55 protein-coding genes and 1 tRNA gene (2 of these 56 cut by a window edge) are annotated in these 56,047 nt (G+C 70.7%); 37 read left to right on the forward strand and 19 right to left on the reverse strand.

Features of this window, described 5'->3' with window-relative positions:
• Window positions 1-685: the 3' portion of an adenylosuccinate synthase gene (locus ACIP2X_RS21770; RefSeq protein ID WP_401675530.1), read on the forward strand. Its footprint begins 599 nt before the window's first position; the window shows 685 of its 1,284 coding nt (coding positions 600-1,284); its start codon lies beyond the left edge, outside the window; its stop codon occupies window positions 683-685.
• 94 nt (window positions 686-779) lie between these two features.
• Entirely contained in the window at window positions 780-992 is a 213-nt protein-coding gene (locus tag ACIP2X_RS21775) for a hypothetical protein (RefSeq protein WP_401675532.1), read from the forward strand.
• A 25-nt stretch (window positions 993-1,017) separates the two neighbouring features.
• On the opposite strand, the gene ACIP2X_RS21780 is transcribed toward ACIP2X_RS21775, so the two are convergent.
• The 3 genes from ACIP2X_RS21780 to ACIP2X_RS21790 all read right to left on the reverse strand — a co-directional run bounded on the left by ACIP2X_RS21780 (window position 1,018) and on the right by ACIP2X_RS21790 (window position 3,942).
• The gene (locus tag ACIP2X_RS21780) at window positions 1,018-1,668 is read right to left on the reverse strand and encodes a hypothetical protein (protein ID WP_401675534.1); all 651 of its coding nucleotides are present in this window, start codon (window positions 1,666-1,668) and stop codon (window positions 1,018-1,020) included.
• Between the two features lie 124 nt (window positions 1,669-1,792).
• Window positions 1,793-2,494: a GntR family transcriptional regulator gene (locus tag ACIP2X_RS21785; protein ID WP_401675536.1), complete on the reverse strand. Its 702-nt coding sequence runs from the start codon at window positions 2,492-2,494 to the stop codon at window positions 1,793-1,795.
• Window positions 2,495-2,586: 92 nt separating this feature from the next.
• Entirely contained in the window at window positions 2,587-3,942 is a 1,356-nt protein-coding gene (locus ACIP2X_RS21790; protein WP_401675538.1) for an aspartate aminotransferase family protein, read from the reverse strand.
• Window positions 3,943-4,145: 203 nt separating this feature from the next.
• Between ACIP2X_RS21790 and ACIP2X_RS21795 the strand changes: the two genes are divergently transcribed.
• From ACIP2X_RS21795 to ACIP2X_RS21810, 4 genes are all read left to right on the forward strand, one after another.
• Window positions 4,146-4,757, forward strand: coding sequence for a type 1 glutamine amidotransferase family protein (locus tag ACIP2X_RS21795; protein ID WP_401675540.1), 612 nt, complete (start codon window positions 4,146-4,148; stop codon window positions 4,755-4,757).
• Window positions 4,754-5,236: a MarR family winged helix-turn-helix transcriptional regulator gene (locus ACIP2X_RS21800; protein ID WP_401675542.1), complete on the forward strand. Its 483-nt coding sequence runs from the start codon at window positions 4,754-4,756 to the stop codon at window positions 5,234-5,236. Before ACIP2X_RS21795 ends, ACIP2X_RS21800 begins: the two co-directional genes overlap by 4 nt.
• Before the next feature lie 166 nt (window positions 5,237-5,402).
• Window positions 5,403-7,382 carry a protein kinase gene (locus tag ACIP2X_RS21805; protein WP_401675544.1) on the forward strand — a complete coding sequence of 660 codons (1,980 nt, stop codon included), beginning with the start codon at window positions 5,403-5,405 and terminating at the stop codon, window positions 7,380-7,382.
• A gap of 148 nt (window positions 7,383-7,530) precedes the next feature.
• Entirely contained in the window at window positions 7,531-9,045 is a 1,515-nt protein-coding gene (locus tag ACIP2X_RS21810) for a substrate-binding domain-containing protein (RefSeq protein WP_401675546.1), read from the forward strand.
• Window positions 9,046-9,319: 274 nt separating this feature from the next.
• Here ACIP2X_RS21810 and ACIP2X_RS21815 read toward each other — a convergent pair whose 3' ends face one another.
• Window positions 9,320-10,066, reverse strand: a complete 747-nt coding sequence (locus ACIP2X_RS21815) for an SLATT domain-containing protein (RefSeq protein ID WP_401675548.1) — start codon at window positions 10,064-10,066, stop codon at window positions 9,320-9,322.
• Between the two features lie 297 nt (window positions 10,067-10,363).
• Between ACIP2X_RS21815 and ACIP2X_RS21820 the strand changes: the two genes are divergently transcribed.
• The 7 genes from ACIP2X_RS21820 (at window position 10,364) to ACIP2X_RS21850 (ending at window position 16,764) form a co-directional block, all read left to right on the forward strand.
• Window positions 10,364-10,705, forward strand: a complete 342-nt coding sequence (locus ACIP2X_RS21820; protein WP_401675550.1) for a YbaB/EbfC family nucleoid-associated protein — start codon at window positions 10,364-10,366, stop codon at window positions 10,703-10,705.
• 56 nt (window positions 10,706-10,761) lie between these two features.
• Window positions 10,762-11,361: a recombination mediator RecR gene (gene recR, locus ACIP2X_RS21825; RefSeq protein WP_385379988.1), complete on the forward strand. Its 600-nt coding sequence runs from the start codon at window positions 10,762-10,764 to the stop codon at window positions 11,359-11,361.
• Entirely contained in the window at window positions 11,354-12,010 is a 657-nt protein-coding gene (locus ACIP2X_RS21830; protein WP_401675552.1) for a DUF5063 domain-containing protein, read from the forward strand. Before recR ends, ACIP2X_RS21830 begins: the two co-directional genes overlap by 8 nt.
• Window positions 12,011-12,248: 238 nt before the next feature.
• Window positions 12,249-13,526, forward strand: coding sequence for an aspartate kinase (locus ACIP2X_RS21835; RefSeq protein WP_385379982.1), 1,278 nt, complete (start codon window positions 12,249-12,251; stop codon window positions 13,524-13,526).
• Entirely contained in the window at window positions 13,523-14,575 is a 1,053-nt protein-coding gene (locus tag ACIP2X_RS21840; RefSeq protein WP_401675555.1) for an aspartate-semialdehyde dehydrogenase, read from the forward strand. The genes ACIP2X_RS21835 and ACIP2X_RS21840 overlap by 4 nt, the downstream gene beginning before the upstream one ends.
• Before the next feature lie 390 nt (window positions 14,576-14,965).
• Window positions 14,966-15,562, forward strand: a complete 597-nt coding sequence (locus ACIP2X_RS21845) for a SigE family RNA polymerase sigma factor (RefSeq protein ID WP_401675831.1) — start codon at window positions 14,966-14,968, stop codon at window positions 15,560-15,562.
• 143 nt (window positions 15,563-15,705) lie between these two features.
• Window positions 15,706-16,764 (forward strand): hypothetical protein, encoded by a 1,059-nt coding sequence (locus ACIP2X_RS21850; protein WP_401675557.1) that lies wholly within the window; start codon window positions 15,706-15,708, stop codon window positions 16,762-16,764.
• On the opposite strand, the gene ACIP2X_RS21855 is transcribed toward ACIP2X_RS21850, so the two are convergent.
• The gene (locus ACIP2X_RS21855) at window positions 16,734-17,576 is read right to left on the reverse strand and encodes an SURF1 family protein (protein WP_401675559.1); all 843 of its coding nucleotides are present in this window, start codon (window positions 17,574-17,576) and stop codon (window positions 16,734-16,736) included. The genes ACIP2X_RS21850 and ACIP2X_RS21855 overlap by 31 nt on opposite strands.
• A 112-nt stretch (window positions 17,577-17,688) precedes the next feature.
• On the opposite strand from ACIP2X_RS21855, the gene ACIP2X_RS21860 reads away from it, so the two are divergent.
• Entirely contained in the window at window positions 17,689-19,518 is a 1,830-nt protein-coding gene (locus ACIP2X_RS21860; protein WP_401675561.1) for a prolyl oligopeptidase family serine peptidase, read from the forward strand.
• A 139-nt stretch (window positions 19,519-19,657) separates the two neighbouring features.
• On the opposite strand, the gene ACIP2X_RS21865 is transcribed toward ACIP2X_RS21860, so the two are convergent.
• Entirely contained in the window at window positions 19,658-21,586 is a 1,929-nt protein-coding gene (locus ACIP2X_RS21865; protein ID WP_401675833.1) for an NAD-binding protein, read from the reverse strand.
• Window positions 21,587-21,799: 213 nt separating this feature from the next.
• Between ACIP2X_RS21865 and ACIP2X_RS21870 the strand changes: the two genes are divergently transcribed.
• The 6 genes from ACIP2X_RS21870 (at window position 21,800) to ACIP2X_RS21895 (ending at window position 25,777) form a co-directional block, all read left to right on the forward strand.
• On the forward strand, window positions 21,800-22,804 hold the full coding sequence (locus ACIP2X_RS21870; RefSeq protein WP_401675834.1) for a permease: 1,005 nt from the start codon (window positions 21,800-21,802) through the stop codon (window positions 22,802-22,804).
• Window positions 22,801-23,502 (forward strand): TIGR03943 family putative permease subunit, encoded by a 702-nt coding sequence (locus tag ACIP2X_RS21875; RefSeq protein ID WP_401675563.1) that lies wholly within the window; start codon window positions 22,801-22,803, stop codon window positions 23,500-23,502. Before ACIP2X_RS21870 ends, ACIP2X_RS21875 begins: the two co-directional genes overlap by 4 nt.
• Window positions 23,503-23,636: 134 nt before the next feature.
• Window positions 23,637-24,080, forward strand: a complete 444-nt coding sequence (locus ACIP2X_RS21880; protein WP_401675565.1) for a hypothetical protein — start codon at window positions 23,637-23,639, stop codon at window positions 24,078-24,080.
• 84 nt (window positions 24,081-24,164) lie between these two features.
• Window positions 24,165-24,353, forward strand: coding sequence for a ferredoxin (locus ACIP2X_RS21885; RefSeq protein WP_401675567.1), 189 nt, complete (start codon window positions 24,165-24,167; stop codon window positions 24,351-24,353).
• Window positions 24,354-24,372: 19 nt separating this feature from the next.
• The gene (locus ACIP2X_RS21890; protein WP_401675569.1) at window positions 24,373-25,359 is read left to right on the forward strand and encodes an FkbM family methyltransferase; all 987 of its coding nucleotides are present in this window, start codon (window positions 24,373-24,375) and stop codon (window positions 25,357-25,359) included.
• A 61-nt stretch (window positions 25,360-25,420) separates the two neighbouring features.
• Complete coding sequence (locus ACIP2X_RS21895) at window positions 25,421-25,777, forward strand: VOC family protein (RefSeq protein WP_401675571.1); 357 nt, start codon at window positions 25,421-25,423, stop codon at window positions 25,775-25,777.
• A gap of 54 nt (window positions 25,778-25,831) precedes the next feature.
• Here ACIP2X_RS21895 and ACIP2X_RS21900 read toward each other — a convergent pair whose 3' ends face one another.
• The 4 genes from ACIP2X_RS21900 to ACIP2X_RS21915 all read right to left on the reverse strand — a co-directional run bounded on the left by ACIP2X_RS21900 (window position 25,832) and on the right by ACIP2X_RS21915 (window position 32,328).
• The gene (locus ACIP2X_RS21900; protein ID WP_401675573.1) at window positions 25,832-26,596 is read right to left on the reverse strand and encodes a glycosyltransferase family 2 protein; all 765 of its coding nucleotides are present in this window, start codon (window positions 26,594-26,596) and stop codon (window positions 25,832-25,834) included.
• An 8-nt stretch (window positions 26,597-26,604) separates the two neighbouring features.
• Entirely contained in the window at window positions 26,605-27,393 is a 789-nt protein-coding gene (locus ACIP2X_RS21905; protein WP_401675575.1) for a GntR family transcriptional regulator, read from the reverse strand.
• A gap of 225 nt (window positions 27,394-27,618) precedes the next feature.
• Window positions 27,619-31,596, reverse strand: coding sequence for a hypothetical protein (locus tag ACIP2X_RS21910; RefSeq protein ID WP_401675577.1), 3,978 nt, complete (start codon window positions 31,594-31,596; stop codon window positions 27,619-27,621).
• A gap of 342 nt (window positions 31,597-31,938) precedes the next feature.
• Window positions 31,939-32,328, reverse strand: coding sequence for a hypothetical protein (locus ACIP2X_RS21915; RefSeq protein WP_401675579.1), 390 nt, complete (start codon window positions 32,326-32,328; stop codon window positions 31,939-31,941).
• A 168-nt stretch (window positions 32,329-32,496) separates the two neighbouring features.
• Here ACIP2X_RS21915 and ACIP2X_RS21920 point away from each other — a divergent pair, with 168 nt between their 5' ends.
• The gene (locus ACIP2X_RS21920; RefSeq protein WP_401675581.1) at window positions 32,497-33,345 is read left to right on the forward strand and encodes a hypothetical protein; all 849 of its coding nucleotides are present in this window, start codon (window positions 32,497-32,499) and stop codon (window positions 33,343-33,345) included.
• A gap of 67 nt (window positions 33,346-33,412) precedes the next feature.
• Here the strand turns inward: ACIP2X_RS21920 and ACIP2X_RS21925 are convergent, their stop codons facing one another.
• From ACIP2X_RS21925 to ACIP2X_RS21935, 3 genes are all read right to left on the reverse strand, one after another.
• Window positions 33,413-34,309: a phosphorothioated DNA-binding restriction endonuclease gene (locus tag ACIP2X_RS21925; RefSeq protein WP_401675584.1), complete on the reverse strand. Its 897-nt coding sequence runs from the start codon at window positions 34,307-34,309 to the stop codon at window positions 33,413-33,415.
• Between the two features lie 326 nt (window positions 34,310-34,635).
• A complete protein-coding gene (locus ACIP2X_RS21930) occupies window positions 34,636-35,166 on the reverse strand; it encodes a very short patch repair endonuclease (protein WP_401675586.1) in 531 nt (176 codons plus the stop codon).
• 26 nt (window positions 35,167-35,192) lie between these two features.
• Window positions 35,193-37,295, reverse strand: a complete 2,103-nt coding sequence (locus tag ACIP2X_RS21935; RefSeq protein ID WP_401675588.1) for an ATP-binding protein — start codon at window positions 37,293-37,295, stop codon at window positions 35,193-35,195.
• Window positions 37,296-37,446: 151 nt separating this feature from the next.
• Between ACIP2X_RS21935 and ACIP2X_RS21940 the strand changes: the two genes are divergently transcribed.
• Window positions 37,447-38,508, forward strand: a complete 1,062-nt coding sequence (locus ACIP2X_RS21940; RefSeq protein WP_401675590.1) for a DNA cytosine methyltransferase — start codon at window positions 37,447-37,449, stop codon at window positions 38,506-38,508.
• 75 nt (window positions 38,509-38,583) lie between these two features.
• Here ACIP2X_RS21940 and ACIP2X_RS21945 read toward each other — a convergent pair whose 3' ends face one another.
• Window positions 38,584-39,831: an XRE family transcriptional regulator gene (locus tag ACIP2X_RS21945; protein ID WP_401675592.1), complete on the reverse strand. Its 1,248-nt coding sequence runs from the start codon at window positions 39,829-39,831 to the stop codon at window positions 38,584-38,586.
• 158 nt (window positions 39,832-39,989) lie between these two features.
• Entirely contained in the window at window positions 39,990-40,370 is a 381-nt protein-coding gene (locus tag ACIP2X_RS21950) for a GntR family transcriptional regulator (protein WP_318811233.1), read from the reverse strand.
• Between the two features lie 467 nt (window positions 40,371-40,837).
• Between ACIP2X_RS21950 and ACIP2X_RS21955 the strand changes: the two genes are divergently transcribed.
• The 14 genes from ACIP2X_RS21955 to xerC all read left to right on the forward strand — a co-directional run bounded on the left by ACIP2X_RS21955 (window position 40,838) and on the right by xerC (window position 51,438).
• The gene (locus ACIP2X_RS21955) at window positions 40,838-41,128 is read left to right on the forward strand and encodes a hypothetical protein (RefSeq protein ID WP_401675594.1); all 291 of its coding nucleotides are present in this window, start codon (window positions 40,838-40,840) and stop codon (window positions 41,126-41,128) included.
• Window positions 41,125-42,120 (forward strand): DUF2637 domain-containing protein, encoded by a 996-nt coding sequence (locus ACIP2X_RS21960; RefSeq protein WP_401675597.1) that lies wholly within the window; start codon window positions 41,125-41,127, stop codon window positions 42,118-42,120. Before ACIP2X_RS21955 ends, ACIP2X_RS21960 begins: the two co-directional genes overlap by 4 nt.
• Window positions 42,120-42,491, forward strand: a complete 372-nt coding sequence (locus tag ACIP2X_RS21965) for an RRQRL motif-containing zinc-binding protein (RefSeq protein ID WP_401675599.1) — start codon at window positions 42,120-42,122, stop codon at window positions 42,489-42,491. Before ACIP2X_RS21960 ends, ACIP2X_RS21965 begins: the two co-directional genes overlap by 1 nt.
• A 90-nt stretch (window positions 42,492-42,581) precedes the next feature.
• Window positions 42,582-44,807, forward strand: a complete 2,226-nt coding sequence (locus ACIP2X_RS21970; protein WP_401675601.1) for a cell division protein FtsK — start codon at window positions 42,582-42,584, stop codon at window positions 44,805-44,807.
• A gap of 141 nt (window positions 44,808-44,948) precedes the next feature.
• Window positions 44,949-45,206 carry a hypothetical protein gene (locus tag ACIP2X_RS21975; protein WP_401675603.1) on the forward strand — a complete coding sequence of 86 codons (258 nt, stop codon included), beginning with the start codon at window positions 44,949-44,951 and terminating at the stop codon, window positions 45,204-45,206.
• 14 nt (window positions 45,207-45,220) lie between these two features.
• Window positions 45,221-45,415 carry a hypothetical protein gene (locus tag ACIP2X_RS21980; RefSeq protein ID WP_401675605.1) on the forward strand — a complete coding sequence of 65 codons (195 nt, stop codon included), beginning with the start codon at window positions 45,221-45,223 and terminating at the stop codon, window positions 45,413-45,415.
• Window positions 45,416-45,427: 12 nt separating this feature from the next.
• The gene (locus tag ACIP2X_RS21985) at window positions 45,428-45,889 is read left to right on the forward strand and encodes a hypothetical protein (RefSeq protein WP_401675607.1); all 462 of its coding nucleotides are present in this window, start codon (window positions 45,428-45,430) and stop codon (window positions 45,887-45,889) included.
• Between the two features lie 138 nt (window positions 45,890-46,027).
• Window positions 46,028-46,693 carry an SAM-dependent methyltransferase gene (locus ACIP2X_RS21990; protein WP_401675836.1) on the forward strand — a complete coding sequence of 222 codons (666 nt, stop codon included), beginning with the start codon at window positions 46,028-46,030 and terminating at the stop codon, window positions 46,691-46,693.
• Complete coding sequence (locus ACIP2X_RS21995; protein ID WP_401675609.1) at window positions 46,690-47,319, forward strand: methyltransferase domain-containing protein; 630 nt, start codon at window positions 46,690-46,692, stop codon at window positions 47,317-47,319. Before ACIP2X_RS21990 ends, ACIP2X_RS21995 begins: the two co-directional genes overlap by 4 nt.
• A complete protein-coding gene (locus tag ACIP2X_RS22000) occupies window positions 47,316-48,206 on the forward strand; it encodes a bifunctional DNA primase/polymerase (protein WP_401675611.1) in 891 nt (296 codons plus the stop codon). Before ACIP2X_RS21995 ends, ACIP2X_RS22000 begins: the two co-directional genes overlap by 4 nt.
• Before the next feature lie 206 nt (window positions 48,207-48,412).
• Window positions 48,413-48,559 (forward strand): hypothetical protein, encoded by a 147-nt coding sequence (locus ACIP2X_RS22005; protein ID WP_393602647.1) that lies wholly within the window; start codon window positions 48,413-48,415, stop codon window positions 48,557-48,559.
• Window positions 48,556-49,731 (forward strand): DUF3631 domain-containing protein, encoded by a 1,176-nt coding sequence (locus ACIP2X_RS22010; protein ID WP_359566544.1) that lies wholly within the window; start codon window positions 48,556-48,558, stop codon window positions 49,729-49,731. Before ACIP2X_RS22005 ends, ACIP2X_RS22010 begins: the two co-directional genes overlap by 4 nt.
• Window positions 49,732-49,948: 217 nt before the next feature.
• Window positions 49,949-50,158: a helix-turn-helix domain-containing protein gene (locus ACIP2X_RS22015; RefSeq protein WP_392383331.1), complete on the forward strand. Its 210-nt coding sequence runs from the start codon at window positions 49,949-49,951 to the stop codon at window positions 50,156-50,158.
• Between the two features lie 74 nt (window positions 50,159-50,232).
• Window positions 50,233-51,438, forward strand: coding sequence for a tyrosine recombinase XerC (gene xerC / locus ACIP2X_RS22020; RefSeq protein ID WP_401675614.1), 1,206 nt, complete (start codon window positions 50,233-50,235; stop codon window positions 51,436-51,438).
• Window positions 51,439-51,521: 83 nt separating this feature from the next.
• Here xerC and ACIP2X_RS22025 read toward each other — a convergent pair.
• From ACIP2X_RS22025 to ACIP2X_RS22035, 3 genes are all read right to left on the reverse strand, one after another.
• A tRNA-Pro gene (locus tag ACIP2X_RS22025) sits at window positions 51,522-51,595 on the reverse strand.
• A gap of 32 nt (window positions 51,596-51,627) precedes the next feature.
• Entirely contained in the window at window positions 51,628-52,422 is a 795-nt protein-coding gene (locus ACIP2X_RS22030; protein WP_401675616.1) for a Pr6Pr family membrane protein, read from the reverse strand.
• A 140-nt stretch (window positions 52,423-52,562) separates the two neighbouring features.
• A complete protein-coding gene (locus tag ACIP2X_RS22035; RefSeq protein ID WP_401675618.1) occupies window positions 52,563-53,489 on the reverse strand; it encodes a metallophosphoesterase in 927 nt (308 codons plus the stop codon).
• A gap of 94 nt (window positions 53,490-53,583) precedes the next feature.
• Between ACIP2X_RS22035 and ACIP2X_RS22040 the strand changes: the two genes are divergently transcribed.
• On the forward strand, window positions 53,584-54,048 hold the full coding sequence (locus ACIP2X_RS22040; protein ID WP_401675620.1) for a GatB/YqeY domain-containing protein: 465 nt from the start codon (window positions 53,584-53,586) through the stop codon (window positions 54,046-54,048).
• 421 nt (window positions 54,049-54,469) lie between these two features.
• On the opposite strand, the gene ACIP2X_RS22045 is transcribed toward ACIP2X_RS22040, so the two are convergent.
• Window positions 54,470-56,047: the 3' portion of a transglycosylase domain-containing protein gene (locus ACIP2X_RS22045; protein WP_401675622.1), read on the reverse strand. It continues 726 nt past the right edge of the window; only the last 1,578 of its 2,304 coding nucleotides appear in the window; its start codon lies beyond the right edge, outside the window — the gene reads right to left on this strand; its stop codon occupies window positions 54,470-54,472.

Below are 56,047 nucleotides of genomic sequence, written 5' to 3' on the forward strand. Positions count from 1 at the left end.
CGCCGACACCGTCCTGGTCCTGAACCAGGCCCTGGAGGACGACAAGGTCGTCCTGTTCGAGGGCGGCCAGGGCACCCTCCTGGACATCGACCACGGCACGTACCCCTTCGTGACGTCGTCGAACCCGACGGCAGGCGGTGCCTGCACGGGCGCCGGCGTCGGCCCCACGAAGATCAGCCGTGTCATCGGCATCCTCAAGGCCTACACGACCCGCGTCGGCGCGGGCCCGTTCCCGACGGAGCTCTTCGACGAGGACGGCGAGGCGCTGCGCCGCATCGGGGGCGAGCGTGGCGTGACCACCGGCCGGGACCGCCGCTGCGGCTGGTTCGACGCGGTGATCGCCCGCTACGCGACCCGGGTGAACGGTCTGACGGACTTCTTCCTCACCAAGCTCGACGTGCTCACCGGCTGGGAGCAGATCCCGGTCTGCGTGGCCTACGAGATCGACGGCCGGCGCGTCGAGGAGCTGCCGTACTCGCAGACGGACTTCCACCACGCGAAGCCGGTCTACGAGATGCTGCCCGGCTGGTCCGAGGACATCAGCAAGGCCAAGACCTTCGGCGACCTGCCGAAGAACGCGCAGGCCTACGTCAAGGCGCTGGAGGAGATGTCCGGCGCCCCGATCTCCGCGATCGGCGTCGGCCCGGGCCGGGACGAGACGATCGAGATCAACTCGTTCCTCTAGCCCGCCGTCCGCTGGTCGACCCCGCCCGCCCGTCGTTACGCCCTCCGGGTGCGTCCGGCGGGCGTGCGGCGTGCGGGGGCGGTCCAATCGGCGTATGAGCAACCACGGAAGCGCGCTGTGCCGTGGCCCGTACGGCGGGGAGGGCGGCGACGCGGCGGGGTCGGAGTGCGCGGACCCCGCCGTCTTCGAGGTCGGGCGGCATCACCGGGCGCCCCTGCGGGTGTGCCCGGTGCACCTCGGGCCGTCCCTGCTGATGGCCTCCCAGGTGCTGTGGCCGCCCGTGATCACGCTGGTCGGCCGGGCCTGACCGGGTCGCGTGACGCGGGTGCCCCTCAGCTGAAGACGATCATCGAACCCTGCGCCAGGCTCCGTGTCGTCGCCGCGTGCAGGCCGAGCCAGACGTGGCGCTCGCGGGCGAACGGGCTCGGGTCGTACGGGGCGGGAACGGCGGGCTCCTCCAACTCCGTGGGAGCCGAAGGAGGTTGGGGAGCGGCCGGCGGGTTGGCCGGGTCGATGCCGATCGACGGGGCCACGAGCTCCAGCTCGCGCAGCAGCGCCTGCGAGGAGCCCAGCGGGCCGCCGCCCGCGAGGAGTTCGTCGTCCGCGAGCGGGTGCGGGAAGTCGACGGGGACGTAGGCGCCCGCGTGGTCGTAGTGCCAGACCAGGTGGGACTGCTGGGCCGTGGTCTCGAACATCTCCAGGAGCTGCTCGTAGTCGCCGCCCAGGTCGTCGACCGGCGCCACCGGCAGGCCGCACACCTGAAGAAGGTAGGCGCGGCGCAGGAAGTGCAGCGCGTCGTAGTCGAAGCCGGCCACCGGGGCGACCTCGCCGGACAGGCCCGGCATGTACTGGTACACCGGCACCGGCGGCAGCCCGGCCTCGGCGAGCACCTTGTTGTATTGCGCGAGTTCCTCGGCGAACGGGTTGTCGGGCGTGTGGCACAACACGTCGACGAGCGGTACCAGCCACAGGTCACAGGCCAAAAGAGGGCTCCTCATCACGCAGGCGGCGCGGGGTGTCGTCACGGGCAGCGCATGGCACGTCGGTCGAAGAAGAGTAATCCGTGCACTGCCGGGTGGGGCCCCGTGTGCAGGTCCCATACCCACGTCAGCCGTTGGCCAGCCGCTCGACGAGAGCCAGCGCGTGCGCGTTGTGCGCGGCGACGAGGGAGCGTGCGGCGTCGATGTCGCGCCGGGAGAGCGCGTCGATCAGCTCGGTGTGGTCGGCCCACAGCCGGCCGCGCAGATCGGGCAGCCGGCGCAGATGCTGCACGGCGCACACCCAGGACTGCACGCGCAGCCGGTGCAGGAAGTCCACCAGGTAGGGGTTGCCGAACAGGCTGCCCAACTCCCGCCAGAAGCGCAGGTCGTAGCCGATCAGCACGGTGAGGTCACCGGCGGCCGCGGCGCGCTGTGCCTCGTCGCCGCGCCGCCGTACGCCCGCGAGCGCGGCCGCCGTATAGGGGTCGCCGGGGTCCTGGAAGCGCGGCGGGCCGCCGAGGCCCTTCTCCAGGGCGTGGAACATGCCGTCTATGACCAGGCTGCGCGCCTCGACCAGCCCGCGGAAGTCGGCGTAGGAGTACTCGCGTACCCGGAAGCCGCGGTGCTGGAGCGCGTCGAGCAGGCCCTGCGCGGACAGGTCGACCAGCGCCTCGCGGACCGGTGTCGCGGAGACCCCGTACTGGTCGGCGATCTCCTTGACCGTGAACTCCTGTCCCGGCTGGAGCCGCCCGGCGAGCACCTCGTCGCGTAGCGCGTCCGCGATCTGCTGCCGCAGGGTGCTGCGGGTCACGGCGCCGTTGCCGGGCATGGTCGGACGGTCTCCTCGTCACGTACGGGTGGCGTGCTCGTGGTACGGGCCCACGAGCACGCCACCATACGCGCTCGGATGCCGGGAGGTGGTTACTCGGTGTGCTCGTCGGCCACCGACAGGGCCGCGTCCAGCGCCGCCAGCCCCTCCTTCAGTTCGGCCTCGGTCACGTTGCACGGCGGCACGACGTGGGTGCGGTTCATGTTCACGAACGGCCACACCCCGCCCGCCTTGGCCGCCGCCGCGAACGCGGCCATCGGCGCGTTGGCCTCACCGGTCGCGTTGTACGGCACCAGCGGCTCGCGGGTCTCCTTGTTCCGCACCAGTTCCAGGGCCCAGAACATGCCGGTGCCGCGCACCTCGCCCACGCTGGGGTGCCGCTCGGCCAGGTCTCGCAGCGCCGGGCCGACGACGTCGGCGCCGAGCCGCGCCGCGTTCTCGACGACGCCCTCCTCGGCCATCACGTTGATCGTGGCGACGGCCGCGGCGCAGGCGAGAGGGTGGCCGGAGTAGGTCAGTCCGCCCGGGTAGGGCCGCTTGCCGAAGGTCGCGGCGATCTCCGCGGAGATGGCGACGCCGCCGAGCGGCACGTAGCCGGAGTTCACGCCCTTGGCGAAGGTCATCAGGTCCGGCACGACGCCGCAGAGGTCCGCCGCGAACCACTCACCGGTGCGCCCGAAGCCCGCCATCACCTCGTCGAGGACGAAGACGATGCCGTACTTGTCGCAGAGCGCGCGGACGCCCGCCAGGTATCCGGGCGGCGGCACCATGATCCCCGCGGTGCCCGGGATCGTCTCCAGGACGATCGCGGCGATCGTCGCCGGGCCCTCGAAGGCGATCGTGGTCTCCAGGTGCTCCAGCGCCCGGGCGCACTCCTGCTCCTCGGTCTCGGCGTAGAAGCGCGAGCGGTACAGGAAGGGCGCCCAGAAGCGCACGACGCCGGAGGTGCCGCTGTCGTTGGCCCAGCGGCGCGGATCGCCGGTGATGTTCACGGCCTGCTGGGTGCCGCCGTGGTACGAGCGGTACGCCGAGAGCACCTTCGGCCGGCCGGTGTGCAGCCGCGCCATCCGCACCGCGTGCTCGACGGCGTCGGCGCCGCCGTTGGTGAAGAAGATCTTGTCGAGGTCGCCGGGCGTGCGCTCGGCTATCAGGCGGGCGGCCTCGGAGCGGGCCTCGACGGCGAAGGCGGGCGCGAAGGTGGACAGGGTCGCGGCCTGTTCCTGGATCGCGGCGACGACCTTCGGGTGCTGGTAGCCGATGTTGGTGTAGACGAGCCCGCTGGTGAAGTCCAGGTAGCGGTTGCCGTCGAAGTCCCAGAAGTACGACCCCTCCGCACCGGCGACGGCGAGCGGGTCGATGAGCTCCTGCGCGGACCAGGAGTGGAACACGTGCGCGCGGTCCGCGGCCTTCACGGCGGCGCCGGTGGCGGGAGTGGGCTGAGGGGTCATGCCGCCGAGGGTAAATGTCCGGGATGCGGACGCGACATCGGCGTCCTGTCTGCGGTCTCGCCCAATCCGCGACAGATTGTCGACGGTAGTGGCGCAGGACGTGGGAGATGTCGCGCTCGTGCGGACCGGACTCATTGACAGGATGCTGTCATGAATGACAGTATCCTGTCATAGCCCAGCGCCGCACGACCCGAGGAGGAGCCATGAACAGCAGCCGCAAGCCCGTCCACCTGGCCGTGTACGACACCCTCGCCGACTGGGAGACCGGTCACGCCACGGCGTATCTCGCTCGCGCCGGCCACGAGATCCGCACCGTCGCCCTCACCACCGGCCCGGTCACCACTCTCGGCGGGCTGCGCGTCCGGCCCGACCTCGCCCTGGACGACGTGCGGCCCGAGGACAGCTCGCTGCTGATCCTCCCGGGCGCCGACCTCTGGGACACCGGGGACGACCTCGCCCCCTTCGCCCGCACGGCGCGGGCCTTCCTGGCCGCCGGGGTGCCCGTGGCCGCGATCTGCGGGGCCACCGCCGGACTCGCCCGCGAGGGCCTGCTCGACGACCGGGACCACACCAGCGCGATCTCCTTCTACCTGGCCGCGACCGGCTACCGGGGCGGCGACCGGTACGTCGACGCCGACGCGGTCACCGACCGCGGTCTGATCACCGCGGGGCCGACCGAGCCGGTCGCCTTCGCACGGGAGGTCCTCGGGCTGCTCGGGGTGTACGAGGGGGAGGTGCTGGACGCCTGGTACCGGCTGTTCCACGACTCCGACGCCGAGGCCTACGCCGTCCTCGAACAGGCGGGGACGCGGTGAGCCGACGGCGGCAGGATCTGCTCAGCCGGGGCGCGCTCGGCGTCTTCCGGCTGAGCGGCCAGTTCCTCGCGGTCGCGGAGGAACTGGCCGGCCCGGCCGGACTGACGGCGGCCCGGTGGCAGGTGCTGGGCGCGGTGCTGCCCGAGCCGCTGCCCGTCGCCGGGATCGCCCGGGCCATGGGCATCACCCGGCAGAGCGTCCAGCGCGTCGCCGACCTGCTGGTCGAAGGGGGCCTGGCCGAGTACCGCCCCAACCCCGCCCATCGCCGCGCCAAGCTCCTCGCCCCCACCGCGGCGGGCGTCGCGGCGGTGCGCCGCATCGACCCCGGGCACGCGGAGTTCGCGGACCGGCTGGCCCGGGCGCTGGGGGAGGAGGAGTTCGAGGAGACGGTACGGGTGCTGGAGCGGCTGTCACGGGTCCTCGACGAAGTGGGGATGCCGACGGCCGACGCCGGACCGGCACCGGATCCCGCACCCTGACCACCGTCGGAACCGCGTCGGAACCGCGTCGGAACCGCACCGGAACCGCACCGGAACCGGTCACGGAACCCGTTACGGAACCGTGGAAAGCGGACCCGCCGTCTCCCTGTGTCGCCGCATTATTCTTCGGTCAACGCACAGGGGTGGATGGGGGGAGGGGTTCTCCGTGGACGGACTGGAGCCTGGGGATCCACCGCGGATCGGTGCCTACCGGCTGCTGGCGCGGCTCGGTGCCGGCGGTATGGGGCGGGTGTATCTGGCGCGTTCGGACCGGGGGCGGACCGTCGCGGTCAAGCTGGTGCGCGGTGAGCTCGCCGCGCAGGAGGAGTTCCGCGCGAGGTTCCGCCAGGAGGTGCGGGCGGCGCGGCAGGTCGGCGGTCACTGGACGGCGCCGGTGCTCGACGCCGACACCGAGGCGGCCGTGCCGTGGGTGGCCACCGGCTATGTCGCGGGCCCGAGCCTTCAGCAGGTCGTCGGGCGGGACCACGGGGCGCTGCCCGAGCGTTCGGTGCGGATCATGGCGGCGGGGCTCGCGCACGCGCTCCAGGACATCCACGCCACCGGGATCGTGCACCGGGACCTCAAGCCGTCCAACGTGCTCGTCACCATCGACGGCCCCCGGGTCATCGACTTCGGGATCGCGCGGGCGATGGAGACCGTGACCGACGGCGGACTGACCCGGACCGGCGCGCTCGTCGGCTCGCCCGGCTTCATGGCGCCCGAGCAGGTGCGCGGCGACCGCGTCACACCGGCCTGCGACGTGTTCTGCCTCGGCTCCGTCCTCGCCTACGCGGCCACCGGCCACCTCCCCTTCGGCGGCACCGACAGCGGGGTGCACGCCCTGATGTTCCGTATCGCCCAGGAGGAGCCCGACCTGGACGGCGTGCCCGAGGGACTCGCCGACCTGGTACGCCACTGCCTGCGCAAGGAGCCGGAGGCCCGGCCCTCGTTGGACGACGTCCTGCGCCGCACGGGCGCGGAGGACACCGTGGCGGACGGGCGCTCCCGTGACCCCTGGCTGCCGGGCGCGCTGGTCGCCCAACTCGGGCGGCACGCGGTGCAGTTGCTGGATTCGGAGGACCCGGAGGCGGCCGACGGCGCGGACGCCGACCGGGGCGCCTCACCCGAGCACGCGCCCGCCGCCGACGAGGCGGCGCCGGCGGCCACGGCGCAGGACGCGGGACCGCGGTCGCCTGACCGGCCGCCCACGCAGGCCGCCGCCCAGGGCGCCGCGCCGACGGCTCCGCCGCACCCTGCGTACGGCTATCCGCAGCAGGGGCAGGGCCACCCCCAGCAGCCCCAGGGCCCGGGCTCGGCATCGGCCGCGGGGCCGCCACCGCCGTACGTCCCGGTGTACGGCCCGCAGAACGGCGGTGCGCCGGCCGGACCGTACGCGGGCGCCCCGCACCACGCGGGCCCCTACGGCAACGACGGCCTGCCGAACGGCCCTTACGGCAACGGCAGTCATCCGCACGGCCCCTACGGCAACGGTGGTCATCCGAACGGCCCCTACGGCGGGGGTCCCGGCACCACCCCGGCCTACGGCACCGAGCCCGCCGGCACCCCCGAGGAGTCCCGCCGAAGCGGCCGCACCACCGTCGCGCTGGTCGCGATGGCCGTGGTCGTCGCGCTCGCCGCCGGCGGGACGGTGTACGCGCTGATGGACGGCAGCGAGGGCACGCAGGCCGATCCCACCGCCACCGCCACCGCGCCCGTCACCTCCTCCGGCACGACGGGCCCCGAGCCGTCCACGCCCGAGCCCTCGTCCCCGGCCCCCTCCACGCCCGCCGACGGGGGGATACCCACCGGCTACCTCGGCACCTGGACGACCACCATCGACAACGCGAGCGGACAGCACACCCGGCAACTGACCCTCCAGCAGGGCGAGGTCGGCGACACCGTCCTGTCCCTCGTGGCGGACGGCCCCGCCGAGGGCGGCAGCTACCACTGCGTGTTCCAGGCGGAGTTGGCGGAGCGGCCGGGCACCGACGGCCCCGTGCGGGTCGGCCCGTCCACGGTCACGGTCGGGGAACCGCCCTCCGCCTGCACACCGGGCGCGGCCACCGAGATCACCCTCCAGCCGGACGGCACCCTCCGGCGCGTGAACGGGAGCACCGGGGAGACGCTGACGTACCGGCGCGGGTGACGGGCGCCGGGGTGCGGGAGAAGTCCCCAGCTCCGTAGGCAAGTTGAACGCCCGGCGAACATTGCCGGGAGGCCCCTGACGTGCGGTTCGGACAGACGTACGGTGACCCCACCATCTGAGTTCCGGGAGTGGCGGGGGAAGACCAGTGGTGAACGTCGAGAACGTCATCGCCATCGGCACGTCCGTCCTCGGCCTCCTCGTGCCGATCGTGATGTTCCTCTACGACCGCCGGGTGCCGCGCCGCAAGCTGATCGGCTACCGCGTGCAGATGGACAGCCCCATAGGCGACGGCTCGTCCAACCCCCGCCTCGGCGACTTCGACGTGCCCAACATGGCCGACGCCTCGCTCGTGCTGCTGCGCATCGAGAACGACGGCTCCCAGAGCGTCGCCGACAACGACTACACCTCGTCCGAGGTCCACGGCCTGACCGCCGAGTTCACGGGACGCACGGTCCAGGCCGTCTCGGTGACCCAGCCGTCCGGCATCGACCACATCAACAGCCATTTCACGAACGCCAACGGCTTCGAGCACGTCGGCAGCACCGTGACCATTCCCCGGGTCCCGCTGAACCCGGGCGACCACTTCAAGCTCCTCGTGCTGCTCTCGGGCGGGTCGGCGGAAGGGGAGGTCCGGCTGATCGGGGGCCTGCGGGACGGCAAGGTCCACCGCAACAGCGCCCCCAAGCCGGACGAGAAGCAGCGCACGTTCAGTCCCCCGGCCCGGCTGCTCAGCGCGACGCTCACCCTCGCCCTGATCCTCCTCGCCGGCATCATCGTGCTGCGCGACGGCAACCCGATCGAGTGCGAGCAGGGCGAACTGCGGGTGACGGGCTCGACCGCCTTCGAGCCCGTCGTCAGCACGCTCGCCAAGCAGTACGAGAACAAGTGCGAGGGCGCCGACATCGCCGTCGAGGCGCGCGGCAGCGAGAACGGCGTCGCGGCGCTCGCCGAGCTGGCCGGGCAGTCCGAGAACGCCGCCCGGTCGGTGATCGCCTTCTCCGACGGCCCGATGGGTGAGCGCTGGAACCTGACGGGGGAGCGGGTCGCGCTCTCCGTGTTCACCCTCGTCGTCCACAAGGACGTCGAACTCGGCGCGCACGGACTGTCCCTGGAGGAGGTGCGGGACATCTACGCCGGCCGCTACCAGCGTTGGGGGCAGGTCGTCCCCGGTGTGAAGGAGATCGCGGACCTGCCGATCGTCCTGGTCAGCCGGGGCGACGAGTCGGGAACGCGGCAGATCTTCCAGGACCGGGTGCTGCGCGGCTGGGAGCAGGCGCCGAGCACGTCCCTGGACTGCCGGCCGCCCGCGCGGGCCGGCGACACCGTCACGCGCTGCGAACTCGGCTCGACCCGGGCCGTGCTGGACAAGGTCGCCGAACAGCCCGGCGCCATCGGCTACAGCGAACTCAGCCTCGCCAGGGAGCGGGGCGACGACGTCAACAGGGTGCCCCTGGGCGGCGACCGGCCCGACGACCGGCAGATCGAGCTGGGCGGCAGCCGCTACCCGTACAAGGACGTCGAGTACGCCTACACCTACGACACGCCCCGTCCCGGCTCCCTCGCCGCCAGCTTCCTCGCCTACGTCGACGAGTTCACCAGCCAGGACGTCATCCGGGACAAGGGCCACCTGCCGTGCCTGCGCGACCCGTCCCTGTGCGGGTGAGCCTCGCTGCTTCGGGGCCGGCACGTCCGGGCGCCGGCCGCCCGGCCTCTGCGGCGGTCGGGTGCTCGGTGCCGCGGCGGGGTGCGGCGAGTGCCTCCTCGCGCGGGTTTCACGGGTTCCAGGGCCGCGCGTCCGGGCACGCGGGTGGTCGAATCCCGCGGCGAGGTGCCCGCAGGTTGCAAGCGGGGCTCCTGAATTGCGCGGCGGCGCGGCCCGGCTCGGGGCAGATGGCCGTACGTGACGGTGACGGTGGCGGAGGCCGGGGGTGTGGCGGTCAGCGGGGCTCGGGCGGGCGTTGGCGGGGCATGTTGGGGCGGGCGCCCGCTCCCGGGGGCAACGGGAACCTGCCGTGCCCGCCCGTTCCCTCGGGCCGGCCCCCCGAGGCCAGGGCCGACTGGATACCGAGCGCCGGCCCGGAGCGGAACTCGCCCATCCAGTCCGTCGTCTCCGTGCGCACCAGCTCCGTGACGTCCTCCGAGAACCTCCGCAGCACCCCCAGGCACCGCTCGGCCGCCTCACCCGCCGTCCCCTCGGTGGGCCCCAGCACCTCCCGCACGCTCTCCGCGGCCCAGTCGAACTGCAAGGCCTGCAACCTGCGTTGCACGGCCTGCGCGGTCGCCACGTCCCGCATCCACCCGGACGTCACCCCGAAGTACCGGTCCACCGCCACGCAGGACACCCCGAGCAGCAGCGCCAGATACCCCCAGGGCGCCACCCCGCCCACCACGCCGGTCAGGTCGAGGAACGGCAGCGCGGCCCCGGTCACGGCCCCCACCGCCGCCCCGCACCGCAGCACCCGGGCCTGCCGCCGCTTCCAGACCCGGTCGGCCAGGTACCAGGCCGCCGTGTCCAGGGCCCCGCGCTCCACCCAGCGGTACAGCTCGTCCAGGCGCAGGGCGGGCTCCGCCCAGTCCCCGAGGGGGAACGACCGCCCGACCAGATCGCCCGGCCGCAGCCCGGCCGCACCCTCGCCCCGCCCGTCCTGAGGCGGACCCTCGGGCTGCATCTCCGGCTGACCCACCCGGCACTCCCTATCGACCACAACTGATCACGGTGCGTGACACATCGTGACAGCGCGCGCGTCGCCACGACATCCCGCCTGATGGTGACGCCGATGCGCCGTGACCCTTCCTACCGCCCAATGGGTGGCGGAGGGCCTGCTTTCCCCTGTTTTCCGCCCGGAAGTGGGCCTTGATCAGGTATAGGAAATGCAGTCCTCTCACTCGAAAGAGTGCTGGGGCGACGGCCGCGTGGACCACGTAGGCTCGTGCTGAGCGGGAAAACCCCGTGCTCGTGAGCCCCGGAAGAGGAGCTGATCGTGATCCCCGGTGGTGGCCAGCCCAACATGCAGCAGCTGCTGCAGCAGGCCCAGAAGATGCAGCAGGACCTGGCGAATGCGCAGGAGGAACTGGCCCGGACCGAGGTCGACGGACAGGCGGGCGGCGGTCTGGTGCAGGCCACGGTGACCGGCGCCGGTGAGCTGCGCGCCCTGCGGATCGACCCGAAGGCGGTGGACCCGGAGGACACCGAGACCCTCGCCGACCTGATCGTGGCGGCCGTGCACGCGGCCAACGAGAACGCCCAGACCCTTCAGCAGCAGAAGCTGGGCCCGCTGGCCCAGGGACTCGGCGGCGGTGGCATTCCCGGACTGCCCTTCTAAGACGGGCCGCGGGAAACTACCGTACGTACGAACAACATTGAGAGGGGCGGCAGTCCGTGTACGAAGGCGTGGTCCAGGACCTCATCGACGAACTGGGGCGGCTTCCCGGCGTCGGTCCCAAGAGTGCCCAGCGGATCGCCTTCCATGTGCTGCAGGCCGAGCCGACGGACGTCCGCCGGCTCGCGCACGCCCTCCTGGAGGTCAAGGCGAAGGTCCGCTTCTGCGCCATCTGCGGGAACGTCGCGCAGGAGGAGCTGTGCGGGATCTGCCGCGACAGCCGCCGCGACCTGGCGGTGATCTGTGTGGTCGAGGAGCCCAAGGACGTCGTCGCCATCGAGCGCACCCGTGAGTTCCGCGGCCGGTACCACGTGCTCGGCGGCGCCATCAGCCCCATCGAGGGCGTCGGCCCGGACGACTTGCGGATACGAGAACTGCTGGCCCGCCTGGCCGACGGCACGGTGACCGAGCTGATCCTGGCCACGGACCCGAATCTCGAAGGCGAGGCCACGGCCACGTACCTCGCCCGCATGATCAAGCCCATGGGCCTGAAGGTCACCCGCCTGGCCAGCGGCCTCCCAGTGGGCGGCGACCTGGAATACGCGGACGAGGTGACCCTCGGCCGCGCCTTCGAGGGGAGACGACTCCTAGATGTCTGACGCCACGCTGCACTCCACGACGCGGGACCCGGACGACTTCGCGGTCCAGATCGCGGACCAGGTAGAGAGCTTTCTGGTAGCCGTCACCGAGGTGGCCAGGGGCGACGAGCCGGCCTCGGCCGTCCCCTTCCTCCTGCTGGAGGTCTCCCAGCTCCTGCTGGCGGGCGGCCGTCTGGGCGCGCACGAGGACATCGTCCCGGACGAGCGCTACGAGCCCGACTCCGGCCCCGAGCCCGACGTGGACGAACTCCGGGAGAACCTGGTCCGGTTGCTGGAGCCGATCGACGTCTACTCCGAGGTGTTCGACCCCTACGAGCCCCGCGAGGCCCCCGTCCCGGCCCGGATCTCCGACGACCTGGCCGACATCATCACCGACCTGCGCCACGGCATGGCCCACTACCGCGCCGGCCGCACCACGGAGGCGCTGTGGTGGTGGCAGTTCTCCTACTTCTCCAACTGGGGCCCCACGGCGTCGGCCACCCTGCGCGCCCTGCAGTCGGTCCTCATCCACGTCCGCCTCGACCAGCCCCTGGCGGAACTGGACGGCCTGGACACCGACCAGGGCCTCGGCGACGACACCCTGGAGATCGAGGCGGGCAAGGTCATGCAGCAGGAGATCGCGGGCCCGCTGGGCGTGCGGGTGAAGTAGCGCGCGGTGCTTGAAAGTTAATTCAGGACGTCCGGGAAGAGTGTTCTTTGTGATGCGGGGCACTTTTCCGAGTGGCCTCGGGCCCTTGCGGGCATGTGCCTCTCCGGAGCGGGCGGCGAGATCTCACCATGCGATATCGCGAAGGTGATTTTCGGCCGCTCGTTAGACTGAGCCGACCGCAGTGCATATGCGTATCTGTGGACTGCGGAAAACACGACGGACTGAGCGAGGAGCGCACGTGGGCCTTGTCGTGCAGAAGTACGGAGGCTCCTCCGTAGCCGATGCCGAGGGCATCAAGCGCGTCGCCAAGCGGATCGTGGAAGCCAAGAAGAACGGCCACCAGGTGGTGGCCGTGGTTTCCGCGATGGGCGACACGACGGACGAGCTGATCGATCTCGCCGAGCAGGTATCCCCGATTCCTGCCGGCCGCGAGCTCGACATGCTGCTGACGGCCGGAGAGCGGATCTCCATGGCCCTGCTGGCGATGGCGATCAAAAACCTGGGCCACTCGGCCCAGTCCTTCACCGGCAGCCAGGCAGGTGTCATCACCGACTCGGTCCACAACAAAGCCCGGATCATCGATGTCACGCCGGGCCGGATCCGGGACTCGCTGAACGAGGGCAACATCGCCATCGTGGCCGGTTTCCAGGGCGTCAGCCAGGACACCAAGGACATCACCACGCTGGGCCGCGGCGGCTCCGACACCACCGCCGTCGCGCTGGCCGCCGCGCTGGACGCCGAGGTCTGCGAGATCTACACGGACGTCGACGGTGTGTTCACCGCCGACCCGCGGGTGGTGAAGAAGGCCCGGAAGATCGACTGGATCTCCTTCGAGGACATGCTCGAACTGGCGGCGTCCGGGTCGAAGGTGCTGCTCCACCGCTGCGTGGAGTACGCGCGCCGCTACAACATCCCGATTCACGTCCGCTCCAGCTTCAGCGGTCTTCAGGGCACGTGGGTCAGCAGCGAGCCGATCGAGCAAGGGGAAGAGCACGTGGAGCAGGCCATCATCTCCGGTGTCGCGCACGACACCTCCGAGGCCAAGGTCACGGTCGTCGGCGTGCCGGACAAGCCGGGCGAGGCCGCCGCGATCTTCCGCACGATCGCCGATGCCGAGATCAACATCGACATGGTCGTGCAGAACGTGTCCGCCGCCTCCACGGGGCTGACCGACATCTCCTTCACGCTGCCGAAGACCGAGGGCCGCAAGGCCATCGACGCGCTGGAGAAGAACAAGCCGGGCATCGGCTTCGACTCGCTGCGTTACGACGACCAGATCGGCAAGATCTCGCTCGTGGGCGCCGGGATGAAGACCAACCCGGGCGTCACGGCGGCCTTCTTCGAGGCGCTCAGCGACGCCGGGGTCAACATCGAGCTGATCTCGACCTCCGAGATCCGCATCTCGGTCGTCACCCGCGCCGACGACGTCGCCGAGGCCGTGCGCGCCGTGCACACCGCCTTCGGACTCGACTCCGACAGCGACGAGGCCGTGGTCTATGGGGGCACCGGCCGATGACCGGACGACCGACGCTCGCGGTCGTGGGGGCGACCGGAGCCGTCGGCACGGTCATGCTCCAGATCCTGTCCCAGCACGCGGACATCTGGGGCGAGATCCGTCTCGTCGCCTCGCCGCGCTCGGCCGGCCGCAAGCTGGCCGTGCGCGGCGAGGAGGTCGAGGTGGTGGCCCTGTCCGAGGAGGCCTTCGACGGGGTCGACATCGCCATGTTCGACGTCCCCGACGAGGTCGCCGCGCACTGGGCGCCGCTCGCCGCCGCCAAGGGCGTGGTGGTCGTGGACAACTCCGCCGCCTTCCGGATGGACCCGGACGTGCCGCTGGTCGTGCCGGAGGTCAATCCGCACACGGTGCGCTCCCGGCCGCGCGGCATCCTCGCCAACCCGAACTGCACCACGCTGTCCATGATCGTCGCCCTGGGTGCCCTGCACGCCGAGTTCGGCCTGCGCGAGCTCGTGGTCTCGTCGTACCAGGCAGTGAGCGGCGCCGGGCGGGCGGGCGTCGAGACGCTGCGCCGGCAGCTGGCCCTGGTGGCCGGCACGGAGCTGGGGACCAACCCCGGCGACGTACGGCGGGCGGTGGGGGACAGCACCGGGCCGTTCCCGGAGCCGGTCGCGCTGAACGTCGTGCCGTGGGCGGGGTCGGTGCGGGAGGACGGCTGGTCCTCGGAGGAGATGAAGGTGCGGGACGAGTCCCGCAAGATCCTCGGCCTGCCGCGGCTGCCCGTCGCCGTCACCTGCGTGCGGGTGCCGGTGGTGACCGCGCACTCGCTGACCGTGCACGCCCGCTTCCAGGACGAGGTGACGGTGGACCGGGCGCGCGAGATCCTCGCCACCGCGCCGGGCGTGGTCCTGTGCGACGATCCGGCGGCCGGCGAGTTCCCGACCCCCGCCGACGTGGTGGGCACCGATCCGACCTGGGTCGGGCGGGTCCGGCGGGCGCTGGACGACCCGACCGCGCTGGAGCTCTTCGTGTGCGGGGACAACCTGCGCAAGGGGGCCGCGCTGAACACCGCCCAGATCGCGGAGCTGGTGGCCGCCGAGATGATGTGAGGGAAAATTGGCCCTCGCGATGTCCTGATCTATTTGTAGGATCAACGTAAGGATTTTCCTCCCCGGCCTCCGCAACCGTGCGGAGGCCGGGGAGCGTCTATGCCGTCGCCCTTCCTGGGCTGTGGGACGCGTTTGATCCGAGGCGTGGGGACGCCGGTGAGTGGGCGTGGGGACGTCTGCTCATATGGGATATAGGGGAAGAGCGGGGCGCATGAGGGCATATGGGGCACCGTCAGTCGTGCTGCCTGACGCGAGAAGAAGAGTGACGTCCGGCACGTACAACCCTGACGGGGGTGAGCGTGTCCAACTGGCGTGGCAGAGGTACTCGACTTCCCCGCGGTGGCCGGCGGCACGGCCCTACGGCCGCCCCGGCGGCCCGTACGCACCCGTATGCCCGGCACGCCCGGCGGCATGCCGGTGATCGCGCCCATGCCCGCAGCGCGGCCAGCCCGCATCCCCGGTCAGCGTGACGGAGCCGAGGACGCCGCGGCGGCCGGCACCACCGTCGACCACCTCACCGAGACCTACCGCACGCACTACCGGTCGCTGCTCGGTCTCGCCGCGCTCCTCCTCGACGACACGGCCTCCTGCGAGGACGTCGTCCAGGAGGCCTTCATCCGCGTCCACTCCGCCCGCAAACGCGTCCGCGACCCCGAGAAGACGCTCGCCTATCTGCGCCAGACGGTCGTGAACCTCTCGCGCTCCGCGCTGCGCCGCCGCATCCTCGGCCTGAAGCTGCTCTCCAAGCCGATGCCGGACATGGCGAGCGCCGAGGAGGGGGCCTACGACCAGCTGGAGCGCGACTCCCTCATCAAGGCGATGAAGGGGTTGCAGCGCCGGCAGCGCGAGGTCCTGGTCCTGCGCTACTTCGCGGACATGACCGAGGCCCAGGTCGCCGAGACGCTCGGCATCTCGCTGGGCTCGGTGAAGGCGTACGGCTCCCGCGGCATCGCCGCGCTGCGGATAGCCATGGAGGCGCCGGCATGACCGGAAAGCCTCGTGAGCGGGGGGAGCCCGCGCGGTGGGGTCGGGCGCGTGAGGCGTCCGACGACTCCTCGTCCGATATCTTGCCCGAGCCCACACAGGCGCACGAGCAGGAGCCGAAGCAACCGCACGCTGGGAACGGAACTGTGAACCACGGCCTCGACGACCAGAGCTCCGAGGGGCTCGACTCGGACGAGCTGGCACTGCGCAGGTTGCTGCACCAGGCGGTGCAGGAGATCGAACCGCGCGACGGCACGCTGGACCATCTGCGCCGGGCCGTGCCCGCACGCCGGGCACGCAAGCGGCAGGCGGTCGTCGGCATGGCCGCCGCGGCGCTCTTCGTGTGCACCGCCGTGCCCGCGCTGGTGCACGTCTCCAACTCCACCGGCCCGGACGCCAACCCCTCGATCGCCGGCCACGGGTCGCAGGCCCAGGGCGGCGCGAGCGAGGGCGGCAGCACCGAGGGCACCGGCGGCACCTCGGGCGGGTCCACGGGCACGGACCGGGACACGGGCCAGGACAGCCCCGAGAAGGGCGACAAGGACACCGGCGCCAGCCCGAGCAGCGGCGTCGTCGACGACAGCACCGACGGCGTCTACCCGTCGGCGACCAGCGCGGTCACGGACCCCGTCTGCACGGCGGCCCAGCTCGGCTCGGCCACCGCGACGGCCGCGGTCGCCGACACCGCGGGGGCGGTGTACGGCACGTTCCGGATCACCAACGTCTCCGCCGCCGGCTGCACGGTCGGAGGCGCAGGCGCGGTGACCCCGCTGGCACAGGGCGCGGCGGACGCCACCAAGATCAGCGTCGCCGCGCACACGGCGGGCGACGCGGCGGCCGGCCTGCCCGACCCGGCCCTCGAGGTCCCGCAGCTGGTGCTGGCCCCTGGCGCTGCCTACGAGGTGCGGTTCGCCTGGGTGCCCTCGGAGACCTGTCCGGCCGACCCCGGCGGTGACAACGGCGGCGAGACCGGCGGCCCCTCGCCCGACCCGACGCCCACGGACGACCCCGGCACCACGACGTCGGGCAGCTCGACCGGCGGCGACACGGGCACGTCGACGCAGCTCATGACCGAGGTCGGTACGCAGGACGGAAGCGTCGTCGTCTCCTACACGGCGGAGGCCGGGTCGCCCACGGTGTCGGCGACGGTGCCGAACGCGTGCGCGGGGACGGTCTACCGCACCGGCGTGCTGTCGGTCTCGTAGGCGTCCGAGGAGGTCGCCCGCCCCGGGTCCGGCGCGCCGTCGGACGGGGTGTCCGCGGCCAGGAGCCCCATCTCGGCGTCGCGCAGGAACTCCACCTCACGGCGGAACAACCGGAACCACATGAACACCACGAACCCGGCGAAGACGAACCATTCGCCGGTGTACCCCAGGTTCTGGAAGGCCTTGAGGTCGAGCCCGGTGTCCGGGGCCGCGCTCACCGGCACGGCCCGCATCCCGGAGTCGCCCTTGTCGAGCGTGACCCAGGCGTCGTAGAGGTCGTACGGCACGAGGTTCACCAGCGAGGCGGCGCTGATCGCCCCGGTCTGGCCGGCCGGCAGCCCGGCCCGCGCGCTGACGCCGTTCTCGCCCGGGTTCTCCGAAGCCTGGAGCGCACCGGTGACGGTCACCTCGCCCCGGGGCGGGGCGGGCACCTCGGCCGAGCCGGCGTCGCCGGGCAGCCAGCCCCGCACCACCGGCAGGGCCTTGCCGCCGTCCGTGCGCAGCAGGGTCAGCACGTAGTAACCCCGTTCGCCGTCCAGCTCGCGGTCCGGGACGAGCAGCTGCTCCCCGTACCGGCCGTCGACGGTCGTCGGGTCGCCGGAGGTCTCCTTGTCGACGGGCAGCAGCTCGTCCAGCGGACGGGCGGCCTGCTTCCCGTCCGAGGAGGCCTGCTCCTCGGCGCTGCGGTGATCCTCGACCCGCGCCTCGAACCGGCTCAGCTGCCAGGACCCCATGAAGACGCAGAAGGGGATGGCGAGCAGCACGAAGAGGTTGATCCCCCACCATCGGGGCGTCAGCAGAAACCGGTACACGCCCCCAAAGGTACGGGGGGAGCGGGGCGGCGCGGGGCGCGGGGTCCCGAAGTTATCCACAGGCTGGGGGCCTCGGGAGCGGGATGCGGTCCGGGGCGGGCAGTATGGGGTCATGACTGAGAGCAACGGGTCCCCCTCGCCCGAGCGGCGCGAGGCCATGCCGAACTGGGAGAAGCGCTTCCGGGCGCCGCGGGTGTCCCTGCCCGACTGGGCGGAGGACGCCCCCGACCGCTCCCTGTTCGTGTCCAACGCGACGGGGACGTACGAGCTGTACGCCTGGGATCGCGCGACGGGTGAGCAGCGCCAGGTGACGAACCGGCCGAACGGCACGACGGACGGCCTGCTCTCCCCGGACGGCGCGTGGATCTGGTGGTTCGACGACAAGGACGGCGACGAGTTCGGCGTGTGGCGCCGCCAGCCCTTCACGGGCGGCGAGGACGAGCTGGCCGTCCCGGGCCTCGACCCGTCCTACCCCGCGGGCCTCGCGCTCGGCCGGGACGGGCGGACGGCGGTTGTGGGACGCTCCACCGACGAGGACGGGACGACCATCCATCTCGCGCGCGCGGGCGAGGGGCCGGTGGAGATCTACCGGCACCGGGAGTCGGCGGGGGTGGGCGACCTGTCCCGCGACGGCTCGCTGATCGCCGTCGAGCACACCGAGCACGGCGACGCCATGCACTCGGCGCTGCGCGTGCTGCGCCCCGACGGCACGCGGGTCGCCGAGCTCGACGACACCAAGGGCGGCACGGTCGAGCTGGGCCTGGAGGTGCTGGGCTTCGCGCCGGTCGACGGGGACACGCGGCTGCTCATCGGGCACCAGCGGCGCGGCCGGTGGGAGCCGCTGGTGTGGGACGTCACCACGGGCGAGGAGACCGACCTGGCGCTGGACCTGCCGGGTGACGTGAGCGCCGAGTGGTACCCGGACGGCTCGGGCCTGCTGATCGGGCACAGTCACGAGGCGCGCGGCGAGCTCTTCCGCTACGACCTCGGCACCCGCGAGCTGGTGAAGGTCCCGACCCCGACCGGCACGGTCTCGGGGGCGACGGCCCGGCCGGACGGCAGTGTGGAGTACCTGTGGTCGTCGGCGGCCGAGCCGTCGTCGGTGCGGTCCACGGCGGGCGGTGTGGTGCTCGACCCGCCGGGCATGAAGTCACCCGGTTCGGTGCCCGTGGAGGACGTGTGGGTGGAGGGGCCCGGCGGCCGGATCCACGCACTCGTGCAGAAGCCGGCGGGGGCCACCGGGCCGCTGCCGACCGTCTTCGACATCCACGGCGGCCCGACCTGGCACGACAGCGACTCGTTCGCGGCGGGCCCGGCGGCCTGGGTCGACCACGGCTACGCGGTCGTCCGGGTCAACTACCGCGGCTCGACGGGTTACGGACGGGCCTGGACGGACGCCCTGAAGCACCGGGTCGGCCTGATCGAGCTGGAGGACATCGCGGCGGTCCGGGAGTGGGCGATCGACTCGGGGCTCGCGGATCCGGACCGGCTGATCCTCACCGGCGGCTCCTGGGGCGGCTACCTCACGCTCCTCGGCCTCGGCGTCCAGCCCGACGCGTGGACGATGGGCATCGCCGCGGTCCCGGTGGCCGACTACGTCACCGCGTACCACGACGAGATGGAGGCCCTCAAGGCAATGGACCGCACGCTGCTCGGCGGCACCCCGGAGGAGGTCCCCGAGCGCTTCGAGGCGTCCTCGCCGCTGACGTACGTCGACCAGGTCAAGGCGCCGGTCTACATCTCCGCCGGAGTCAACGACCCGCGCTGCCCCATCCGTCAGATCGAGAACTACGTCAAGCGCCTCCAGGCCCGTGAAGCGGTTCACGAGGTCTACCGCTACGAGGCCGGGCACGGCTCCCTGGTCGTCGACGAGCGCATCAAGCAGGTTCGGCTGGAACTGGACTTCGCGGAGCGCCATCTGAAGGCGCGCGCCGGGGAGTGACGTTCCTCCGGGACGTGACGTCCCCCTGAGGTTCTCCCGCCCGGGCCCAGCACCCCTGCCGTCCGTCGTGCTGGGCCCGCGGTGGCCGACAGTGCCCGCTGCGGGCCGCCCTCGCCGCGGACCGCCGGCTCGGCGGGGCTCACGACCCGGTTCGCTGCCGGCGTCTGCGGCCGAGGAGTTCCGCGAGCCCGCGGCGGGTCGCCGCCAGGACCACGCGGTCCTCGGCGCGCAGCACATAGGTGGGCGGCAGCTCCCAGACGAGGTCGGAGGCGGCCGCGCGGCCCCTGGACGCCGGGCTCGTCGCGAGGTCGGCGCGGCGTTCTCCCGGGGCCGCCGTGTCCAGGGCCAGCACCCGCCAGGAACCGGCGCGGAAGGCGTCGGCCACCGTCCTGCCCTCCAACTGCCGGATGCCCCGCACCTCCAGGGCCGCAAACAGCAGCACCCGCCGCTCGACGGGGATCGCCCCCAGCACCTGCCGCCCCATCATCGCCCCGGCGAACGACGGGGCCGCGAGATGCGTGACGCTGCGGCTGCGGGTGAGCGCCCTCGGGTGCGCGGCGCGCAGGGTGCGGTAGACGGCCGCGGCGAAGTCGTCGTCGAAGAGGCGGAGCACGACCCGCAGGTCGGGCCGGACGGACCGGGCGTAGAGCACGGCCTCCAGATTGGTCGTGTCGACGCTGGTCAGCGCGAGCAGCGTGTCGGCACGGTGGACCTTCGCGGCCTCCAGGACGCCCTCCTGCGTGACGTCCCCGAGCACCACCGGCACCCGCAGCCGCCGGGCCGTCGCCATGCCCCGCGCCTCGGGGTCGGCCTCGACGCACACCACCGGGATGTGCAGCTCCCGCAGCCGGGTCAGCACACGCGTGCCGATCTTGCCGAGGCCGAGCAGGACGACGTGCCCGCTGAGCCCGCGCGGCGGCCTGCGCAGCGTGGAGGCGGTGCGGAAGGTGCCGAGGGCCTCCAGCACGGCGGCGAGCAGTACCGGCAGCAGCAGTAACCCGACCACGGCGGACAGGAGTTGGAGGATCTGCCGGCCGAGGGAGGCGTTGGTGGCGGGGTCGTCGATGCCGAGGATGTCGAGCAGCGTGAGATAGGTGGCGTGCAGCGGATGGTCGTCCGTGACCACGGTCAGCGCGATCGCCAGCGCCACCACGGCACCCACGAGCCCGGCCAGCGACCAGCGCAGCCGCCGCGAGAACAGGGAGGATATCGGCGGCACGACACCCACCGCGCGGCCGCCGGATCCGGGCGCTCCGGCGTAGGAGACCTGTTCCAGCACGACCGTGCCGCGACCGGTGGCCGCCGCGACCTCCTCCTCGTCCGGCAGCAGCCGCGGACCCCGGTCCCCGCTGCCCTCCGAGCCGTCGGCCCCCGCCGGGTCGCTGCTCGTCGCCGACAGCAGCGCCAGCGTGCACAGCCCCGGGTCGGCGACCTGTCCCGGCGCGGGCGGCGTCCGCTCCACGGCGCGCAGCAGCAGCCCGTCGGTCTGCACGACCTTGCTGGTGCCGACCAGGGCGGTCGCGGCCAGCGCGGGCGCGGCGGTGTCGGCGTCGGACAGCACGGTGGTGGAGGCGTCGAAGCCGCCGCCCGCCCCGCCGGTCGCGAGCGCGGAGGCCTGGTCGAGGAGTTCCTCGATGTGCTGGCCGAGCCGCCGGTTGTACAGACGCAGGACGATGCGCAGCCGGGGGTTGAGGCGGCGGGCGGTGAGCGCGGCGCGGATGTTGGTCTCGTCGTCGTCGTACACGAGCGCCAGTGCGGTGGCCCGCTCCACGCCCGCCTCGGCGAGCACCGCCTCGGACGGTTCGGCGGCCTCCACCAGCCGCACACCGCCGCTGCCGCTGCCGCTGCCGCTGTCGCCGTTCGGTGGTGTGCCGTTGCCCGCGGCGCGCCCGGCGGCGCTCACCATCCGGTCGAGCAGGGCCGCCGACGCGGCCCGCGCCCGGCCCACGACCGGTTGCGGCACCGGCCGTTCGGAGGGCGGCGCGACGAGCGTCACCTGCTCCTCGTACACGCCCCTGAGTTCGGCCGCGAGCCGGTGCGCGAGCCCGTCGTCACCGCACACCACCATGTGCGCGGACGCCTCGCCCGGCCGGCCCTGATTCGGAACGCTCGCCACGAGGGGAAAGACTGCCCCAACGGGACCGATGGTTCCAGCAACGGATTGAACGCCCGTTCCGATTCAGCCGTATCGAAGAGGAGCCGCCCCGCGCAACGGAGGACCCCACCCGTGGCCGTCACCGTCCCCGAGCCACCGCACCCGTCACCGCCGGGACCGGCGCCCGTGCCCCCTCCGACGTCCCCGCCGCCGTCCCCCACCCCCGGCGGGGACGGCGACGGCTGGCACCTCAGCTCGCCCCTGGTCCTGACCGTCACCCTGCTCCTGCTGCTGCTCGCCCAGGCCCCGATCCGCCGTGCCCTGTCCGCGCCGGTGATGCAGAGCTGGACCACGGTGTTCGTCGCGGTGGTCGTGCAGGCGCTGCCGTTCCTCGTGCTCGGGGTGCTGCTCTCGGCGGCCGTCGCCGTGTTCGTACCGGCGTCCGTGTTCGCCCGCGTGCTGCCGGCCAGGCCTGCCGCGGCGGTTCCGGTGGCGGGGCTGGCCGGAGCGGTCGTCCCCGGCTGCGAGTGCGCCTCGGTGCCGGTGGCGGGGGCGCTGATCCGCCGGGGAGTGGCCCCCGCGGCCGCCTTGGCGTTCCTGCTCGCCGCGCCCGCGATCAACCCGATCGTGCTGACCGCGACGGCGGTCGCCTTCCCGGGCCACCCCGAGATGGTGGCCGCCCGGTTCGTCGCGAGCCTGGCCGCGGCCTGTGTGATGGGCTGGCTGTGGATGCGGCTCGGCCGCGCCGACTGGCTGCGCCCGCCGCCGCGTCCGTCGTACGAGGGGCAGGGCAGGGGAGCGGCGTTCTGGGGGTCGGTGCGGCACGACGTGATGCACGCCGGAGGGTTTCTCGTGATCGGCGCGATGGCGGCCGCGACGCTGAAGGCGGTCGTCCCCGAGGGATGGCTGCAGGCGGCCGCGGGCAACCCGGTGGTGGCGGTGCTGGCCCTGGCCGTGCTCGCCGTGCTGCTGTCGATCTGCTCGGAGGCGGACGCGTTCGTGGCCGCGTCGCTGACGCAGTTCTCGCCGACGGCACGGCTGGCGTTCCTGGTCGTGGGACCGATGGTGGATCTGAAGCTGTTCGCGATGCAGGCGGGCACGTTCGGCCGCGGCTTCGCCCTGCGTTTCGCGCCGGCGACCTTCGCCGTCGCCGTCGGGGTGTCCGTGCTGACCGGGGCGGTGCTGCTGTGAACCGGCACACGCAGGCGGCCGTGCTGTGCCTGCTCGGGGTGTCCCTGCTGCACGCGGGCGCCACGGACCTGTCGCTGCGCTACGTCAAGGCGGGGCTGCGGCCGTTGCTGCTGGTGGCGGGGGTGGTGCTGGTCGTGGCGGCGGTCGCGACGGTCTGGTACGAGCGTCGGGGGCCGGCCTCCGACGCCCACCACGAACCACGCGTCTCCTGGCTCCTGCTCCTGCCGGTCCTCGCGCTGATCCTGATCGCCCCGCCGGCCCTCGGCTCGTACAGCGCGATGCGCACCGGCACGGCCCTGCAACGGCCGCCCGCCTACGCCCCGTTGCCCTCCGGCGACCCGGTCCGGCTCGGTGTCGTCGACTACGCGAGCCGGGCGGCGTACGACGAGGGCCGCACCCTGCGCGACCGCAGGGTCAGGATCACGGGGTTCGTGGCGCTGGACCGGGCAGGCACCCCGTACCTGGTCCGCATGGCGCTCAACTGCTGTGCCGCCGACGCCCAGCCGGTGAAGATCGGGCTGGCCGGACGGGTCCCGCCGGTGCTGCAACCGGACAGCTGGCTGGAGGTCACCGGCACCTACACCCCGAAACGGACCCGCGACCCGGTGGGCGGCGGACCCATCCCGTACATCGACATCACGAGCGCCGAGCCGGTGCGGGCGCCCGCCGACCCGTACGACGAGAGCTGGAACAACTGAGCCGGCCCCGGGCGACGCGCTGGTCATCTGACGCTCCGTCAGTTATGGTCCGACCGCCGCTACCGAAGGGGTGATGTCCAGTGCCGTCATGTCCCCGGAGCCCGCAGCCGACGGGCACTCCACGCTGGGTCGCGATGTTCTACGAGCCCTCCTCCGCGTCCTGGCGGGTCGGTGCGGAGTCGCCGTACCGGGTTCCCGTGCAGTACGCCATGGGCGAGATGACCCAGACCCTGCGGGCCCGCGGCCGGGATCCGGTCATGGCCCTGTGGGGGCCGCGGGACGGCGCCTGGCAGCGGATCGACGCGCCCGCCGCCGCTCCTGCCCCCGAGGCCGCCGCCGCTCCCGCCGCCGAGCCGTCCTCCGCGGACCCGGCTCAGCCCTCCAAGCTCACCGAGCGCCTCACCGACCGCCGCCACCAGGTGCTCCTCGCCGCGCTGCACCGCGCCGGACTGTACGACCTCGCCCCGGACGACGAGGCGGCCGTGCGGGAGGTCGTGGACCGGCTGGACGAGACGACGGTCCGCAGGGCCGCCCACTGGCTCACTCTCGCCGCCAACCAGAGCCCCCCGGTTGGGTGAGGGGACCGACGGGCAGGGAAAGGGACGTAGGTGTCGGTTCCGATCCGCCCGTCGGCCCCCGGGCCGGAGGCGTCTGGAGTGGGAATGAAGCTCTCCGTCGACCCCGAGCGCTGCTACGGCTCCGGTGACTGCGCGTACCGGGTTCCGTCCGTCTTCACGCTGGTGGACGGTTACGGCGCCGTCGTCCCTGGGCGGGAGGACGGCGGGGGCGAGCCCGCGGTCCGGGAGGCGGTCGAGGGCTGCCCGTCCCAGGCCATCATGGTCACCGAGTAGCGCCGGGCCCGCCGACCGGATGAGCCGTTCCCGTACGGCGGCCACGTCACCCACCGCCGCCACGTCACCCACCGCCGCCACGGCCGTCACCGCGGCCACGGAAGCCCTGGTCACCCTCGGCAGCCGCTACGTACGGCACGCGCCCGGCACGTTCGGCAAGGCGGCCCTCGCCGCGCGCGTGCTGAACCCGTATCTGCGTGACCACCCGCGGCGGCGCGTCGTCCAAACGCGCTCGGGCGCCCGGTTCGCGGTCGACACCGAGGACCTGATCCAGCGCTACCTCTACCTCTTCGGCGCCTGGGAACCCCATATGGGCGCCTGGCTGCGCAGCCGCCTCGGACCCGGCGACGGCTTCGTCGACGTCGGCGCCAACATAGGGGTCTTCAGCGTCCTGGCCGCGCGGCTCGTCGGGGACGCGGGACGGGTCGTGGCCGTCGAGGCGTCGCCCGCGTGCCACCGGCGCCTGGAGCGGCACGTCCGGCTCAACGGCTGCCGCACGGTCCGGACCGTCAACGCCGCGGCGTCCGACCGCCGTCAGCGTCTGACCTTCACCCTCGCCAGCTCCCGCAACACGGGCGCGAACAGCATCGTCCCGTACGACGGCCCCGCCGAGGCCGTCTTCGAGGTCGACGCCGCTCCGCTGCCCGACCTGCTGGCACCGGGCGAGCTGGAGAGCGCACGGGTGATCAAGATAGACGTGGAGGGGGCGGAGGGAGCGGTCGTGCGGGGCCTCGCGCCCCTGCTGGGCGGGCTCCGGCCCGATGCCGAGATCACGGTCGAGGTGACGCCCGCGCGGATGGCCGCGCTCGGCGACTCCGTCGAGGAGTTGCTTCAGACCATGGCCGGGGCCGGCTTCCACGTCTACCGGCTGGCCAACGACTACGACCCCGCGAGCTATCCGCCCGCCCTCGGTGGTCCCCGCCGGGTGCCCCTGCGCTGGCGTGCCCCGGTCACCGAGGAGAGCGACCTGGTCTTTTCGCGCACGGACGCCGAGGCGCTGCCCTGACATCCGCCGACATCCGACGGGCAGTCAGTAAGGTGCGAAACGGATGAAAGGGGGCCCCATCGTGGCCATCAGGACCGTCTACGCCGTCATTCCCGTCGCCGACTTCGCCGCGGCCCGCGCCTGGTACGAGCGCCTCTGGGGCCGTCCGGCCGACCGGGACCCCATGAGCGGGCTGGCGGAGTGGGAGGTCATCGCCGGCGGCGCGATCCAGCTGCTCCTGGAACCCGACCGCGCGGGCTCGGCCATGCTGACGCTGGCGGTCGACGACGTCGCCGAGGAGGTCCGGCTCGCCGCGGAACGGGGTCTGGACCTGGGCGCGGTCCAGGAGACACCCGAGGGCCGCTACCGCATCGCCGCGGCCAACGACCCGGCCGGAAACGTCGTCACCCTCGCCCAGGAGATCCTCCGCCCGTCCTGACACCCGTCCTGACGCCCGCGCGGAGAGCCCGCCCGCTGGGGGCGGGCGGCGCCGCTACGGCGTGCCGTTCGGCGGATACCCCCAGCCGAACTCCGCCAGTGCCAGGGCCCGTGCCTCCGCCACCGCCATGCGCGCCGCCCGTTCCTCCGGGTCGACGTGCGGGGCCTGGCCCGTCACCTGGCCCTCCCACTTCCGGTAGAGGAGCCCCACCTCCGCCGAGAACCACCCCCGGCTCACCGCGCTCAGCGCCAGCAGCAGCCCCGTGTCCTCCGACGCGGGCAGCGCCATCCAGCCGCCGAGCGCCACCAGCAGTTCCCGGCGTACGCACAGCGACGCCGGGTGGACCGGGGCGCGGAAGTCGTTCGCCTTCCAGAAGCCGAGCACGTCGCCCCGCTCGATCGGCCCGTCCTCCGGGTCGCCCGGGAAGCCGGCCGTCGAACCGTCCGGCCACAGGTCGAGCACCCGCGACGTCACCCACCCGACCTCCGGGTCGGCCTCCAGCACCGCCAGATCGCGGGCCAGCACACCGGGCGCCAGCTGGTCGTCGGCGTCCAGGACCTTCACGTACTCGCCCCGCGCCCGCGCCAGCGCGATCGTGCGCGCCACCCCGGGCCCGCCGCGCCGCCCCTGACGGAACGTCACCCGCATGTCCTCGGGCACGTACGGACGGACGTCCTCCGACCCGCCGTCCTCCTGGATCACCCAGCGCCACTCCCAGCCCCGCGGCAGCCGCTGCTCGCACAGCGACTTGTAGGCGTCGGGCAGGAAGCGGGCCGACGGCGGGTGCACCGCGGTGACGATCACGACGTGCCGTGTCACGGCAGCCCTCACCACCTCTCCAGGGTCGTGGTGAAGAGCAGCTCGGTGCGGTCGCCCGGCAGCGTGACGTCGGTGATGTCCACGACCCGGCCCTCGGTGTCGTACGACCTCTTGTGCAGCAGGATCACCGAGGTCCCCGGCGGCAGGTCCAGCTCGGCGGCCTCCTCCGGCGTCGGCGGCCGGGCCGTGAAGCGTTCCTCGATGCGCTCCACCTCGATGCCGACGGTGCGCAGTTGGTGCTGGGTGCCGCCCGGCCAGGGCTCGTTGCCCTGGTCCAGCAGGGCGGGGTTCGCGGCGATCACGTCGCGGACCAGGTAGGACGTGACGAGGCTGAAGGGCGCGGTCTCCGTCGCGCATCTGGTGCGGTACGTCCGCTCCAGCAGGACCGTGCGCTCGGGGACGCCGAACCCCCGCGCCAGCTCCGCGGACGCCTTGACCTCGCGATAGCTCGCGTGGAAGACCAGGTCCCCGGCGTCCAGACCGGTCTCACGTTCCGTCGCGCCGGTGGCCGCCCGCTGGGGCAGCGGCTGGCGGGCGCGGTCCTTCTCCCACTGGTGACGCCTGTTGTCGCGGACCGCGAGCGTGCGCGGACGGCGGACGAAGTTGCCGAGGCCGTGCCGCTTGTCGATGAGGCCTTCCTCGCTGAGCAGCCGCAGCGCGTTCTGGATCGTCGGCACGCTGCGCCGGTACCGCTCGGCGAGTTCCGTCTCGGCCGGCAGCCGCTCTCCGGGCCTGCGTTCGCCCTCGCGGATGGACCGGCGGATGTCGTCCGCGATCACCTCGTACGCCTTCGGCACATGCGTCAGCGTACGGCTCCTCAAGAGGTCTTGCTGACCTGGAGGGGCCGAATGGCTTGGGGCGCGGGGGACATGGGGAGAGGGCGACTGCCCGAAGAGTGAACGAAAACGCCCGATCGCTGGCGACGGGGGATGCACCAGCGATCGGGCTGTGGCCAAGACTAACAAGGCGGATGGCGCCGCGGGAGCCGACTGATGAGGTGCGTCGAGGCGCTGTGACGCGGATCACTCCTGGCAGGGCGGCTCGTAGGACAGGCGTGGCAGGTACTCGTGCCACTTCTCGGGCGTCAGCACACCCCGTGTGGTCGAGCAGATGTGCTTCACCGCGTCGTCCACGTTCAGGTCCCACAGCCGTACGGTCCCGGCGCCGCTCGACACCCCGAGCAGACGGCTGTTGGGACTGAAGGACAGGAAGTTCCCGGTCTTGGCGTTGGGGCTGAGCGACTGCCCGATGGGCGTGGCCTGGGAGGGGCGGCCGACGTCCCAGAGGCGGACCGTGTCGTCGTTGCCCCCGCTGGCCAGCGTGCGTCCGTCCCGGCGGAACGTCAGCGACACCACCGCCTCGGTGTGCCCGCTGAGAGGGGATCCGAGCCGCTCGGCCCTCAGGGGGTCGCCGACGCCCCACAGCCCCACGGTGTTGTCGTCGCTGCCGCTGGCCAGCGTGCGGCCGTCGGGGCTGAAGGTGAGCGTGTTGACGGGGCCGTGATGGCCCCGCATGGCGGCGCCGGTCCCGGCGACGGGGCGGCGGCCGGAGACGTCCCACAGGCGGATGGTGTTGTCGGCGCTGCCGCTGGCGAGCGTGCGGCCGTCGGGGCTGAAGGCGAGGGTGTTGACGTAGCCGGTGTGTCCGGTCAGCGGATCGCCCAGGCGACGCGGCGCGGAGGGGTCGGCGACGTTCCAGAGCTGGATGGTGCGGTCCTCGTAGGCGGTGGCGAGCGTGCGCCCGTCGGGGCTGTACGCCAGCGCCTCGGGGCCGGCGTACCGGGTGCGCAGCCTCAGGGGAGAGCCGTGGGCGACGGGCGCGGCCGGGTCGGTGACGTCCCACAACTGCACCGTGCGGCTGCCGGTCAGCACCGCGAGGGTGCGCCCGTCGGGGGCGAACACCACGGTGCGGACGTCGCCCTCGACGGGCAGGAACGGCTTGCCCAGCAGCACCGGCCGGCGCGGCGCCCGGACGTCCCACAGCCGGATCCGCTGGTCGCGCGCGGCGGTGGCGAGCACCCGCCCGTCCGGGCGGAACACCCCGATCCGGCCGAGCATGTCCGAGGTCGGTATCGACCACAGCCGCACCTTGTTGTCGCCGGTGCCGGTGGCGAGGGTACGGCCGTCCGGGCTGAAGCCGAGGGCGTACATCTCGCCGCTGCTGCCCGCGAGCGGCTCGCCGACCTGGGAGGGGAACGCCGGGTTGCTGACGTCCCACAGGCTCGCCGTGCTGTCCGCGCTGGCGACGGCGAGCAGTGAGCTGTCCGGGGTGAACGCCACCGACCAGACGGGCCCGGTGTGCCCGGTGAGCGGCGCCCCGAGCGGCGCCGCGTCCCCGATCTCGGTGACGTCCCACAGCTGCACGGTGTCGTCGGCGCTGCCGCTTGCCAGGGTGCGGCCGTCGGGGCTGAAGGCGACGGAGTGGACGAGGGCCCGATGTCCGGTCAGCACGTCGCCGAGCGGCTCGGGACGACGCCGGTCGGTCATGTCCCACAGCCGCACCGTGGTGTCGTCGCCGCCCGAGGCCAGGGTCCGCCCGTCGGGGCTGAAGGCGACCGAGCGGACGGCGGCGGTGTGGCCGGTGAGGGCGCCGAGCGGGCGCGGCCGCCCCGGGGCGCTCACGTCCCACAGCCGTACGACGCGGTCCTCGGTCGCGGCGGCCAGCGTACGGCCGTCCGGGCTGAAAGCGAGCAGGTAGATCGTGCGGTCGTGACCGGTGAGCGGGGCGCCGAGCGGGCGGGGACGACGGGGGTCGCGGATGTCCCACAGCCGGACGGTGCCGTCGTCCGAGGCGCTGGCGAGGGTGCGGCCGTCCGGGCTGAAGACGGCCGTGCTCACCCAGCTCGTGTGCGCGGTCAAGGGCTTGCCCAGGGGCCTCGGGCGGCGCGGGTCCGCCACGTCCCACAGGCGGACCGTGCGGTCGTAGCTCGCGGTGGCCAGCAGCTTGCCGTCGGGGCTGAACGTCGTCAGGTAGACGGCGCCGGTGTGGCCGGACAGCGGGGTGGCCAGCGGCGCGTTCACGATCGACACCAGCCGGTTCGTGGTGCCCTCGTCGTCGGGGCGCAGCCGGTGCGCGACCAGGTCGAGCTGGGCGGACAGCGAGGGGTCGGTGTACTGCACGCGGTCGGCCTCGGCCAGCACCTGCTCGAACACCGCGTCGTCGCGCTGCTGCCACGCCACCACCGCCGCCCCGACCGCCAGCACCGACAGCGCGACCAGCGCCGCGACCGCGCTCCGGCTTATCCACACCGTGCGCCGGCGCAGCCGGGCCGATGCGGCGAGGAAGTCGGCCGCGCCGCGGGTCAGGAAGGTGTCGCCGGCCGACCGCGCCCAGGCGCGGGCGTGCTCCAGCCGCGAACCCCGGTACAGCAGCGAGTTGTCGCGGTGGGTCGCCTCCCAGGCCCGGCTGTCCTCCTCCAGCCGCTGGCGCAGCAGGTTGCCGCCCCGGTCCTCGTCGATCCAGTCGCGCAGCCGGGGCCAGGCGTGCAGGAGTGCCTCGTGGGTGATCTCCACGGTCTCCGCGTCCAGCGTCACCAGCCGGGCGCGCACCAGTTCCTCCAGCGACTCCTCCGTCTTGCCGGGGTCCGCCGACTCCTGCGCGAGCTGGCGCCGCGTGCCCCGCCGCCGGGTCGCCTGGGTGTCCTCGCCCAGCCGGACCAGCCGCAGCAGCAGCAGCCGGGCGGCCGTGCGCGCCGCCGGGTCCAGCTTCGACCAGGCCCGTTCGGCGGTCGCCGCCACCGCTCCCTGGATGCCGCCGGCCGCGCGGTACCCGGCCGTCGTCAGCCGGCCTCCCTTGCGCCGCTGCCAGGTGGCGAGCAGCGCGTGCGACAGCAGGGGCAGGGCGCCCGCGTCGTGTGCCCCGCGCGGCCCGTCGAAGCCCACCTCACGGACGATCAGCTCCGCGAGTCCCGGCTCCAGTTCGAGTCCCACGGCCTTCGCGGGGCCGGTCACCGCCTCGCGCAACTCGGCGGCGCTGAGCGGTCCGAGCACCATGTGCCGGTGCTGCAGGGCGTCGGCCAGTTCGGGATGGCCGAGGCACTGCTCGTAGAAGTCGGCGCGGATGCCGAGGAGGACGAGCACGGGGGCCGGTTCGCCCGGTCCCGAGGGGGAGGCCGCGTCGTGCAGGATCTGGATGAACGTCCGCCGGTCGCTCTCGTCGGAGCAGAGGGTGAAGGTCTCCTCGAACTGGTCGACGATGACGACCGGCCGGGCCCCGTCCGGCGCCCACGCGGCGACCGCCGCCCGTACGGCGTGCGCGAACTCGGGAGTGCCGGGCACGCCGGCGGTGGTCACCGGCGCGAGTTCGGGTATGCGGCAGGTCAGCTCCGCCAGCGGGTCGGCCCCCGGGACCAGTTGCACCACCTCCCGGCCCTCACCGCCCCGCAGCGCGGGCACCAGCCCGGCGTTCAGCAACGAGGACTTCCCCGCCCCGGAGGCGCCGACGAGCATGACGAGCCCGCCGGTCCGCTCCGCGGCGCGCAGTTGGGCCGCCAGGGCGTCCGTGCTCCGCTCCCGCCCGAAGAACCACCGCGCGTCCTCCTGACGGTAGGAGGCCAGTCCCCGGTACGGGCACACCCCTCCCGGCACGCCCGGGCTCCCCTCGGCCGGCGTGCCGTCTTCCTCCTCCGGGTCCGCCGCCCCGCCGGCCGGGCGCTCGGCGATCGGATCGGCCACCGCGCGCTCCCACAGGCGCTGCCACTGGCCGATGTCGTACAGTCCGGCGGAGACCGGGACGGGCCGCTCCCGCCGGGCGTGCGGGATCAGCACCTGCAGCACGGCCGCGAGCGCGGCGAAGTGGGCCGGTACGTTCCTGGCGCGGCGCCAGTCGCTGATCCGCTGCGCGGAGACCCGTACGGGGCGCCCCCGTTCGTCCACCCGTTTCAGCCGGACGACGGCCTCGGACACCGTCTTCAGGGGCGGGTTGCCGGCCTCCTTGTACAGCAGCGCGAGCCGTTCCGCGAAGGCTGTGCGTGCCCCTGAGTCCGAGCCCAAGGTCTCCACCCCTTACTTCCGCACCACCTGGCCATCCGGACCGGAAAAGTCACTTTATACGGCTGACCTGCGCAGAAGCCGTCCTCCGGACGCCAAAGACTCCTCGTCGCGGGCCCCGAATGGCAGGATCACGACCACGCACAGCACCACCCGCGTGCCGCCCAGGCAGGTCATCAGCTCAGTGCTCGAAGAGGCACCTCAAGTCGCCGTATGTTCTGGGACAACTTCCGCGAAGTCAGCGGACGGCGGTGTCGGTCTCGACATGTGAGCCTGAGTTCCTCTGCGCGCGTCGTTCGGCACCGGTCTCCACGTGGGGAGGGACCGGTGCCGAACGACGTCGCTCACTGAAGATCATGTCCGGCTCCTACCCAAGCCGCCCTGGAGGAACGCCTCGGGGGCGGCTTGCGATGCGTCTCCGGTTGCGCCGGTGCCCCAAAGCGGTGCCCCCCGAAGGAACGCCCGGTAGGCGCCCGCGGCGTCGTCCTCCACGGTCGGCTGCTGCGGTCCGTACCGGGTATCGCTCCGGTCCCGCTTCGGGCCGGAGATCCAGAACGCCTCGCCGGTCTCGGCATCGAAGAAGTTGGCGTCGAAGAGACCGAGGCCGGTGGCCCGCCGTAGCGTTCGCCCCTGGAAGTACGCCGTCTTCCAGGTCTTGGAGAAGTCCACCCAGCCGATCCACGACGGTCCGCGGTCGGTGTCGTAGCCGGTCTTGAGCTGGACGAACATGATTCTGCGAGGCATGACACCAGGCTGCCCGAGCAAGCCCTGACGGTACATCGGGTTTCTCCCGAGCGGGCCGGTACCCGGCGGCCGAATCACATTCGCACTGCTGTGCGCGACTTCGTAGGATCTCGGCGCGAGGCGGTGCCGCAGTGGCCGAGTGCTCGCCCCAGAACCTCGGAGAATCCCATGCGCCGTCCTCTCATGCTCACCGCTGCCGCCGTACTGCTGTGCGCCGCCTGCTCCACGGCCGACAGCGACCACTCCGACAAACCCGATAGCCCCGACAAGCCCGTGACCGCGTCGTCGTCATCCCCGTCTTCCGCCCCGTCGTCCAACCCCTCGTCCGACCCTGGCTCCGCCGTGCGGGCGGCCGTCGCGGGGCTCCGCGAGGACAGCGCCGGATTCCGCCAGGAGATCGAACTGGAGGGTGAGGGCAAGGTGTACGGCCTCACCGTCACCGGCGACTTCGACTTCGCCGCGGACAAGGGCCACTTGGCGGTCGACCTCCCCGGCGGCGCCATCGACCACAGCGACCAGGTCTTCGCGGGCGACAAGATCTACGTCAGCGGCGTCCAGGGGATCGACGAGGATGCCTGGGGCGTCATGCCCCGGGACGAGGCGGAGGCCCACTACCTGCTGCGGGCCCCGCTCAACGACCCCGAGCACGTCCTGCGGCAGATCGCCGCCCTGCGCACCGTCTCCCGGGAGGGCGAGGAGAAGGTCGGCGGCGTGCGTGCGGTGCGCTACCGCGGTGTCCTCGACCACCGGACGGTCACCCTGCGCATGGCCCCGGACGTGCGCGAGAAGATGGATTGGACCCGCGACACCCTGGGCGCCGACCTCCCGGTCTTCGCCGACGCCTGGGTCGACGGCCGGGGGCGGCTGGTGCAGACCCGCATGGAGGCGATCATGTCCGGTGCGCGAGTGACCGTGACCATGACCCTCTCAAACATCGGTGAGCCGGTCCACGTAACGGTTCCCCAGTCCGCGGACACGGTCCCCGTCACCCAGTTCACCGGCATCCTGAGCGGCTGAGCGACGGCGAGCGACTGGACGCCGCCGACGTCCGGCCCAGGAGTCGGCGTGCACGGCGGGTTCCGGGTCAGGCGGTTGTGACGGGGCGTGGGCTGCCGTGGAAGACCTGGTTGGTGTGCCAGTTGCGGTGGATGGCGGCGACGGGGTGGGCGCCCGGTTGAGGTCCGACAAGTGGCCGACCGGCGAGCGCGATGACGTGTTCGCGGGCGGCAGGGCTGTGGCCGACGAAACGTTGGGAGACCAGGATGCGGTGGCCCTCGCCGACACCGAGCACGCCCTTGTCGAAGAGCTTGTGGTGCAGGGAGCACAGGCACAGTCCGTTGTCGACGTCGTCCGGTCCGTCGAACGCCCACCAGCGCACGTGCGCGGCCTCCAGCCCGACCGGCATCGCGCCGATCCTGCCGTCGTAGCCGCAGAAGGCGCACCGGTACTCGTAGGCCGTCAGGACCCGCTCCCGCATCCGCGGATCCCGCTGCCTCCGCACGGCGGCCGCGAGCCGTCCGGACTCCGCCGGTTCCAGCTCCAGGCCGACGGATTCGCACAGGTCGCCGTGGAGCGAAGGGGGGAAGTGCAGGTCGAGCAGGACCCGTGCCATCCGGCCAAGTAGCTCCGGCTCACGCCGCAGCGCCGCCCGCAGCTCCGGCGCCAGCCGTCCAGCGGCCCCCGCGGCCCGCAACTCCCCTACCCCGCTGCCGGGACTGCCCGGTCCACGGTCGGTGCGGACCTCCCACACGCCGTCGCTCACCAGGTGGTGGAACGGGTAGGCCGGAGTCGTCCGGTTCGGCGGACCGTACTCGGTCAGCAGCCGCTGCAGATCCTCCTCCACCGCGCTGTACCGCAGCTCGCCGGCGGCATCCTGCTGGAACCGGCCGAGGGCGTACAACAAGAGCAACGGCTTGTGCGGCGCGCGGGTCCCACTTCTGGTCCACTGCCTCAGTTTCGCCGCCCGCTCCAGCCAGTCCATGACGGGCGATCGTAGCCGCGCCGCGGTCTGCGTCGGCGTCCACGGGTTCCTCGAAGGGCTTCGGCAAGACCCGGCTCGGGCAGGCACTCGCCGATGTCGGCATCGCTTGGAGTCGATGTCCCGGCCTTCGTACCCGGCGGAAACACATCAGGACCCGATCCATCAAGTGGATCAGGCCCTGACCTGGTGTTTCACTGTCGGGGTGGCGGGATTTGAACCCACGACCTCTTCGTCCCGAACGCGATCAGGCGTCTCTTGACCTGAGGTGCAAGGCTGCTGACCTGCTCGTTCCCTTCCAGTACGGTCCATTACCGTCCAGGACGGTCTCAGTGAGCCTGCCCCGTTTGGCCCCCTGTTTGGCCCCCGGGGCGCGGCCGACGCGCCTCAACCACAGCCCTAACTGTCTCGGCGGCAGACTGTGGGTCCTCGTGCTCCCACACGCGGATCACAACCCACCCTGCCTCTTGCAGACGTCGGTTGCTGTCCGCATCCCGGGCTATGTTGCGAGCCACCTTGTCCGCCCAGAAGGCGCTATTGGCCTTGGCTGCCGTGTGATGAGCCGGACACCCATGCCAGAAGCAGCCATCCAGGAACACAGCCACCTTGGCTCGGGTGAAAACGAGATCGGCCGTTCTCCTCACATCAGGCAGAGGCCGAGCCGCAACTCGGTACCGCAGTCCTAGAGCATGTACAGCTCGTCGCAGTGCTAGCTCAGGCAACGTGTCCCTGCTCCGGTTGGCCTGCATGCGGGCACGGGCGCCACTGCTAGAAGCCCAAGATTGTTCGCGCGATGCCACAGAAGGTGACCGTAGTCCATGACCGAGTGCTTGAGGAGGCGCCGGCCAGCAACAGCCCACGCTACGACTGTCACCGGCCGGTCCCGCTACTCGTATGACTCCCCGCGGGCTTTCATGTCTTCTACCCGTTCAAGGAAGTCTTTGTGCGCGCGCTGCGTATCGTTCAATATTTCATGCCACCCGCGACGGTCGATGCGCACGTCATTGTCCATCGAAGACAGATTGGTCCGCTTCAGCTTGTCCACGTGGTCAACGACAAACGTCAGTCGACAGTACCTAAACTCGGCTCCGATGGTGGGGTTCTTCTCAAGGAACTCTTCAAGGTCGACTAGATAGTTGAAGGCTCGCTCATATTCGGTATCGGTCAGATGGTAGTCCATGCGTTTGATCTCGACGATCCACAGCGTCCCGGCCTCGTGGAGCAGGACGAAGTCCGGGCGCTTGTTTGCACGGTTGATTGCCGTAGTGACAATCTCCTCACCGTACTTCTTCTTGTACCACGCACCAAAACTCTCTCGGACGCGTTGGAGCGTCTCATTCATGCCGAGCGGAGTCCATTCAGGCGCCAAAAGCCAGGGTGCCTGCTCGATTAGTTTCTGCAGGCGAGCTTCGTGCGTGTCTCCGTCAGAAGTGAACTCTTGGAGCCGTTGCACTACGGCGACCCGTTCGGCGGCCACTTGCCCTAGTGAGTACATCTCCGCCACGCGGGCTTTATCGAAGAGTCCCACTACAGCGTCAAACGTGTTGTCCGTCGTCTCGGCGACCCCATGTAGCGCATCCAATAGGGTCTTGTGAGGCCCGATCGACCACGCGAGGCGAACGATCCTTTCGACATGATCCGGGTCGGACAAAGATTCGCGATCCTTGTTGACGACCAAAAGCCGAGCGGCCTCAGTGACAGATGTCTGGAACTTGCCATCACCGGGTGCAGCCTCTTCAAGGCGCTCGGGGAGGCGGGAGACCTCTTTGAACTCCTGCCATGCCTCGCGTGACACTGCCGTTTCCCCCCGGGCGGCCAATTCCTTAATCGCCTTCTGGCCCCAACGGCTCAGTGCCTCACCGAGCTCGGAGCTCCATATGATGTCTTGCCTGTCCGAACGAATCAGATCTTCATGGTCATCCAGCCATTCGGCGTGGATCTCGCCGACAAGATACGACCGGATCTTGAATTCTCCAGTGAAGCCAGAGTGGATACCGAAGTCTCGCGTTTGAGCAACAATCTTGCCGCGAGCGTAGATGCGGACGCCTGCCATTGCCGGATCCTTGTAAGGGCGGCGAGAATAGGCTAGCCATCCCTTGACAGGGAGCATCGCGCCAGATTCGGTCACTACGGCACGATCGCTGATATCGACCTTCGTTCCCTCAAGGATGTCGATGTTCAGCTCGCCCAGAGAGAAGGACTCGTGAGCAGATTCAGGGTGACTGTTCACGATCCGAACGTTCCAGTCCTCCCTGGACAATCCAAACCGGGCGGAGAGCTGCCGATCCAGCTCTTCGCCGCTAGGAACTCGCTTCCGCTGGAAGTCGCGCAGCTTTATCGTAGTTCCACTGCTGTCGGACCAGGTGCCGTTCTGATCCCCTGGAGTGGGGAAGTATGCATCATTCGTATCTGCGAGGATATCCGGCAGGGATAGGATCAGATGAGCAACCCTGTAGCCGTTTTCGGTTGGCTCGCCGCCTGCCGTAAGCACCTCGACTGTATTGCAAATGCCGAATGGTGCGAGTTTCCCAATCCCTTTCCTCCCCATCACGGGGCGATCCTTGTCGCGTGAGCGATCCTTGTTGAAGCGCTGGCGACGGTCAGAGCCGACGGTGAGATAGTGACGATTTACCTCTTCCGGCGTCATGCCGTGACCGTTGTCGGTAATCGTCACCTCGTAGCCCGTGATTTGAGGGTCGCCGGGTCGGGCTGCAAGAAACGTGCCCCATGGCAAAGTCACAGTGACGGATTCTGCGTCGGCATCGTACGCGTTTGCGATCAGCTCCGCGAGGACTGCCGACACTCGGTCGTACATCTTTATTCCGAGCTTATCGACCGTTAGCCGGCTGATACGCATGATGTACGGGTCCAGATGCTCGTTGTCTGGCGCCGTGCTGTCTGCGGACGTCCCGGTGTCAGATGCCGACACTGGGAACAGTGCATCAGGATCGTCGTTGTGCAAGTTGCCCTCGTCTGCCTGCCCTGTCACGTTCCGCCCCCTGTCGACGCGTCTGCTGCCGCCTGGCGCTCCGTGGCTACGCGACATCTGTCCTGACGCTTCTAGGGGCAGTTTGAAGCATCTAGTAACTTCTCGCTACTAGTTGACGACCAGTCGTGTCGCCGACAGGTACGATCACGCCATGTCGAGACTTAGCGCCGTAGACCTCTTCGCCGGGGCCGGGGGAGCGACGCAGGGGCTCAGGGATGCCGGGTTCCGTGTGCTTGCCGCCGTCGAGAACGATCGTGACGCCGCCCGTTCGTACCGCCGCAACCATCGTCGTGTCCTGTTGCTGGAACAGGACGTGCGGTTGGTGGACCCGCGGAAACTTAGGCTCGACCTCGGCTTGAAGGTGGGGGAGCTGGACCTGCTGAAAGCGTGCCCTCCCTGTCAGGGCTTCTCCACGCTCGCTAAGGGGGAGGTCGATGAGGAGAGGAATAACCTGGTCCTGGATGTGCGACGCTTCGTCGTCGAAATGAAGCCCAAAGCCCTCTTGTTGGAGAACGTTCCAGGACTTCAGAAAGACAGGCGTTTGGTCGAGCTGGTCAAGAGCTTGGAGGATATCGGATACCGCTTCCATGGTGTAAGGATGAACGCTGAAGAATTCGGCGTCCCTCAGCGTCGGAAACGGTATATCTTGGTTGGCCTCTCGAAGTCTGTTCCTGCTACCGAATTTCCCGATGACTTGCTTTCGTTGCTTCCCTCGAAGTTTGATAGATCTCGCCGAAATGCGGGAAGTGCGCTTCGGCATCTTGAACGATATAAGCGAAGTGATGATCCGCTTGATGTGCATCGTCAGAGCAATCCCGCCGTTCTGGCGAGGATAAAGGCAATTCCGATAAACGGTAACAGGTTTGATCTGCCTCCGGAGCATCAGCTTGATTGCCACAAGAATATGAAGTCTCGCCGATCCGCAGCCGCGTCTTATGGACGCGTGAAGCTAGCGGAGCCGGCTCCCACGATGACGACGCGCTGTACCACTCCTGCGTGTGGCACCTTTGTTCATCCAGAGGAAGACCGCGGTCTCACTTTGAGAGAGGCTGCGGTATTTCAAACTTTCCCACTCGCCTACACGTTCGTTGGCGACTATGGGTCCATCGAACGGCAGATCGGTAACGCGGTTCCAGTGCGTATGGCGAAGGGTTTGGGGTTGATCGTTTCATCTCTGCTCGGCGGACAGGATAAGCCGACCGAGGGTGCTTGAAGTCGGCGTTTGTGACGGCATGAGAGTAAGCTTCACTTATTTGCGGGCGGGTCTGGGGCGTTACTCCTGATCAGGCTACTGTGGCAGGAATCCGGGCTTCTCTTGTCCGAGGGAATGCAGTCGGTTTAGGTAGTTCTGTGCCGCAGGCTCTGAGCTGTAACGGCGCTTCATCTCGGCAGCAAGTTCGCGGCTAGTCATGATGAGGGATGGAACCGACTGGCGGTCTCCTTCGAGCGCCCGCTCCCCCATGATGAGTGCCTGCTCCAGGTCGCCCTCACGCGCTGCCGTAACCCCAAGGGTGACCCGCGCTTCCGCGTTGCGCATTGGTGAGCGCTCGGTTCCGTCGAAGTCTGTTCCCGCCCTCAGCACCTCTTCGGCGAGCGTGCGAGCAAGCTTGTCCTCGCCGACCAGGCGGTAGCAGTCCATCGCGTAGAAGTCGAATTTGGCCGGGTCCACGACGAAGTGGTTGTCAAGGTTCTCCGGGTACGGCATCCCTTCGAGTATCCGCCGTCCCTTGTCGAGGGCTACCTCAACCTGTCGGCGGTCCCCGAGCCGTGCCCACGCTTTGGCTTCCTGTGCGGCAAGCTGTACTGCCACACCGTGGTGCTGCGCGGTATCCGCTCCGGCCTGCGCGGCCGCGATGACGCCGCGGTAGTCGCCGGTAGTGAGCGCAAACCATGCCCGCATCTCGTGCGCCCACCCGGCCACCTCTGCGGTGTCTGCTTCAGTTGCGAGGGAGAGAGCGGCGCGGCGCGTCGACTCGGCAGCGTGGCGGTCGCCTGTGTCGTACTCGACACAGCCGACCAGTAGTGCGAGCCAGCCAGATAGCGCGAGCACTTCCCGGTGCTGCGCGAGCGTGAGGCTCTTCGTGTGAAGTTCAACGACTCGGCGAAGCCACTGCCGGCCCTCGATAAGAAGCTGCTCACTCGGCATGAATGGGTACTCCGAAGCGAGCCGGTCCGTCGTGATCCGCAAGGCGTCGAGCGTGGCGTTGTCGACGTCGGACCGGTTGAGACGACTCACGATCTCCAGCGTCTCCATGCCGGATGCTGCCAGGATCTCCTTGTCTCCGTCCCGTCGCGCAGGTGCCGGGAAGAGCGCGCGCGTCACCGTGCCGAAGAGGGCCGCGATGATCGGTTGATAGAAGTCGTTCGGTGTCTGGCCGGACTCCCAGCGCTTCCACTGGCGAATCATGCTCTCTTCCGCGGGCAGCTCCGTGGGAGCGTGCGCCCGCAGAGCCCTGACTGCGTCACGTTGCGACCAGTCGCGCGCCATTCGTTCAGCCGCGATGCGCCGCGCCCATGCGGGCCTGTCGTCGGTCATGCGCCCTCCTCCGAGTGCCTGCTCCGAGTCTCGCGCGTGAGCCGGGGGGACAGGGAAGGTGACAGGCGGGTGTCACCGGACATGTCCCCTACTCCGATCTTCCGTCCCCTGGCTGTCACTTATCTCTCAACTCCCGTTCGCTGCATGCTGGTTGCAGATCACGCACCACCCGGCACGGAGCGGCTTTCGAGCGCTTCGAGCCTGCCGCGGAGTTCCGAGACTTGGGAGGTGAGATGTTCGAGCTGACGCAGGACTTCGGGAAGGTCGACACCCGCGTCAGCTTCGCTGGCTTCGGTGGCCTGCTCCGGGTCCCGGGCGTAGCTGCCGCGCGACGTGGTCAGGATGAGCCCGTCCTCGCGGAGGATCGTAAGGGCGCGCTGCACTGTCATTCCCGAGATCTTGAAGCGCGTAGCCAAGTCTCGCACGGAGCCCACGTGGGCCCCTGGCTTGATGTCGCCACGCAGGATCTCTTGCCGCAGGATGTCGGCCGCCTGCTCGGACTCCGGTCTGGGGTCGTCTTTCGAGATTTCAGCGCTCATCACGCCATCGAGCGTACCCACCCCTAGTACGACCTAGCACGAATCTCCGCGACCCTCTTGCGCAGTGGTACGTGCTAGTACATGCTGTCACGCATCAGTACGACGAGCCCGAAAGGGCTTGGCCGGCTGTGTCTGCAAGTGCTTGACCTGCAAGACCGCACGATCAGGAGCCCCGCATCGGACGGGGGGAGGCGACCCGGCGCCTTGTCATTAACCGGAGGGCTTAGACCGAAAGGTCACGTCTCCATACGCCTACTTCGAGGCCGGACAGCTCTACCTGACACGGGAGCGCGGTCGCGATGAAGGAGACATGTACTGCCGCCCCGATGGTCGTAGGCCGGGTTCGACTCCCGGTCGGGGCATTTTCCCTTGCCGCACTGCGGTTCGGGTTCTTCCGGAGCAGCCGCCGTCTCACCAACACGCCTGCGGCTCGCCGGCTCCATGTCCCTCCCATTTCAGGAGCTGTCATGCGTACGTACATCGGCCGCCAACAGGCCATCTCTGCGGAGGACTTCGCGGAGCTGGCGCTCGGCACCCCGGTTGAGCTGTGGCTCGGGGTCGAGGGCGAGACGGACGAAGAGCGCGCGGCCCGCGAGGACGCGGCGCGCGACATTCTCGCCGACAACCCCGACCTTCCCGACGACCTGATTCGCATCGCCGCGCAGGTCATCGAGGAGAACCCGGACCTGGTCGACGTCATCCCCCTGGCCCGCCCCGCCCGGCGCCGCCGCGCGGCACGTAAGGGGGTAGCGGCATGACGACCAACCCCGCTCCCGAGGCGCCTGCGTCCGGGGTGCCGCCGCTGACGAAGCCGGAGATGGGGCTCGCCGGAGTTGGCGCGCTCGCCGCGGCCGGCGTCGGCGCGCTCGGTCTGATCTCTTCCTTTGACGCCGTGTCGGCCGCTGCTGCCCGATGGGGCTTCCACGTTCCGTGGATGCTGCCGGTTGGGATCGACGTGGCCATCCCGGTGTTCACCGTCGCCAACCTGCTGTTGATCCGGATGGACATGGCGCTCGCGTGGGTGCGATTCGTGCCGTGGGTGCTCACCCTGATCACCTGCGGGCTGAACATCGCCGCCGGACAGGGCATGTGGGCCAAAGTCGCCCACGGCACGATGCCGCTGCTGTGGGTGGTGTTCTCCGAGATCGGCGCGCACATCTACGCCGTGCGGATCGGCGCGGCCACTGGTCGGCGCATGGAGAAGATCCGGTTCTCCCGCTGGCTGCTCGCCTTCCCCTCCACCTTCGCGCTGTGGCGCCGCATGACGCTGTGGGAGGTCACCTCCTACTCCGAAGCGCTGGCACGAGAGAAGGAACGGCAGTTGGCCCGCGCGGACCTGCGCGAGCGCTACGGCCGCAAGTGGCGCTCGAAGACCCCGCGGCGCGAGCGCGTGATGCTGCGCATGGGCGACCTGGCCCCCGCTGCCGAGCAGGAGGCGCCCGTACCGCCCCCGGCGGACAATCCGCCGGCACCGGTCGACTCCAAGTCGCGCCCGCGCCGCCAGACACCCGTCAAGGGCAAGGCCAAGACACAGCGCACCTTCGAGGAGGCGCTGACCGAGGCGCGCACGGTCACCGCAGAGTGGACCGAGGCGGAGCTGACCGCAGACCGTCTGCGCACCACGCTGCATGTCTCGCAGGCCAACGCCCGCAAGCTGCGGGAACAGTTGAAGGCGGAGCGCGCCGACGGTCGTCCGCTGCACTCCGTGGACGACGCGGAGAGCGACGGCACGACGGCTGAGGCCGCCTGATGTTCGCCAAGTGCTTCGACCCGACTGGCGCGAGGCACGGACTGCCCACCTATCCGTGGCGCTGTGCGCCCGACGGGCTCGCCACCAAGCGGCAGTTACGGGCGCGCGGCTTACGGCCCGGTGGGCAGTCCATCGCGGCGCAGATCATGCGCCCGCGCTACCGGCGCGGCCCGCTGGTCGCCTATCTCTACCACGTCGACCGCGCCAAGCCCGTCCGGCCGATGACGCCGGGCAAGTGGGCCGCGCTCGCCAAGGCGAACCGTGCCCGCCGCACGTGCCCCGCGTGCCGACAGGACGCCGGATACGTCATCCCCACGTCGCTCGGCATGTGCGTGCCCTGCGCCTACCCCGAGGAACAGCGCGCCGCCTGACCTGCACGTCACGATCCGGCGGGGTCCGTCCGCCCACCTCCTACAGCGACGGCCGAACCCCGCCTTTCCTCCCATTGGAAGGGACTGTCAGTGAAGCACCCTGACGACCACAACGAGCTGTTCAACCGACTCGAAGCGGAGATGAGCGCCGACTCCGGGGGCGAGGTAGTCGACCTCGACAAGGCGCGGTCGGCCCGATCGGAGTCGGCCGACCCGACCGCCCGACCCGACTCTGACCCGTCGGCCGACTCCGAGACCGCGCGGTCGGGTGCTGAGTCGGGCGACCCGACCGCGCGCGTGATGGTCGACCTGCCGACCCCGACGGCCACCGGTCCGGGCTACCTCGGTCGGCTGCTCGGGGCACAGCGCCGTGCGGTCGTTCCCGTGTGGCTGCGGTCGGTGGCGGAGCTGCGGACCGCCACGGCGTGGGTGGCTCGCCACTACGCCCACGCTGCCGGGTATCACGCGCTGCGTGCCCCGGTCTACGCCGCCCGCCTCGCCCTGCAAGCCCCGACCGGCGCCGCCCGATTCGTGGGCGGCACGATGCGGTGGGTGGCCGACCGTGAGGGCGAACCGGTCCGACTCGCTGCGGTCCGTCGTGAGGACGCTGCGGAGTACCTGAAGCTGTCGCGTCAGCGCGATGGACGGGTCCGACTGCGCACCCTCGTGGCCGTGCTCGCCATGTTCGTCGGGCTCGGCTCCGCGCTCGCCATCTACGTGCTCGCCCCCGACTGGCTTCAGGCGGTGTCCGTGAGCGCGGTCGTGATGGCGCTCGGGTTCGCCGGACGCCGCGCGGATGCCCCGGTCATCCACCGCGCGGTGGAACTGCCCAAGGCGGTCAAGCTCACCAGTGACATCGTGCTGCGGGCGCTGGGTGCTCTGGGCATCCCCGCCATCAACCAGGCGCAGGCCAAGGGGCGCGACGGGTTCGAGTTCACTGCCCCGATCACCCGTGATGGCCCCGGATGGCGAGCGGAGGGCAATCTCCCGTACGGCGTCACGGTGACCGACGTCATCGAGCGTCGCGACCGGCTGGCCTCCGGCCTGCGCCGCCCTCTCGGGTGTGTGTGGCCCGAGGCGGTACCGGATGAGCACACCGGTCACCTCGTGCTGTGGGTGGGGGATCAGGACATGTCCCGCGCCAAGCAGCCCAAGTGGCCGTTGCTCAAGTCGGGTTCGGTCGACCTGTTCAAGCCGGTCGCCTACGGCACCGACCAGCGCGGACGCTGGGTCGAAGCGACGCTGATGTACATCGCGGGCGTCATCGGCGCCATCCCGCGCATGGGTAAGACCTTCCTGCTCAGGTTGCTGCTGCTCATCGCCGCGCTGGACCCGCGGGCGGAGCTGCACACCTACGACATGAAGGGCACGGGCGACTTGGACCCGGTCGGCGACGCCGTCTCCCACCGCCACGCCGCGGGTGACGACGACGAGTCCATCGAGTACTGCCTGAACGACTTCCGGGCACTGCGCGAGGAACTGCGACGCCGCACCAAGGTGATCCGCTCGCTTCCGCGGGATGTCTGCCCGGAGTCGAAGGTGACCAGCACTCTCGCTGACAAGCGCTCCCTGGGTCTGCACCCGATCGTGATCGGAGTGGATGAGTGCCAGGTGCTGTTCGAGCACCCCGAGCACGCCAAGGAGTTCGAGGAGATCGCAACCGACCTGGTCAAGCGCGGTCCGGCCACCGGCATAGTGCTGCTGCTCGCCACGCAGCGCCCGGACGCCAAGGCGCTACCCACGGGCATCAGCGCGAACGCGTCGGCCCGTTGGTGCCTGAAGGTCATGGGCCAGCTCGAAAACGACATGGTGCTTGGCACGTCCGCCTACAAGCGGGGCGTGCGGGCGACCATGTTCGCCTGGGGTGACAAGGGCATTCACTACTTCGTCGGTGAAGGCTCGGACGCCCGGATCGTGCGCGCCATCTACATCGACGGCCGTGCCGCCGAAGACGTCGGAGCCCGCGCTCGCCGCCTGCGCGAGGAAGCGGGCACCCTGTCCGGGCACGCGCTCGGGGAGGCACCCGAGCCGGTCACCAGCGCGTATGACCTGCTGCGCGACATCCTCGCCGTTGTGCCGGCCGATGAGCCCAAGGTGTGGTCCGAAACCGTCGTTGCCCGGCTCGCAGAGCTGCGCGAAGAGGTCTACGACGGCTGGGACCCCGAAGGGCTCGCCGCCGCGCTCAAGCCGCACGGTGTGTCCACCATCCAGGTGGGCCGCCGCGTCAAGGGCAAGGTCGTCAACCGGCGCGGTATTGACCGCTCCCACATCGTCGCCGCGATTGCGGAGCGTGACGGAAAGCGGGACGCGGGCTGAGTGTCCGGGGCCGCTAGCGCTAGCGGCAGCCCCCGCTAACGTTAGCGGCCCCGCTAGCGCCCCAAACTGCCTCTGATCAGGCCGCTAGCGGATAGCGGCCCACCTGCGGAAACCCCTGAAACCCGCCTGGAAGGGCCCGTCATGACCCCTGTCCTGCTCGCTATCACCCTGATCCTGGGTGTAACGCTGTGTTATGTCGCTGTGTGTGCTGCCTCGCCGTTCGGCAACTGCCGCAAGTGCTCCGGCTGGGGCTTCGCGATGAAGACCGACCGCAAGGGCCGCATGAAGCGCGGCAAGGACTGCCGCCGCTGCAAGGCCACCGGCAAGCGCATACGCGTCGGCCGCTGGCTCTACAACCGCTGGGCCCGCATCTACCGCGCGGGCACCGACACCCCCTGACCGGAAGGCTCCCGATGATCCTGAACATCTCCGCCGTGCTGCTGTTCGGCGCCGCGTCCGCCCTCGCCGTCAAGACCAAGTCCGCCGGAGGCGGTGCGGCCATCGTCCTGTTCCTGTTCGGGTTCTTCGCCGCCGGGACCGGCGCGTACGAGCCCATCCACGATGTCGTGCAGGCGTCCGCCGACGCCCTGTCCGCCCTCGGGAACTGAAGGAGGCTCGCTGTGCACGAGCACGCCAACCTCGTACCCGGCCGTCGTGAAGCGGCCGTGGAAGTCCACCGGCCCACTCCGCTCGCCCCGGTGCCGTCGGCGCCGGTCGTACCGGTACAGCCGGGCGCCATCCCGTCGGTGACGAGTGTCGTCCTGCCGGACGGTCGCGTCGTCACCGGCTACGCCCTCGAACCCGCCAAGCCTGAACCCGTCGCGGCCAAGCCGCCCGTCTCCCGCGCGGCGGTGAACATCGCCCTCGGGGGCATCGGGTTCGGTGCCGTCTGCGGCGGACTGTTCCTGCTGACCGCGTTCATCACCGCTCTGACCGCGCTCATCACTCAGCTCATCACCCTCGCCGCCGTCTTCTTCGGCGGCTGGGTCGCCGTACAGGTCTTCAGCGCGAGCGGCCACGGCAGCGGGACCACGGTCAACATCCGCAAGGCCGTCTTCAAGCGCAATCACTTCCACGGCTAGCTACGCCCGAGGCGGGCGCCGTCTCACCACAAGCCTGCGCCCGCCCCGGTTCTCCTGTCCCTCCAACAGAACAAGGAGACCTCCAGCATGACCCAACGTCGTGCATTCGGCGAGGGCCATCCGGCCCATGCCACCCAGATGAGGGGCGGCCGACGTCGGCCGCGCGTGCTTGACACCTTCTGCTGCCAGGGTGGCGCCGGCATGGGCTACCGCCTGGCCGGCTTCGACGTCGTGGGCGTCGACATCGCCCCGCAGTCCCGTTACCCCTTCACCTTCATCCAGGCCGAAGCGGTGGCGTTCATCAGCGAGCATGGTGCGGAATTCGACTTCATCCACGCCTCCCCGCCGTGCCAGCACGACAGCGAGTGCCAGCGCATCCGCGGCAACGCTCACCCGGACCTGATCGGACCCACCCGCGCCGCGCTGGAGTCCACCGGCCGCCCGTGGGTGATCGAGAACGTCCGCGGCGCCCTGCCGAAGCTGCACGGCCCGGTGATGCTGTGCGGGACGATGTTCGGGCTGGAGACGTACCGGCACCGGTACTTCGAGACCGGCGGCTTCACCCTTCCTGAGCACGCGCACCCCGCGCACCTGGTGCCGCAGGCGAAGATGGGCCGCCCCATCCCGCCCGGTCAATTCGGGCAGTTCGTCGGCAACTTCTCCGGCGTCGACCACGCCCGCCGCGTGATGGATGTGCCGTGGATGAACCGCGACGGCATCCGTGAGTGCGTACCCCCGGCCTACACGCAGTGGCTCGGCACCCACGCGCTCGCCAGCCTGACCGCTGAGGCGGTGGCCGCATGACCGCGCGCGTGCTGCCGCTGCGGCGGCCCAACGGGCTGCGGGTGCTGGATCTGTGTTGCGGCGCCGGGGGCCTGTCCATGGGCTACTACCTCGCCGGGTTCGACGTCGTCGGTGTCGACATCCGCCCGCAGCCGAACTACCCCTTCACCTTCCACCAGGCCGACGCCCTCACCTTCTCCCTGGACGGCTTCGACCTGGTCCACGCCTCTTGGCCCTGCGAGCACTTCGCCAAGGTGACCGCGTGGCGGGGGAGCCGGAACAACCACCCCGACCTCCTGACACCCGGCCGCGAACGACTTCACGCGTCCGGACTGCCGTGGGTCATCGAGAACGTCCCCGAGGCGCCGCTCCGGCCGGACTACCTGCTGTGCGGTACTCAGTTCGGCCTCAGTGTCCGCCGCCACCGCGCGTTCGAGACGTCGTGGGGCGGGGGTGGGGACTTGGTCCCGCCGTGCTGGCACCGCAAAGACCTGCTCGCCTTCGAGCACAAGGGCGAGCGCGCGTACGCGGACGCGATGGGCTGCACCTGGATGACCAACCTCGAAGCCCACAAGGCCGTACCCCCGGCCTACTCGCAGTGGATCGCCACTCAGTTCCTCGCCCTGGAAGGGATGGCCGCAGCATGAACCGTCACCTCCTGTTCGCCGCACTGGACGCCGCGGAGCGCGGGTGGGCCGTCCTCCCGCTGCGTCCTGGCGACAAGCGTCCGGCCCTGCACGGTGAGGACGTCTGCCCCGGCATCGGGGACTGCGCCGGCGGTCACCGCAAGTGGGAAGAGCGCGCCACCATCGACCCGGACCGCGTCCGCCGCGCGTGGGGCGACTTGCCGTTCAACGTCGGCATCGCGACCGGCCCGTCCGGGCTGGTCGTCGTCGACCTCGACATGCCCAAGCGCAAGAGCAGCACGGACACGCCTAACGGCGTGACGACCTTCACGGCGCTCTGCGAGCGCGCCGGGCAGACCGTGCCTACCACCCGCACGGTGCGGACCGCGAGCGGTGGGGTCCACCTGTACTTCACCGCCCCGCCTGGTGCCCGGCTCGGCAACACGGCCGGACGGCTCGGCAAGCGCATCGACACCCGCGCGTGGGGTGGCTACGTCGTCGCCCCCGGCAGCATCACCCCCACGGGCGTCTACGCGGTCGTCAACGACATGCCGCCCGCACCATTGCCGGAATGGCTGTACGCCCGCCTGACGGTTCGTCAGGCTTCGCGGGCACTAACGGCTGCACCGTCGTCCGTACGGGCGTCCAGCTACGCCGCAGCGGGCTTGAACGCGGAAACCGCGTCTGTAAGGCAGGCCCCGGAGGGCGAGCGCAACGCCACGTTGCTGCGGGCGGCGCGAGCCCTGGGGCGGTTCATCGCGTGGGGCGACCTTCCCAGGGGGCAGGTCGAGGAGGCTCTTCAGTGGGCGGGGGAGCAGACCGGTCTGTCACCGCGGTCGTGTGAAGCGACCATTCGCAGCGGTCTGAACTGGTCGGTTGCCCGCAACGGTAAGGGGAGGGCGGCATGAGCACCCCGCCCCGCCCCGCACTGAAGAGCCTTCCACCCACCCCGCCCGGTCCGGGCGCCGCCGCACAAGCCGTGCCCGGTGCGGCCGTGGGCGAGCCGAAAGGCGCCGCCCGCAAGGGCGTCCGAACTGGTCTTCGTCCTGACCCGCACCGGGGCGACGGCCGGTACCCGATTGCGTGGCTGTGCATCTGCGCACCGCGCGGCGCCGTGCCTACCGCCACCTCGAAGTGCCTGTGCGGCCGGGACCGCAGCGCCGTCGGCCACACGAAGGTGCTCGCCCTGATCGAAGACCACACCGCCCACCGCGACGTATGCCCGCTCCGCACCAACCAGGAAGGGAGGCAGGCGGCATGAGCGCCAACCCGCCGGCACCCGCCATGGACGGCTCCGCACTGCTCGACGAGGTGGAAGCCTTCCACCGACGCTTCAACATCTTCCCTCTCGAAGCCGCGTACGTTGCCGTGACGCTGTGGGACGCACACGCGCACCTGCTCGACTGCTTCGACTCCACACCGCGGCTCGCGTTCCTGTCGCCAGAGCCGGGCTCGGGCAAGTCCCGTGCGCTGGAGATCGTGGAAACCCTGGTGCCGCAACCGATGGTCGCGGTCAACGCTTCCGCGTCCGCGCTCTTCCGGGCCGTGTCCGGGATGGAGGGACGGCCCACCATTCTCTTCGACGAGATTGACACCGTCTTCGGTCCCAAGGCCGGAGAGAACGAACAGCTTCGGGGGTTCCTGAACGCTGGGCACCGCCGCTCCGGCGTTATGTGGCGGTGTGTCGGCGACGGCTCCAATCAGCAGGTGCAGGAGTTCCCGTCGTTCTGCGGGGTCGCGGTCGCCGGTCTCGGCTCGCTGCCGGACACGATCCTGACCCGCTCGGTCATCGTCCGCATGCGCCGTCGCGCTCCCAACGAGCGTGTCGAGCCGTTCCGTCAGCGCATCCACGAGAAGGAAGGACACGCGCTGCGCGACCGGCTCGCCGCATGGGCACAATCCGTTCGCCACCTGGTCGACGGAGTGTTCCCGGCGCTGCCGGAGGGAATCAGCGACCGGCCCGCGGACGTGTGGGAGCCCCTGCTCGCCATCGCGGATGCCGCGGGCGGCGCGTGGCCGGAGCGGGCCCGCACCGCATGCATCGAGCTGGTGAACGCGGCCAAGACCAGCGATAAGGGCAGCATCGGTATCCGCCTGCTCACGGACCTGCGCGACTACGTGTTCAACGGCATCGACCGCCTGCCCACCGTCGCCATCCTCGACAGGCTGCACAGCCTCGAAGAGGCACCGTGGGCGGACATGAGCGGCAAGCCGCTCGATGCCCGCGGGCTTTCTCGGATGCTGCGGGAGTACATGACCGCGGACAACACCCCCATCGCGGCCCGCAACATCAAGGCCGGAGGCAGCGTCATGAAGGGCTACTACGCGAGCGACCTTCACGACGCGTGGCAGCGCTACTGCCCACCCCCCGCGGAAAGTGCGCTACTTCCGCTACCTCCGCTACCGGGCAGCTCAGAGGCGGTTTCCGGGTAGCGGCAAGCCGCTCCGCATCCGCTACCGCAACTCCCCATCCGCTACCCGCCCCGCGGCCACGAACCCGGGGCCGGTAGCGGCTCCATCCGCTACCGCTACCCCTATCCGCTACCTGGATCACGCCCCTGACCAGGGCGGTAGCGGAGGTAGCGGAAGTAGCGGACCTGACAGGAAGGGGGCCACCGCCCCCGGAACCCTGCCGAGGAGGCACCGCCGCATGGCCACCGTTGCTGAACCTGCCGAACAGCTCCTCTACCGACCCGAAGAGGCGGCCAAGGCTCTCAGGATCGGACGCTCGATGGTCTACGAGGAGATACGCCTCGGACGACTCAAGACCGTCCGCATCGGCCGTCGCCGTCTCGTGCCGCCGGAGTACATCGAGCGGTACGTCGAACTCCTCAAGCGCGAGGCAGAAGCCACCGCCTGAACTTCCCACCACCCGAGTTCCACAGGGCCGCGTCCTTCAGGGCGCGGCCCTGTCCTATGGAGGCACGACAGAGCATGACTGACACCCCGAAGCGCGCCCAAAGGGCTGGCCATGGTGCGGACACCATCTACTGGGACCCGGCCAAGAAGAGTTTCGTGGGGGCCGTCTCCTTGGGACACGGCCCGAACGGCAAGCGTCGTCGACCGAAGGTGTACGGCAAGACGAAGACCGAAGTACGCCAGAAGATCCGGGACTTGAAGAAGGAGATTCAGACCGGAGTCAAGGCTCCGGCCAACTACACCGTGGCCGACGCGGTGAACGACTGGTTGGAGCGCGGGCTCAAGGGGCGTGACGAGAAGGGCACCATCGGCAAGAACCGCTCGATGTCGAACAAGCACCTGATCCCATTCATCGGCAAGGCCAAGCTGAAGGAACTCAGCGCGGACGACGTCGACGACTGGTTGGACGACAGGGCCGAATTCCTCGCGACGCGAAGCCTGCGTGACCTGCTCGCTATCCTGCGCCGCTCCATCGCGCACGCTCAGCGCAGGGACAAGGCCGCGCGGAACGTCGCCCTACTCGTCACCGCACCGGAGGGGCGCCCCGGCCGGCCGAGCAAGGCACTGAACTTGGAGCAGGCGAAAGCCGTGCTCACTGCCGCGCGTCCGTCTCGGCTGTACGCCTACCTCGTGCTCTCGCTCCTCAGCGGTGTGCGCACGGAAGAGGCGCGGCCCCTCACCTGGGATCACGTCTTCCTTGAGACGACGGACGGCATCCCGCCTCACGTCGCGGTGTGGCGTTCGGTGCGCAAGCACGGCGAGACCAAGACCCGGAAGAGCCGCCGGACCATCGCTCTGCCGAGGCAGGTGGTCGACGTCCTCGAAGAGCACATGCGATGGCAGAAGCAGGAGCGGGCATCGAAGGGGAAGGAGTGGAGTCCGACGGGCCGCGTCTTTACGACTCGGAGCGGCGAGCCGCTTGACGCGGCCAACGTTCGGCGAGACTTCAAGGCCATCGTGAAGAAGGCCGGACTGAAGCCTGAGTGGACGCCCCGGGAGCTCCGGCACAGCTTCGTGTCCCTGCTCTCAGACCACGGGATTCCCCTGGAACGGATCGCGCTCTTGGTCGGTCACAGCAGTCAGGCGACCACAGAGGCGGTCTACCGCAAGCAGCTCCGGCCCGTGATCACGCAGGGTGCCGAAGCAATGGATGACATCTTCGCCGAAGATCAGGAAGGGGAGGACACGGAGGGCGAGGAAGAGGGCAACGCGGTGGCCTGATCAAATTCGTTTGGCCCCCTGTTTGGCCCCCCGAGCACGACAAAGGGCCAATCGCGATCATGCGATTGGCCCTCTGACCAGCGTCGGGGTGGCGGGATTTGAACCCACGACCTCTTCGTCCCGAACGAAGCGCGCTGCCAAGCTGCGCTACACCCCGATGTCGCTGCTGTCGCGGCGACGACGTTTACTTTAGCCCACTGGTGGCTGGAGACGAAATCCGGTTTTGCCGTGGTGGCGGACCGGGTTCGGGCGGGCGTGGTCCAGGGCGACCAGGAGGACGGCCAGGGCGTAGATGGCCAGGCCCAGGAGCAGGGCGTTGCCGAGGACGCTCTTGTATCCGTGGTGGTCGACGTCGAGGAACGGGTAGAGGTAGCGGCCCGGCGTGCCGGGGAGCAGGTACTCGCCCCGGAAGAAGGTGAAGGCCAGGTAGGCCATGGGGTACAGCAGCCAGCCGCTGGCCTGGCGGAGGTGCAGGCGGCCGGAGGGCGTGAGGAGCAGCCAGTCCAGGACCGCCGCGATCGGGACCGCCGTGTGGAGGGCGTGATCGGCGATCGTCTGGAGGAGTGCCGGTGTCGTCCCCGCTGTCGTCGTGCCGGCCATCGTGTAGGTGGGCGCGGCGTGCGGCAGGAGGAGATGGTGGACCAGGGCCGCGACCACCACGTAGAGGAGCGCCGCGCCCGTGAGTGAGGAACGCAGTGGGCGGCGCGCCGTCCATGCCCGGCGGGCCGAGGCCGCGAGGACCAGGGCCAGCAGGATGCTGCTCTGGACCGTGAAATGGCTCAGCGCGCGCACCGGGCTGCCGAGGACCAGGAAGATCGTGACCGCCGCCAACGCCGTCAGCGCGGTGAGGAGGCGGAAGACGGCGATCAGGGGGCGGCGTACGGGGGGTACCACCGCGGTGGCGGGGACCGGCGAGGGCAGCAGCGCGGGGATGCCGGGGATCGCGGGGAGGTCCGGGATGTCCCTGGGTATCGGGGCGGTCATGCCCTCACGCTAGACATGTGGGGCAAATGGGGCATGGTGGGTGGGCTGTGTGGGTGACGGCTGGGGGCCGGCCTGGAGGTCATGCCGCGAAATCGTGCCGGGGCCTGCCCGACCCCACCGGCAACAGGGACGACCTGCCGTTACTCCCGCCCCACCAGCGTCAGCAACGTCGCCTCCGGCGGGCAGGCGAACCGGACCGGCGTGTACCGGTTCGCCCCGCACCCCGCCGACACGTGCATGTACGACGTCCGGCCCTCCGACGTGTGCGTCGAAAGGCCCTTGACCCGCTCCGTGTCCAGGTCGCAGTTGGTGACGAGGGCGCCGTAGAAGGGGATGCACAGCTGGCCGCCGTGGGTGTGGCCGGCCAGGATCAGGGGGTAGCCGTCGGCGGTGAAGGAGTCGAGGCTGCGCAGGTACGGCGCGTGCACCACACCCATCGAGAAGTCCGCGTCGGCCGACGGGCCGCCCGCCACCTGCACGTAGCGGTCCCGCTTGATGTGCGGGTCGTCCACGCCGGTCATCTCCACCGAGGCGCCGTCGACCTTGAGCATGCCCCGGGTGTTCGTCAGGTTCAGCCAGCCCGCCGCGTCGAAGGCGTCCCGCAGGTCCTCCCACGGGTTGTGGACGACGCCGACCGCCGGCGCGTTGCCGTTCAGTCCGTGCCGGCCCTGGGCCTTCTCGAACAGGTAGCGGGCGGGGTTGCGCAGCTTGGGGCCGTAGTAGTCGTTGGAGCCGAAGACATAGGCGCCCGGGAACTCCATCAGCGGGCCCAGCGCGTCCAGCACCTCCGGCACGCCCTCGGGGTCGGAGAGGTTGTCGCCTGTGTTGATCACGAAGTCGGGGCGCAGGCCTGCCAGGGAGCGCAGCCAGCGCTGCTTCTTGCGCTGGCCGCGGACCATGTGGATGTCGGAGACGTGAAGGAGGCGCATCGGGTGCATGCCCGCGGGCAGCACGGGGACGGTCACCCGTCGCAGACGAAAGGAACGGGCCTCGAACCCGGCCGAGTAGACGAGACCGGCGGCCGCGACCGCCGTGATGCCGAGGGGTACTCCGTATCGCGCGCGCATACGACCATCGTGTCAGACCCCTTCGGGCGCCCGCGTCCGACCGCCCCTTAAATCAACGGGCGTCCGGCTGCGCACACCTGCGACAATCGACGTCATGACCACGCTCAAGTCGAAGCTGCAGGAAGACCTCAACACCGCGATCAAGGAGCGCGACGAGCTCCGCTCCTCGACGCTCCGGCTGACGCTCGCCGCGATCCAGAAGGAGGAGGTCGCGGGCAAGGAGAAGCGCGAGCTCTCCGACGACGAGGTCCTGAAGGTGATCACCAAGGAGGCGAAGAAGCGGCGCGAGGCCGCGGACGCCTTCGCCCAGGGTGGTCGCGCGGAGTCGGCCGAGCGGGAGAAGGCGGAGGGCGAGGTGCTCGCCACGTACCTGCCCCGGCAGATGTCCGACGACGAGCTGAACGCGATCGTCGCCCAGGCGGTCGAGGAGGCCAAGGCCGCCGGCGCGGAGGGGCCGCGCGCCATGGGCGCGATCATGAAGATCGTGAACCCCAAGGTCGCCGGCCAGGCGGAGGGCGGGCGTGTCGCGGCGGCGGTGAAGAAGTTCCTCGCAGGCTGAGCCCGCCTTCCGGCGCGATGGCCCAACCCGCCCCTGGGTCGCGGCCTCAACCCGCCTCAGGGCGCGGCCCGAACGCGCCCTCCGAGGGCGCGGGCAGAGCCCTGCTCTCCCCATGAGGCCCGCCTTCCGAGGGGCGGCGAGCTGAACCAGCCTCAGGGGCCGCGACCCCAACCGGCCCTCGGGGCCACGGGGCCACCCGCTGAACCCACGCTCCGGGGCGGCGAAGCGGAGCGCCCTTCCGGGGCGGCGGCCGCCCCGCCTCCGAGACTGCGGGCCGAGCCCCGCCTTTCGGCGCGGCGGGCCGACGCCGCCCTCCGAGGCCGCGGCCCACTGCCCGTCACTCCCGGTACGGCGATGGGGGCGCCCCTTTCACAGGGGCGCCCCCATCGCCGTATCACCGCCTACCGCCGGCCGGCCTGCCTCACGGCCAGTTGCCGCCGTTGCCGTTGCCGTTGTCCCCGCCGTTGTCCCCGCCCTGGATCCAGCCCTCGGGGAAGGAGAAGGACGGCTTGGGGTCCGGGCCGCCGCCGGTGCCCCCGTTGATCAGGCCCTCGATGAGGCCGCCCTGGTCGTCGCCGTTGCCGTTGTCGTTGTTGCCGTCACCGCGGCCACGGCCGCCGTCACCCTCGTCGCGGTCGCGGTCCTTGTCGACGTCCGGGATGTCGACGTGGTTAAAGGTCGCCGCCTCCTTGCCGACCAGCGCGCCGGTCATCGCGTCGCGCCAGATCGGGCCGGGGACGCGGCCGCCGTAGACCTTGTCGTGGTAGACGCCGCCGATGGTGATGTTCTCCATCTCCACCTGCTGGGTGGCGCTGCCGACCCAGACCGCGCCCGCGAGGTTGGGCGTGTAGCCGACGAACCAGGCGTTCCTGCGCTCGTCCGTCGTACCCGTCTTTCCGGCGCTGTCGCGGTCGGTGAGGCCGGCCTCCTGGCCCGTACCGGAGTCGATCACGCCACCCAGCAGTTCGTTGATGGTGTCGGCGGTCTTCTCGGACATGGCTCGCGAGCAGGTCGTCTTCGGGACCTTGAGCGACTTCTCCTCGTTGCCGATCTTCTGGCTGATCGACTCGATCGCGATCGGCGTGCAGTACGTACCGCGCGAGGCGAAGGCGGCGTACGCGCTCGCCATCGTCAGCGGGGAGATGCCCTTGGAGCCGAGGGCGATCGCGGGGACCTCGGGCAGCTTGTCGCCGTTGCCCTGCACGACGTGCAGGTTGTCGGTCATCTTCACGACCGGGCACATGCCGATGTCCGAGATCATCTGCACGAAGTAGGTGTTGACCGACTTGGCCGTGGCCTCCTTCAGCCGGTACGGCCCCACCTCGGACTCGTCCTCGTTCTCGACGGTCGCCTTGTTCGGGCCGGTGTTCACCCACGGCTTGCCGGAACACGTCTGGACCGGGCTCGGGTACTCCATGTCGTACGGCGACGAGTACTCCTGCGTGGCGGGCCGGCCCTGCTCCAGGGCGGCCGCCGCGACGAACGGCTTGAACGTCGAACCGGTCGGGAAGCCGTAGTTCGAGCCGCCCCAGGCGGAGTCGACGGAGTAGTTGTACTCCGTCTCGTTCTTGTTGTAGCCGTACGGCTTCGACTGGCCCATGCCGAGGATCTTGCCGGTGCCCGGTTCGACCAGCGTGGTCGCCGCGGCGATCTGGTCGTCCTTGTTGACGTGGTCGGCGAGCGAGTCCTGGACCGACTGCTGGGCCTGCGGGTCGAGGGTGGTCTTGATCGTCAGGCCGCCCTGGTTCCAGAGCCGCGCCCGCTCCTCCTTGGTCTTGCCGAAGACCGGGTCGTTGAGGAAGACCTTCTCGACGTACTTGCAGAAGAAGCTGGCGCCCTTGACGGCGGTGATGCATCCGTTCTGCGGCCGGCTGACCTTCAGCTCCAGCGGCACCTGCATGGCCTTGTCGGCGTCGGCCTGCGAGATGTCGCCGACCTCCGCCATGCGCTGCAGGACGATGTTGCGCCGCTTGGTGGCCTCCGCCTCGTCGTTGACCGG

The sequence above is a fragment of the Streptomyces sp. NPDC089424 genome (assembly GCF_044749345.1).
Lineage (GTDB): Bacteria > Actinomycetota > Actinomycetes > Streptomycetales > Streptomycetaceae > Streptomyces.

What these genes read in the sequence shown, in the direction of transcription:
- ACIP2X_RS21775 (WP_401675532.1), top strand. Translation starts at nt 780, where the DNA reads ATGAGCAACCACGGAAGCGCGCTGTGCCGTGGCCCGTACGGCGGGGAG.
- ACIP2X_RS21785 (WP_401675536.1), bottom strand. Translation starts at nt 2,494, where the DNA reads ATGCCCGGCAACGGCGCCGTGACCCGCAGCACCCTGCGGCAGCAGATC.
- ACIP2X_RS21790 (WP_401675538.1), bottom strand. Translation starts at nt 3,942, where the DNA reads ATGACCCCTCAGCCCACTCCCGCCACCGGCGCCGCCGTGAAGGCCGCG.
- ACIP2X_RS21795 (WP_401675540.1), top strand. Translation starts at nt 4,146, where the DNA reads ATGAACAGCAGCCGCAAGCCCGTCCACCTGGCCGTGTACGACACCCTC.
- ACIP2X_RS21830 (WP_401675552.1), top strand. Translation starts at nt 11,354, where the DNA reads ATGTCTGACGCCACGCTGCACTCCACGACGCGGGACCCGGACGACTTC.
- ACIP2X_RS21840 (WP_401675555.1), top strand. Translation starts at nt 13,523, where the DNA reads ATGACCGGACGACCGACGCTCGCGGTCGTGGGGGCGACCGGAGCCGTC.
- ACIP2X_RS21845 (WP_401675831.1), top strand. Translation starts at nt 14,966, where the DNA reads ATGCCCGGCACGCCCGGCGGCATGCCGGTGATCGCGCCCATGCCCGCA.
- ACIP2X_RS21860 (WP_401675561.1), top strand. Translation starts at nt 17,689, where the DNA reads ATGACTGAGAGCAACGGGTCCCCCTCGCCCGAGCGGCGCGAGGCCATG.
- ACIP2X_RS21865 (WP_401675833.1), bottom strand. Translation starts at nt 21,586, where the DNA reads ATGGTGGTGTGCGGTGACGACGGGCTCGCGCACCGGCTCGCGGCCGAA.
- ACIP2X_RS21880 (WP_401675565.1), top strand. Translation starts at nt 23,637, where the DNA reads ATGTTCTACGAGCCCTCCTCCGCGTCCTGGCGGGTCGGTGCGGAGTCG.
- ACIP2X_RS21885 (WP_401675567.1), top strand. Translation starts at nt 24,165, where the DNA reads ATGAAGCTCTCCGTCGACCCCGAGCGCTGCTACGGCTCCGGTGACTGC.
- ACIP2X_RS21890 (WP_401675569.1), top strand. Translation starts at nt 24,373, where the DNA reads ATGAGCCGTTCCCGTACGGCGGCCACGTCACCCACCGCCGCCACGTCA.
- ACIP2X_RS21915 (WP_401675579.1), bottom strand. Translation starts at nt 32,328, where the DNA reads ATGCCTCGCAGAATCATGTTCGTCCAGCTCAAGACCGGCTACGACACC.
- ACIP2X_RS21920 (WP_401675581.1), top strand. Translation starts at nt 32,497, where the DNA reads ATGCGCCGTCCTCTCATGCTCACCGCTGCCGCCGTACTGCTGTGCGCC.
- ACIP2X_RS21925 (WP_401675584.1), bottom strand. Translation starts at nt 34,309, where the DNA reads ATGGACTGGCTGGAGCGGGCGGCGAAACTGAGGCAGTGGACCAGAAGT.
- ACIP2X_RS21940 (WP_401675590.1), top strand. Translation starts at nt 37,447, where the DNA reads ATGTCGAGACTTAGCGCCGTAGACCTCTTCGCCGGGGCCGGGGGAGCG.
- ACIP2X_RS21945 (WP_401675592.1), bottom strand. Translation starts at nt 39,831, where the DNA reads ATGACCGACGACAGGCCCGCATGGGCGCGGCGCATCGCGGCTGAACGA.
- ACIP2X_RS21950 (WP_318811233.1), bottom strand. Translation starts at nt 40,370, where the DNA reads ATGAGCGCTGAAATCTCGAAAGACGACCCCAGACCGGAGTCCGAGCAG.
- ACIP2X_RS21955 (WP_401675594.1), top strand. Translation starts at nt 40,838, where the DNA reads ATGCGTACGTACATCGGCCGCCAACAGGCCATCTCTGCGGAGGACTTC.
- ACIP2X_RS21960 (WP_401675597.1), top strand. Translation starts at nt 41,125, where the DNA reads ATGACGACCAACCCCGCTCCCGAGGCGCCTGCGTCCGGGGTGCCGCCG.
- ACIP2X_RS21965 (WP_401675599.1), top strand. Translation starts at nt 42,120, where the DNA reads ATGTTCGCCAAGTGCTTCGACCCGACTGGCGCGAGGCACGGACTGCCC.
- ACIP2X_RS21975 (WP_401675603.1), top strand. Translation starts at nt 44,949, where the DNA reads ATGACCCCTGTCCTGCTCGCTATCACCCTGATCCTGGGTGTAACGCTG.
- ACIP2X_RS21980 (WP_401675605.1), top strand. Translation starts at nt 45,221, where the DNA reads ATGATCCTGAACATCTCCGCCGTGCTGCTGTTCGGCGCCGCGTCCGCC.
- ACIP2X_RS21990 (WP_401675836.1), top strand. Translation starts at nt 46,028, where the DNA reads ATGAGGGGCGGCCGACGTCGGCCGCGCGTGCTTGACACCTTCTGCTGC.
- ACIP2X_RS21995 (WP_401675609.1), top strand. Translation starts at nt 46,690, where the DNA reads ATGACCGCGCGCGTGCTGCCGCTGCGGCGGCCCAACGGGCTGCGGGTG.
- ACIP2X_RS22000 (WP_401675611.1), top strand. Translation starts at nt 47,316, where the DNA reads ATGAACCGTCACCTCCTGTTCGCCGCACTGGACGCCGCGGAGCGCGGG.
- ACIP2X_RS22010 (WP_359566544.1), top strand. Translation starts at nt 48,556, where the DNA reads ATGAGCGCCAACCCGCCGGCACCCGCCATGGACGGCTCCGCACTGCTC.
- ACIP2X_RS22015 (WP_392383331.1), top strand. Translation starts at nt 49,949, where the DNA reads ATGGCCACCGTTGCTGAACCTGCCGAACAGCTCCTCTACCGACCCGAA.
- xerC (WP_401675614.1), top strand. Translation starts at nt 50,233, where the DNA reads ATGACTGACACCCCGAAGCGCGCCCAAAGGGCTGGCCATGGTGCGGAC.
- ACIP2X_RS22030 (WP_401675616.1), bottom strand. Translation starts at nt 52,422, where the DNA reads ATGACCGCCCCGATACCCAGGGACATCCCGGACCTCCCCGCGATCCCC.
- ACIP2X_RS22035 (WP_401675618.1), bottom strand. Translation starts at nt 53,489, where the DNA reads ATGCGCGCGCGATACGGAGTACCCCTCGGCATCACGGCGGTCGCGGCC.
- ACIP2X_RS22040 (WP_401675620.1), top strand. Translation starts at nt 53,584, where the DNA reads ATGACCACGCTCAAGTCGAAGCTGCAGGAAGACCTCAACACCGCGATC.